Annotated in this window: 70 protein-coding genes (1 of these 70 cut by a window edge); 10 read left to right on the forward strand and 60 right to left on the reverse strand. The window is 44.5% G+C overall.

Annotation, left to right across the window (positions count from 1 at the left end; all coding sequences use genetic code 11):
* Positions 1-11: 11 nt before the first annotated feature.
* The 4 genes from asnB (at position 12) to ACSQ2E_RS17565 (ending at position 4,976) form a co-directional block, all read left to right on the forward strand.
* Positions 12-1,835 carry an asparagine synthase (glutamine-hydrolyzing) gene (gene asnB / locus ACSQ2E_RS17550; protein ID WP_435994617.1) on the forward strand — a complete coding sequence of 608 codons (1,824 nt, stop codon included), beginning with the start codon at positions 12-14 and terminating at the stop codon, positions 1,833-1,835.
* 355 nt (positions 1,836-2,190) lie between these two features.
* A complete protein-coding gene (locus ACSQ2E_RS17555) occupies positions 2,191-3,891 on the forward strand; it encodes an alpha/beta fold hydrolase (protein WP_435992618.1) in 1,701 nt (566 codons plus the stop codon).
* 14 nt (positions 3,892-3,905) lie between these two features.
* Positions 3,906-4,238 (forward strand): SdpI family protein, encoded by a 333-nt coding sequence (locus ACSQ2E_RS17560; protein WP_435992620.1) that lies wholly within the window; start codon positions 3,906-3,908, stop codon positions 4,236-4,238.
* A 534-nt stretch (positions 4,239-4,772) separates the two neighbouring features.
* Positions 4,773-4,976, forward strand: a complete 204-nt coding sequence (locus tag ACSQ2E_RS17565; RefSeq protein WP_435992622.1) for an IDEAL domain-containing protein — start codon at positions 4,773-4,775, stop codon at positions 4,974-4,976.
* Between the two features lie 117 nt (positions 4,977-5,093).
* Here the strand turns inward: ACSQ2E_RS17565 and ACSQ2E_RS17570 are convergent, their stop codons facing one another.
* The 35 genes from ACSQ2E_RS17570 to ACSQ2E_RS17740 all read right to left on the reverse strand — a co-directional run bounded on the left by ACSQ2E_RS17570 (position 5,094) and on the right by ACSQ2E_RS17740 (position 35,685).
* Entirely contained in the window at positions 5,094-6,866 is a 1,773-nt protein-coding gene (locus ACSQ2E_RS17570) for an ABC transporter ATP-binding protein (RefSeq protein WP_435992624.1), read from the reverse strand.
* Positions 6,863-8,602: an ABC transporter ATP-binding protein gene (locus ACSQ2E_RS17575; protein WP_435992626.1), complete on the reverse strand. Its 1,740-nt coding sequence runs from the start codon at positions 8,600-8,602 to the stop codon at positions 6,863-6,865. Before ACSQ2E_RS17575 ends, ACSQ2E_RS17570 begins: the two co-directional genes overlap by 4 nt.
* Positions 8,603-8,788: 186 nt before the next feature.
* The gene (locus tag ACSQ2E_RS17580; protein ID WP_435992629.1) at positions 8,789-9,799 is read right to left on the reverse strand and encodes a C45 family autoproteolytic acyltransferase/hydolase; all 1,011 of its coding nucleotides are present in this window, start codon (positions 9,797-9,799) and stop codon (positions 8,789-8,791) included.
* A 285-nt stretch (positions 9,800-10,084) separates the two neighbouring features.
* Positions 10,085-10,417, reverse strand: a complete 333-nt coding sequence (locus ACSQ2E_RS17585; RefSeq protein WP_034762219.1) for an IDEAL domain-containing protein — start codon at positions 10,415-10,417, stop codon at positions 10,085-10,087.
* A 59-nt stretch (positions 10,418-10,476) separates the two neighbouring features.
* Entirely contained in the window at positions 10,477-10,893 is a 417-nt protein-coding gene (locus ACSQ2E_RS17590; protein WP_435992631.1) for an RrF2 family transcriptional regulator, read from the reverse strand.
* Between the two features lie 74 nt (positions 10,894-10,967).
* On the reverse strand, positions 10,968-11,363 hold the full coding sequence (gene spxA, locus ACSQ2E_RS17595; RefSeq protein WP_435992633.1) for a transcriptional regulator SpxA: 396 nt from the start codon (positions 11,361-11,363) through the stop codon (positions 10,968-10,970).
* A gap of 165 nt (positions 11,364-11,528) precedes the next feature.
* Complete coding sequence (locus ACSQ2E_RS17600) at positions 11,529-12,308, reverse strand: ABC transporter permease (RefSeq protein WP_435992635.1); 780 nt, start codon at positions 12,306-12,308, stop codon at positions 11,529-11,531.
* Positions 12,298-13,266, reverse strand: coding sequence for an ATP-binding cassette domain-containing protein (locus ACSQ2E_RS17605; RefSeq protein ID WP_435992637.1), 969 nt, complete (start codon positions 13,264-13,266; stop codon positions 12,298-12,300). Before ACSQ2E_RS17605 ends, ACSQ2E_RS17600 begins: the two co-directional genes overlap by 11 nt.
* Before the next feature lie 107 nt (positions 13,267-13,373).
* A complete protein-coding gene (locus ACSQ2E_RS17610) occupies positions 13,374-14,228 on the reverse strand; it encodes an alpha/beta fold hydrolase (protein ID WP_435994619.1) in 855 nt (284 codons plus the stop codon).
* The gene (locus tag ACSQ2E_RS17615) at positions 14,228-14,512 is read right to left on the reverse strand and encodes a DUF3784 domain-containing protein (protein WP_435992639.1); all 285 of its coding nucleotides are present in this window, start codon (positions 14,510-14,512) and stop codon (positions 14,228-14,230) included. The genes ACSQ2E_RS17610 and ACSQ2E_RS17615 overlap by 1 nt, the downstream gene beginning before the upstream one ends.
* A gap of 114 nt (positions 14,513-14,626) precedes the next feature.
* Entirely contained in the window at positions 14,627-14,881 is a 255-nt protein-coding gene (locus ACSQ2E_RS17620; protein WP_435992641.1) for a hypothetical protein, read from the reverse strand.
* Positions 14,878-15,693: a DUF817 domain-containing protein gene (locus tag ACSQ2E_RS17625; protein ID WP_435994621.1), complete on the reverse strand. Its 816-nt coding sequence runs from the start codon at positions 15,691-15,693 to the stop codon at positions 14,878-14,880. Before ACSQ2E_RS17625 ends, ACSQ2E_RS17620 begins: the two co-directional genes overlap by 4 nt.
* Before the next feature lie 2 nt (positions 15,694-15,695).
* The gene (locus tag ACSQ2E_RS17630) at positions 15,696-15,917 is read right to left on the reverse strand and encodes a helix-turn-helix domain-containing protein (protein WP_034762209.1); all 222 of its coding nucleotides are present in this window, start codon (positions 15,915-15,917) and stop codon (positions 15,696-15,698) included.
* Positions 15,918-15,926: 9 nt separating this feature from the next.
* Positions 15,927-16,400 carry a DUF2975 domain-containing protein gene (locus ACSQ2E_RS17635; protein WP_435992643.1) on the reverse strand — a complete coding sequence of 158 codons (474 nt, stop codon included), beginning with the start codon at positions 16,398-16,400 and terminating at the stop codon, positions 15,927-15,929.
* Positions 16,401-16,512: 112 nt separating this feature from the next.
* On the reverse strand, positions 16,513-16,989 hold the full coding sequence (locus ACSQ2E_RS17640) for a GyrI-like domain-containing protein (RefSeq protein ID WP_435992645.1): 477 nt from the start codon (positions 16,987-16,989) through the stop codon (positions 16,513-16,515).
* Between the two features lie 225 nt (positions 16,990-17,214).
* Complete coding sequence (locus tag ACSQ2E_RS17645) at positions 17,215-18,408, reverse strand: MFS transporter (RefSeq protein ID WP_435992647.1); 1,194 nt, start codon at positions 18,406-18,408, stop codon at positions 17,215-17,217.
* Between the two features lie 12 nt (positions 18,409-18,420).
* Positions 18,421-18,840 (reverse strand): MarR family winged helix-turn-helix transcriptional regulator, encoded by a 420-nt coding sequence (locus ACSQ2E_RS17650; RefSeq protein WP_435992649.1) that lies wholly within the window; start codon positions 18,838-18,840, stop codon positions 18,421-18,423.
* Between the two features lie 416 nt (positions 18,841-19,256).
* The gene (locus tag ACSQ2E_RS17655; RefSeq protein ID WP_435992651.1) at positions 19,257-20,168 is read right to left on the reverse strand and encodes an NAD-dependent epimerase/dehydratase family protein; all 912 of its coding nucleotides are present in this window, start codon (positions 20,166-20,168) and stop codon (positions 19,257-19,259) included.
* Between the two features lie 13 nt (positions 20,169-20,181).
* Entirely contained in the window at positions 20,182-21,096 is a 915-nt protein-coding gene (locus ACSQ2E_RS17660; RefSeq protein WP_435992653.1) for a Nif3-like dinuclear metal center hexameric protein, read from the reverse strand.
* A gap of 112 nt (positions 21,097-21,208) precedes the next feature.
* On the reverse strand, positions 21,209-22,039 hold the full coding sequence (locus tag ACSQ2E_RS17665) for a glycerophosphodiester phosphodiesterase (protein ID WP_435992655.1): 831 nt from the start codon (positions 22,037-22,039) through the stop codon (positions 21,209-21,211).
* Positions 22,040-22,219: 180 nt separating this feature from the next.
* Complete coding sequence (locus ACSQ2E_RS17670) at positions 22,220-23,506, reverse strand: histidine--tRNA ligase (protein WP_435994623.1); 1,287 nt, start codon at positions 23,504-23,506, stop codon at positions 22,220-22,222.
* Positions 23,507-23,742: 236 nt separating this feature from the next.
* Positions 23,743-24,303 (reverse strand): class I SAM-dependent methyltransferase, encoded by a 561-nt coding sequence (locus ACSQ2E_RS17675; RefSeq protein WP_435992657.1) that lies wholly within the window; start codon positions 24,301-24,303, stop codon positions 23,743-23,745.
* Between the two features lie 27 nt (positions 24,304-24,330).
* Positions 24,331-25,215 (reverse strand): alpha/beta fold hydrolase, encoded by an 885-nt coding sequence (locus tag ACSQ2E_RS17680; protein ID WP_435992659.1) that lies wholly within the window; start codon positions 25,213-25,215, stop codon positions 24,331-24,333.
* 20 nt (positions 25,216-25,235) lie between these two features.
* Positions 25,236-25,748, reverse strand: a complete 513-nt coding sequence (locus ACSQ2E_RS17685) for a DinB family protein (protein WP_435994625.1) — start codon at positions 25,746-25,748, stop codon at positions 25,236-25,238.
* Positions 25,714-26,127: a DUF4181 domain-containing protein gene (locus ACSQ2E_RS17690; RefSeq protein WP_435994627.1), complete on the reverse strand. Its 414-nt coding sequence runs from the start codon at positions 26,125-26,127 to the stop codon at positions 25,714-25,716. Before ACSQ2E_RS17690 ends, ACSQ2E_RS17685 begins: the two co-directional genes overlap by 35 nt.
* Before the next feature lie 76 nt (positions 26,128-26,203).
* A complete protein-coding gene (locus tag ACSQ2E_RS17695) occupies positions 26,204-26,800 on the reverse strand; it encodes a GNAT family N-acetyltransferase (protein ID WP_435992661.1) in 597 nt (198 codons plus the stop codon).
* Between the two features lie 39 nt (positions 26,801-26,839).
* Entirely contained in the window at positions 26,840-27,406 is a 567-nt protein-coding gene (locus ACSQ2E_RS17700) for a shikimate kinase (protein ID WP_435992663.1), read from the reverse strand.
* 376 nt (positions 27,407-27,782) lie between these two features.
* Positions 27,783-28,322, reverse strand: coding sequence for an MBL fold metallo-hydrolase (locus tag ACSQ2E_RS17705; RefSeq protein ID WP_435992665.1), 540 nt, complete (start codon positions 28,320-28,322; stop codon positions 27,783-27,785).
* A 48-nt stretch (positions 28,323-28,370) separates the two neighbouring features.
* The gene (locus tag ACSQ2E_RS17710) at positions 28,371-28,802 is read right to left on the reverse strand and encodes a cytidine deaminase (protein ID WP_435992667.1); all 432 of its coding nucleotides are present in this window, start codon (positions 28,800-28,802) and stop codon (positions 28,371-28,373) included.
* A 16-nt stretch (positions 28,803-28,818) separates the two neighbouring features.
* On the reverse strand, positions 28,819-29,310 hold the full coding sequence (locus ACSQ2E_RS17715; RefSeq protein WP_435992669.1) for a kinase: 492 nt from the start codon (positions 29,308-29,310) through the stop codon (positions 28,819-28,821).
* A 16-nt stretch (positions 29,311-29,326) separates the two neighbouring features.
* Positions 29,327-30,394, reverse strand: coding sequence for a P1 family peptidase (locus tag ACSQ2E_RS17720; RefSeq protein ID WP_435992671.1), 1,068 nt, complete (start codon positions 30,392-30,394; stop codon positions 29,327-29,329).
* Positions 30,395-30,710: 316 nt separating this feature from the next.
* Positions 30,711-31,964 carry an ATP-binding protein gene (locus ACSQ2E_RS17725; RefSeq protein WP_435992673.1) on the reverse strand — a complete coding sequence of 418 codons (1,254 nt, stop codon included), beginning with the start codon at positions 31,962-31,964 and terminating at the stop codon, positions 30,711-30,713.
* Between the two features lie 91 nt (positions 31,965-32,055).
* On the reverse strand, positions 32,056-32,673 hold the full coding sequence (locus ACSQ2E_RS17730; protein ID WP_435992675.1) for a kinase: 618 nt from the start codon (positions 32,671-32,673) through the stop codon (positions 32,056-32,058).
* Positions 32,674-32,904: 231 nt separating this feature from the next.
* Positions 32,905-34,869 carry a PhoX family protein gene (locus tag ACSQ2E_RS17735; protein ID WP_435994629.1) on the reverse strand — a complete coding sequence of 655 codons (1,965 nt, stop codon included), beginning with the start codon at positions 34,867-34,869 and terminating at the stop codon, positions 32,905-32,907.
* A gap of 147 nt (positions 34,870-35,016) precedes the next feature.
* Positions 35,017-35,685, reverse strand: a complete 669-nt coding sequence (locus tag ACSQ2E_RS17740; RefSeq protein WP_435992677.1) for an RNA polymerase sigma factor — start codon at positions 35,683-35,685, stop codon at positions 35,017-35,019.
* A gap of 83 nt (positions 35,686-35,768) precedes the next feature.
* Between ACSQ2E_RS17740 and ACSQ2E_RS17745 the strand changes: the two genes are divergently transcribed.
* On the forward strand, positions 35,769-36,188 hold the full coding sequence (locus tag ACSQ2E_RS17745; RefSeq protein WP_435992679.1) for a VOC family protein: 420 nt from the start codon (positions 35,769-35,771) through the stop codon (positions 36,186-36,188).
* A gap of 36 nt (positions 36,189-36,224) precedes the next feature.
* Here ACSQ2E_RS17745 and ACSQ2E_RS17750 read toward each other — a convergent pair whose 3' ends face one another.
* From ACSQ2E_RS17750 to ACSQ2E_RS17785, 8 genes are all read right to left on the reverse strand, one after another.
* Positions 36,225-36,914, reverse strand: coding sequence for a hypothetical protein (locus ACSQ2E_RS17750; RefSeq protein WP_435992681.1), 690 nt, complete (start codon positions 36,912-36,914; stop codon positions 36,225-36,227).
* Positions 36,915-37,070: 156 nt separating this feature from the next.
* Positions 37,071-37,298: a DUF3953 domain-containing protein gene (locus tag ACSQ2E_RS17755; protein ID WP_435994631.1), complete on the reverse strand. Its 228-nt coding sequence runs from the start codon at positions 37,296-37,298 to the stop codon at positions 37,071-37,073.
* Between the two features lie 121 nt (positions 37,299-37,419).
* Positions 37,420-37,644, reverse strand: a complete 225-nt coding sequence (locus tag ACSQ2E_RS17760) for a hypothetical protein (RefSeq protein WP_435992683.1) — start codon at positions 37,642-37,644, stop codon at positions 37,420-37,422.
* On the reverse strand, positions 37,641-37,883 hold the full coding sequence (locus tag ACSQ2E_RS17765) for a hypothetical protein (protein ID WP_435992685.1): 243 nt from the start codon (positions 37,881-37,883) through the stop codon (positions 37,641-37,643). The genes ACSQ2E_RS17760 and ACSQ2E_RS17765 overlap by 4 nt, the downstream gene beginning before the upstream one ends.
* Before the next feature lie 16 nt (positions 37,884-37,899).
* Positions 37,900-38,100, reverse strand: coding sequence for a hypothetical protein (locus ACSQ2E_RS17770; RefSeq protein ID WP_435992687.1), 201 nt, complete (start codon positions 38,098-38,100; stop codon positions 37,900-37,902).
* 117 nt (positions 38,101-38,217) lie between these two features.
* Positions 38,218-38,403: a hypothetical protein gene (locus ACSQ2E_RS17775; protein ID WP_435992689.1), complete on the reverse strand. Its 186-nt coding sequence runs from the start codon at positions 38,401-38,403 to the stop codon at positions 38,218-38,220.
* A gap of 93 nt (positions 38,404-38,496) precedes the next feature.
* On the reverse strand, positions 38,497-38,679 hold the full coding sequence (locus ACSQ2E_RS17780) for an SE1832 family protein (protein WP_061808884.1): 183 nt from the start codon (positions 38,677-38,679) through the stop codon (positions 38,497-38,499).
* Between the two features lie 20 nt (positions 38,680-38,699).
* Entirely contained in the window at positions 38,700-39,296 is a 597-nt protein-coding gene (locus tag ACSQ2E_RS17785) for a TetR/AcrR family transcriptional regulator (RefSeq protein ID WP_435992691.1), read from the reverse strand.
* A 253-nt stretch (positions 39,297-39,549) separates the two neighbouring features.
* Between ACSQ2E_RS17785 and ACSQ2E_RS17790 the strand changes: the two genes are divergently transcribed.
* Positions 39,550-40,968 (forward strand): DHA2 family efflux MFS transporter permease subunit, encoded by a 1,419-nt coding sequence (locus tag ACSQ2E_RS17790; protein ID WP_435994633.1) that lies wholly within the window; start codon positions 39,550-39,552, stop codon positions 40,966-40,968.
* Between the two features lie 45 nt (positions 40,969-41,013).
* Here ACSQ2E_RS17790 and ACSQ2E_RS17795 read toward each other — a convergent pair whose 3' ends face one another.
* The 6 genes from ACSQ2E_RS17795 to ACSQ2E_RS17820 are packed head-to-tail and all read right to left on the reverse strand — an operon-like array spanning position 41,014 to position 44,056.
* On the reverse strand, positions 41,014-41,376 hold the full coding sequence (locus ACSQ2E_RS17795) for a DUF4181 domain-containing protein (protein WP_435992693.1): 363 nt from the start codon (positions 41,374-41,376) through the stop codon (positions 41,014-41,016).
* A gap of 34 nt (positions 41,377-41,410) precedes the next feature.
* The gene (locus ACSQ2E_RS17800; RefSeq protein ID WP_435992695.1) at positions 41,411-41,578 is read right to left on the reverse strand and encodes a hypothetical protein; all 168 of its coding nucleotides are present in this window, start codon (positions 41,576-41,578) and stop codon (positions 41,411-41,413) included.
* 25 nt (positions 41,579-41,603) lie between these two features.
* Positions 41,604-41,864 (reverse strand): hypothetical protein, encoded by a 261-nt coding sequence (locus ACSQ2E_RS17805; protein WP_435992697.1) that lies wholly within the window; start codon positions 41,862-41,864, stop codon positions 41,604-41,606.
* 52 nt (positions 41,865-41,916) lie between these two features.
* Entirely contained in the window at positions 41,917-42,588 is a 672-nt protein-coding gene (locus ACSQ2E_RS17810) for a zinc dependent phospholipase C family protein (RefSeq protein WP_435992699.1), read from the reverse strand.
* Between the two features lie 5 nt (positions 42,589-42,593).
* Entirely contained in the window at positions 42,594-42,887 is a 294-nt protein-coding gene (locus ACSQ2E_RS17815) for a hypothetical protein (protein WP_435992701.1), read from the reverse strand.
* An 11-nt stretch (positions 42,888-42,898) separates the two neighbouring features.
* Positions 42,899-44,056: an FtsW/RodA/SpoVE family cell cycle protein gene (locus ACSQ2E_RS17820; protein WP_435992702.1), complete on the reverse strand. Its 1,158-nt coding sequence runs from the start codon at positions 44,054-44,056 to the stop codon at positions 42,899-42,901.
* Between the two features lie 197 nt (positions 44,057-44,253).
* Between ACSQ2E_RS17820 and ACSQ2E_RS17825 the strand changes: the two genes are divergently transcribed.
* Positions 44,254-45,603, forward strand: coding sequence for a polysaccharide deacetylase family protein (locus ACSQ2E_RS17825; RefSeq protein WP_435992703.1), 1,350 nt, complete (start codon positions 44,254-44,256; stop codon positions 45,601-45,603).
* 7 nt (positions 45,604-45,610) lie between these two features.
* On the opposite strand, the gene ACSQ2E_RS17830 is transcribed toward ACSQ2E_RS17825, so the two are convergent.
* The 7 genes from ACSQ2E_RS17830 to ACSQ2E_RS17860 all read right to left on the reverse strand — a co-directional run bounded on the left by ACSQ2E_RS17830 (position 45,611) and on the right by ACSQ2E_RS17860 (position 51,248).
* Positions 45,611-46,174: a GNAT family N-acetyltransferase gene (locus tag ACSQ2E_RS17830; protein WP_435992704.1), complete on the reverse strand. Its 564-nt coding sequence runs from the start codon at positions 46,172-46,174 to the stop codon at positions 45,611-45,613.
* 24 nt (positions 46,175-46,198) lie between these two features.
* Positions 46,199-46,789: a YdeI/OmpD-associated family protein gene (locus ACSQ2E_RS17835; RefSeq protein WP_435992706.1), complete on the reverse strand. Its 591-nt coding sequence runs from the start codon at positions 46,787-46,789 to the stop codon at positions 46,199-46,201.
* A gap of 18 nt (positions 46,790-46,807) precedes the next feature.
* A complete protein-coding gene (locus ACSQ2E_RS17840) occupies positions 46,808-47,179 on the reverse strand; it encodes an iron chaperone (protein ID WP_435992708.1) in 372 nt (123 codons plus the stop codon).
* A gap of 17 nt (positions 47,180-47,196) precedes the next feature.
* Positions 47,197-47,736 (reverse strand): GNAT family N-acetyltransferase, encoded by a 540-nt coding sequence (locus ACSQ2E_RS17845; protein WP_435992710.1) that lies wholly within the window; start codon positions 47,734-47,736, stop codon positions 47,197-47,199.
* A 173-nt stretch (positions 47,737-47,909) separates the two neighbouring features.
* Positions 47,910-49,184, reverse strand: a complete 1,275-nt coding sequence (locus tag ACSQ2E_RS17850; protein WP_435992712.1) for a neutral/alkaline non-lysosomal ceramidase N-terminal domain-containing protein — start codon at positions 49,182-49,184, stop codon at positions 47,910-47,912.
* Between the two features lie 178 nt (positions 49,185-49,362).
* A complete protein-coding gene (locus ACSQ2E_RS17855; protein WP_435992714.1) occupies positions 49,363-50,841 on the reverse strand; it encodes a SulP family inorganic anion transporter in 1,479 nt (492 codons plus the stop codon).
* Between the two features lie 260 nt (positions 50,842-51,101).
* Positions 51,102-51,248, reverse strand: a complete 147-nt coding sequence (locus ACSQ2E_RS17860) for a hypothetical protein (protein WP_435992716.1) — start codon at positions 51,246-51,248, stop codon at positions 51,102-51,104.
* Positions 51,249-51,591: 343 nt separating this feature from the next.
* On the opposite strand from ACSQ2E_RS17860, the gene ACSQ2E_RS17865 reads away from it, so the two are divergent.
* The 3 genes from ACSQ2E_RS17865 (at position 51,592) to ACSQ2E_RS17875 (ending at position 53,028) form a co-directional block, all read left to right on the forward strand.
* Complete coding sequence (locus tag ACSQ2E_RS17865) at positions 51,592-51,915, forward strand: ArsR/SmtB family transcription factor (RefSeq protein WP_435992718.1); 324 nt, start codon at positions 51,592-51,594, stop codon at positions 51,913-51,915.
* A 69-nt stretch (positions 51,916-51,984) separates the two neighbouring features.
* Positions 51,985-52,140 carry a hypothetical protein gene (locus tag ACSQ2E_RS17870; protein ID WP_435992720.1) on the forward strand — a complete coding sequence of 52 codons (156 nt, stop codon included), beginning with the start codon at positions 51,985-51,987 and terminating at the stop codon, positions 52,138-52,140.
* Between the two features lie 21 nt (positions 52,141-52,161).
* Positions 52,162-53,028 carry a permease gene (locus ACSQ2E_RS17875; RefSeq protein WP_435992722.1) on the forward strand — a complete coding sequence of 289 codons (867 nt, stop codon included), beginning with the start codon at positions 52,162-52,164 and terminating at the stop codon, positions 53,026-53,028.
* Positions 53,029-53,140: 112 nt separating this feature from the next.
* Here the strand turns inward: ACSQ2E_RS17875 and arsC are convergent, their stop codons facing one another.
* The 4 genes from arsC to ACSQ2E_RS17895 form a co-directional block, all read right to left on the reverse strand.
* Entirely contained in the window at positions 53,141-53,563 is a 423-nt protein-coding gene (gene arsC / locus ACSQ2E_RS17880; protein ID WP_435992724.1) for an arsenate reductase (thioredoxin), read from the reverse strand.
* A 24-nt stretch (positions 53,564-53,587) separates the two neighbouring features.
* Complete coding sequence (locus ACSQ2E_RS17885; protein ID WP_435992726.1) at positions 53,588-54,877, reverse strand: arsenic transporter; 1,290 nt, start codon at positions 54,875-54,877, stop codon at positions 53,588-53,590.
* Between the two features lie 19 nt (positions 54,878-54,896).
* Complete coding sequence (locus ACSQ2E_RS17890; RefSeq protein WP_435992728.1) at positions 54,897-55,232, reverse strand: ArsR/SmtB family transcription factor; 336 nt, start codon at positions 55,230-55,232, stop codon at positions 54,897-54,899.
* A gap of 239 nt (positions 55,233-55,471) precedes the next feature.
* Positions 55,472-55,654: the 3' portion of a DinB family protein gene (locus ACSQ2E_RS17895; RefSeq protein ID WP_435992730.1), read on the reverse strand. Its footprint extends 291 nt past the window's final position; 183 of the gene's 474 nt are visible here — the last part of the coding sequence; its start codon lies beyond the right edge, outside the window; it ends in the stop codon at positions 55,472-55,474.

The raw sequence follows: 55,654 nt of genomic DNA on the forward strand, positions 1-55,654 counted from the left end.
GCGTATGGAATATGTGTGGAATTGCAGGCTGGATTGATTGGTCAAGAGACCTTACCAATGAGGGACGGACACTGAAAAACATGACCGATGTCATTGAGCACCGGGGACCGGATGCAGAAGGAAGCTGGCTGCAAGGTCATGCCGCCCTCGGGCACCGCAGATTAATCGTCATCGACCCGGATGGCGGTAAACAGCCGATGCTCTATCAAAACGGTAAGAACACGATTGCTTTAACGTACAATGGAGAGCTTTATAATTATCTGGAGCTGCGTAATGAGCTTACGGAGAAGAATCATCAATTTACAACGAACTCCGATACAGAAGTGCTACTGCATGCTTACCTTGAATGGGGCGAAGATTGCGTCCATCATTTTAACGGCATCTTCGCTTTTGGAATCTGGGATGAGGAACAAGAAAGGCTCATGCTCGGTCGTGACCATTTGGGGGTGAAACCCTTATTTTATACGTTAAAAGAAAACAGGATACTGTTCGGCTCGGAAATCAAAGCTTTACTTGCCCACCCGGACGTTCAGGCAGAAATTGATACAGAAGGCTTATCTGAAGTATTTGGACTTGGTCCGATGAAGACACCTGGAAAAGCCATTTTCAAAAATATACAAGAAGTCCGGGCTGGCCATTATATGACTATCACCAAAAATGATCGAAACACCGTACAATACTGGAAGCTTGAAAGCAAAGAACATACCGATGATATAGAGACAACGGTCCGTACGATACGGGAACTGCTCGAGGATACAGTCAAACGGCAGTTAATCGCAGATAAACCACTCGTGTCCATGCTCTCAGGCGGCCTGGACTCAAGTGGACTGACGGCCATCGCCGGGAAAGAATTTAAAAAGGACAACAAATCACTTCCGACGTATTCCATTGACTTCGTGAACAATGAAGAAAGCTTCAAGGAAGACTTCCTGAGACGCGACCTTGATGAACCATGGGTGAAGAGGGTCTCAGAGCATGTCGGGACGGATCATACTTCGATTGTATTTGATGCGGAGAAACTAGTAGATAACCTCCTCACCCCTATGCGTGCAAGGGACATGCCGGGAGTCGGCGAAATCGAGACCTCCCTCTACCTTTTATTTAAGGAAATGAAAAAAGATGCCACCGTCGCATTGTCTGGGGAATCCGCCGATGAAGTGTTCTCCGGGTATCCGTGGTTCCATCAAGAGGAGTTCCTCGATGCCGATGTGTTCCCGTGGCTCCTGAATATCGGAGGGATCGCCGGTGTCCTGAAGAAAGACCTGCAAGATAAGCTGAACATCAAGAAATATCAAAAGCAGCGCTATCAGGAAGCACTTGCAGAGCTACCGTTATTAGAAGGGGAAAGCGATGTTGAAGCGAAGCAAAGAAGGATGTCATATATGTTCATCACCCGCTTCCTTCCCTTTATGCTCGACCGGAAAGACCGGGCAAGCATGATGACGGGCTTTGAAGTCCGGGTACCCTTCTGTGACTACCGCCTTGTGGAATACCTGTGGAATATCCCGTTCGAGATGAAGAATATCGATGACATCGAAAAGGGTATCTTACGCCGTGCGTTTGAAGGATATCTACCCGATGATGTGCGGAATAGAAGGAAGAGCGCCTACCCTAGTACGAAGGATGATGCGTATCTCGCAGGAGTCCAGAAGTGGATGACTTCCATATTGGATGATCCTTCTTCCCCGATTCTTGAGTTGATCGACGTAGAGGCTGTCAGAAAGATTGGTGCAGGAGAAAGCAGCCTTCCTGATTCCAGTGTAAAAGGTTTATTGGATTATTTAATCCAAGTGAATGGATGGTTGAAAGAGTACAATATTAAAGTGGCCATATAATCTGAAGGAGCCGTGGGGACAGGCCCCCCTGGCTCCTTTTCCTGTTCATGGGGGCTGGTGCTGCGTCGAATTGTATAAGTATTTATCAATTTCCGGGGAAATAGTTGTAGAAGTATGTAAGATTATTGCCTATCGGATGTCCAACCAGGCTAATGGTAGCAGGATTGATTCATTCCCTGAAGTTTATCCTCATTTATTTTATCTTGCCTATCCCCCTAGAAAATGGAATAATATACCTATAAATGAGTGTAATTCCAAGGAGGAATGACCTATCCGCACTGCAACTGAAGTCGAACATTATTTCCACACTACTGAAATCAGCACCTTCACCATTAATGAAAACGAAGACAAACTCGTGTTCAGCACGAACCTTAACGGAACCTTTAACCTATGGGCCATGGATCTACCTCATCTGTTTCCTTATCGGTTAACGACCATTAACCAGAATAGCAGCCTCATCCATATTCATCAAAATCAAATCGTTGCAACCTTCGAGAAGGATGGCGATGAAAATCAGCAATTGCATCACATGCCCTTATCAGGGGGTACCCCTATCCCCTTCCATGAAGAGGAATCCGGTTCCACTTGCTATCACGCCTGCTTTACAGATCAGGAAATGTACTACTCTACCAACCACGAAAACCCATTGTTGAACATTTATAAAACCGATTTACAAACGGGCCATACCACTCTTATCCAACAAGGTGATCATGGTCCGATCGTTGTGGCAGCCGCCTCTTCCGACGGGTCTTATGTCTATACAGAAACGTACTCCAACACCCATTCCACTGCCTTTTACCAGACTGGTGATACGAAAGTGCCCCTGGTACCGGATGTTAACACCGCTCATACGATCAAGGATATTTACTTGACCAGGGAGTTTATTTATTTCACAACGAACTATGGAAAAGAATTTTCATATCTTGCTTCTTTTAACCTTTTAACCTATGAATTCCACCCTCTGTTTGCATTAGATAAAGAAGAAATCACTTCGATCCAGTTCCACCCACAATCGAATACGATCTTCATGACGGCGGAAAAAGGCGTAAGGGATCATCTATATGTCTATGAAATGTCGACGGGTGAGGGAGAGAGAATCGATATCCCCTGCGATGTCGTCAAAAAAATAAAAGTCACCAAGAATGGAAGCCTCTTTGTGCTTGGAATTTCTGCTGACAAAACGGATACCATTTTCAAAAGGGAAACGAACGGCTGCTGGACACTGGTGACGAATACCAAAGTACTTGGAGTGCCTGATGGAAACATGATTAAACCGGACGTCGTCCACTACGAAAGCTATGATGGCCTGGAAATTGAAGCCCTGCTGTACAGACCAAAGAAAACAAATGGAGTCACCATCCTCTGGCCGCATGGGGGACCCCAGAAAGCAGAGCGTATGATCTACAGACCTGTGATTCAGTATCTCGTCCAAAGCGGCTATACCCTCTTCGCCCCCAACTTCCGAGGCAGTAAATGCTACGGGGCAACATTCGAGAAGATGGTGGAACAGAACTGGGGGGACGGACCTCGCCACGACTGTGTGGCTGGATTGGATTGGCTTATACAGGAAGGGATTGCAGAAAAGGGTAAAATCGTGTCGATGGGCGGAAGCTATGGCGGCTATATGAGTCTGCTTCTCGCCGGGCGACATCCTGAGTATTTCTGTGGGATTGTCGATATATTTGGCATATCGAATCTATTAACCTTCCTGAAAAATGTTCCGGCAAGTTGGAAAACCCTTATGGATCAAATGGTGGGAAATCCCGAAACAGACTATGAAAAGCTTGTAAGAGACTCACCTATTACCTATATCGACCATATGAATTCTCCGATGTTCATCATTCACGGGGAGAACGATCCAAGGGTGAAGACTGAGGAGTCGGAGCGGATTGTAGATGAATTAAAACACAAAGGGGTCTCTGTTGAGTATCTCTTGTTTCATGACGAAGGTCATGGTTTTTCTAAAAAGAAGAATGAAATGCGGGCTAACAAAGAAATTCGCAGATTTCTGGATGGACTGGTGGAAGCAGATCATGAATGCCGTCTCCAAAGATAGAGAGGCTTTTTAAAATGAGTAATATTGGCGTTTCTCTCACACATATAAGTGCTTCCCTCATTTTCATCGGTATCAGCATTCCGTTACTTTTAGGGAAAATCAAGATGAATACGTATTATGGGATCAGGATTTCAAAATCATTCGAATCTGATGAAGCCTGGTTTAAGATCAATCGATATGGGGCCTTGCAGATAATTCTATGGTCTGTCCCTTTATTCCTGGCTGGAATGGTCTTTTTGTTTTTGCCTCCCTTTACGGAGACAGCTGAGGTTGTTCTGGTTTTTTTACCGTGTGTGTGGCTCGTTCCACCTGTTGTACGAACTTTCTTTTATGCTAAAGAACTGTAATCATTGCATGTCTCAAAGGAAATCCGGCCTCATAAATGCCAAATCTCCTTTTATTGAAGACATTTTTTGATTTCCCTCTTGCTCTGAAACCCGTTTCATACTTTATATTGGAGGTGAAGGTGAGAAATCACATTCAAATGATTGGCGTAACGCATGTAATGCGGCGTGACAATCTCCTCCTGAAGTGTTCATATTATATGGACACTTTTTTTCATGTGCACTTTTGTGTAATTCTTGCTGATATGAATTAAGGATGACGATTTGGATGAACTATTCATCCCGGAGCTGGAGGATGAAATGTGATAGCCATTAAAAAATATCAGACACTACTATTATTAGCCTTCCTGGCGATCTGGGATAACGAAACCCCCGATTCTGAAAAGAGTCGGGGGTTCTCAGTTTACCTTAATAATGCTCCTATATGCAGAATACACCCTGAACCAAGGTCGAGGGTCAGAATATTTTTTTAATAAAATGTTTGAATATTCTATAAATGGTTAGTATAATAGAAAAAAGGTCAAGGAGCTGATTTTCATGAAGAAGTATTTGCTGAACTCACCACAGTCTGATGTAAATCACATGGATTCCCTATTTGCAGAAATGATATTGGACGAGGCACTGCTGACATTTCGGAAAAAGCAAATCGCACAAGATATTGACCAGGCATTATGTAACCGGAATAAAAAAGAATTCCTGCGGTTGACGGAGGAATTGAAGGAAATCCAGAGTGTGGAATAATTAAATATGACAATAAATAAAAAGAGGACCATTCCCTACTGATTTGTAGTTGGAAATGGATCCTCTTTTATGTTTTAAGAATCGTTTTCTTTTATACTAAATCCAACCTACATGACCTCACGACACATAATCAATCGTCGCCCCGCCAATTTCCACTTCCCTGCCAAAGAGTCTCGAATAGACACCGGATTGATTCTGAAGAAGTTCAGCGTGTTTTCCTTGCTCTGCAATCCGTCCATCCTCCAGGACGACGATTTGATCCGCAGACAGGACCGTCGATAGCCGGTGGGATACGATGATGATCGTTTGATTCTTCCCGGCCCTCAGTACGGCTTCGTTGATCTTCGTTTCCGTTATCGGATCAAGTGCGGAGCTCGCTTCATCCAGGATCAAGATAGGCGCGTCCTTCAATAATGCCCTGGCCAGTGACAGACGCTGTTTCTGTCCACCCGATAAGAGGCTTCCCCTTTCACCGATCGATGTATGAAGCCCTTCAGGCAGCGTCTCGATCAGATCACCGAGACCGCTGTCTTCGAGTGCTTTCAAGAGCTCCCCATCCGTCGCATCCCGCTTACCGATCCGCAGATTATCAGCCAATGTTCCACTCCTCAGCATGACATCCTGGGTGACAATGGCCATCTGCGACCGCAGCCACGCTGTATCCCACTCCCTGATATCCCTGTCATCCACTTCAATCAGGCCGACTCCCGTATCATAGAGCTTGAATAAGAGATCGACAATCGTGGATTTGCCTGATCCGCTCGGGCCGACCAGTGCCCATTTTTCCCCGGCACCAATGGAAAAAGAAACACCATTTAATACATTTTCATCTTTACCAGGATAAGAAAATGCGACGTCCTGAAGACGGATGCTGCCGATTGCCCGTTCACCGGCGATGCCTTCTGACACCTCAGCTTCCGACACTTCCTCGGCAAGCAAAATTTCCGAACGATCCAACGCAGGACCTGTTCTTCTGACAGAAAGCCAGTTTCTGAGAAGCCTTTGCATCTCATTTGCCGCAATGGTCACGAGTCCACCGGCTGTCAGCATCTGGCCACTTGTCAGTCCTTGATTCCAGATTAAGAGCGTACTGATCAAATAAACCAGTCCCAGGGCAAATCCGTTATAACTCGCAATGACGACAACGGATTGCATCCTCGCTTTCAGTTCTTTCACCGAGTGCTGCACGAAGCTGTCACGGATAGAGATCACGCTGTCCACTTCACTCTCCGACACGCCCATGACCCGGGAGAGATGGATCCCCGTCACTGACTCTCTCAATCTCTCAAGATATCTCGACGCTTCTTTCCTGGCATCCGCTGACGCCATTCGGGTTCTTGCTCCTACGACATTAGAAGTCCAGTAGAAAATCACGCCAAGGACGACGCTTGTAATCATCAGGTAAGGATGAATCCATAGGAGCACCAGGCTGTAAATAAAGACCCCCTGCACGCTTGCCATGAAAGTGGAGCCTTCCCACGCCAGAAAATTGTGAAGTGTGTCCGGATCATCCGATACCCTTGCAAGCATCTCCCCTGTGGAATTATGATGGTAAAACGAATACGGGACAATCTGCAGATGGTGGAACAGACGAAGCTTCTGCCAATTCGTCACGGTCTTTGCGGTCTGATGACAGAAATACTCGTCGATGACCATCATGACCAGATCCAGTACTGCAGATAAAATCAGTAGCCACATCAATCCCCATAGCCAGTTATAGTGTTCGTTGGGAATGATCGTATCCACGAGCCAGCTTAAGGCAAGAGTCGGGATCAATGCCGAGAATACCTGGCTGATGGCGATGACGATGGAGTCCGCGATGACCCATTTTTTATAAGGACGGAGAAAGCTTAGCACTCTTCTGCCGTCGCGATTCTTCTTTGCGCTCATCCGATCATCTCCCTTTCAAGTTCGCTGTATTGAGCCCTGTATAATTCATAATACTTCCCTTGCATTAAAAGCAGTTCTTCATGAGTGCCTTTTTCCGCCACGACTCCTCCATCGAGAAGAATGATGACATCGGCATTCCTTACGGTGACAAGACGGTGGGCGATGGTGATCGTGGTCCGTCCCGGAATCAGTTTTTCCAAGGAAGCCTGCACCCGCTCTTCCGTTTCACCGTCAAGGGAAGAAGTCGCTTCATCGAAGATCAGAACAGGCGGCTGTCTAAGGATGGCACGGGCCATGGCCACCCTTTGCCTCTGTCCGCCTGAAAGTTTCAATCCCCTCTCCCCGACGATCGTTTCATATCCTTCTTCCAGTGAAAGGATCAACTCCTTCAACCCTGCCGCTTCTACAGCCTGATCGAGTTCTTCTGTCGTCGCATCGGGTTTTCCGTACAATAGATTTTGCCGGAGTGTACTATTTAAGAGGAAAGTTTCCTGGGATACGACCCCTACCTGCTGACGGAAGCTGTTCCGGTTATAGTCGAATAGATTCTTGTCATCGATCATCACCGAGCCCTGCTGTAGTTCATACAATCCAAGTAACAGCTGGACCAGCGTACTCTTCCCTCCGCCACTCGTTCCGACGATCCCGATATGGTTCCCCTGTTCGAGAGACAAAGAAACGCCTTTTAAGACCTGTTTATCCGTCCCGGGATACGAAAACCATAGATTCTGTAAGTCTATTTTTCCTTTTACAAGACCAAAAGCAGGAAGCTTCTCTTCATGTTCTTCGGGCAGATCGAAATATTCGTAAATCCGCTGCAGGGCCGGAATCGCCTGCTGAATGGTCAAGGCATGTTCTGCCATGGATCTCACGGGTAAAAACATGATGGGAATGAAGCTCAGGCAGGCCACGAGCGTACCGATCGTGATCGTTCCGTCCCAGATCGCCCAGCCTCCGATCAGCATGACCACACCAGGTGCTGCGATATTAAAGAGATTCCCGAGGCGCCAATTCACCTTTCCGATCAGTGCTGCCCGGATCGAGAATTGCTTCCAATCACTCAGCTTCTTCTCCTGCGTGCCAACTTCCATATCCTGCGTCTGATAAGTCCTCACCAGTCGGACACTTTCAATGCTTTCCTGCAGGTGCTGATACATATCCGCACTCATCTCCCGCTGGACCGCGCTCATCTTCCGCATTTTTTTCCCCAATGTAAAGGAAGGAATGATATAAATGGCAAAAACCGCGAACATGACGATCGCCGCAGGCCAGAATAAAACAAACACCGTGGAAAAGGCAGCGACCGCTCCCACCACCTGCTGCAGAATGCGGGGTACGACCGTATTATTAAGGTTCTGAATCGATTCCACATCGTGTGTTAGACGGAAGAGCATATCCCCCCTCGGCGTCTTCGAGAAAAACGACATCGGGGTCCGGTGCAACTTCCTGAACGCCCGGATCTGCATATCTGTGATCACATCAAGCCCGATCTTGACCTGCACATATTCCTGCATTGTTTCAAACAGGGACTTTCCGAGATAAGCTCCGAGAATCCCGCCTACTACCCAGACAAGAAAGTTCAGATCCCCTCCGACAATGACGTCATCTACCAACCTCTTCACGAGAATCGACGGAACGATGGTAAAGAGACCTCCGCTGACGGAAAAAACAAGTGCCACCAAAAGCTTCCTCCAATAAGGCTTAAAATGATTTAAAGTTATTTTTAATAAGTTCATGTTGAACCCCCTCACAAAATTCTATTTTATACCAACGGATGAAAATATTCACTATAATTTGAATACTGTATAAATTAAGTATATTCATCCTTTCATTTTTCTTCTTCGGTCGTTGGGGCATATGGGTTCTACGACTTTTGGATGAAGAAAAAGCTGATCCCCGGCGTGGGATCAGCTTTTCGTTGTTCACTCAATATAGCCAATTAGGTTCTTTACGGGAATATCGTACCCATTCACCCAATCCTGTAAGTTTACATCCAGAACCTGCTTGCTCCCGGCAATGGTTGTTAGGATTCTTGAATCATGATAGGAATACGAAAAGGTGTGAAGCGTGCCGAATAAATTCTCGTAATCCGTGAAGAAAACCGGGGATTCGATGTCTTTAAAATGGTGAAAGGTTTGTTGATGGGAAAGGTTTTTTTTAAAACTCAGTAGATGTATATTTCGCTCGAGGGAGCCTGCGATGGATGGCCGATTTTTCCTTTTCATTTGTTCGTCCTGAAAATGATTCACACATGACAGAAAAGATTCTCCATACCTGACCGTCACCTTCTCAGGGCTCGCTTCCACTTCTGCCATCTTTCCATTTCGGTCTCCGAGGGAAAAGTTATAACAGGCGGAGTGCGGGATTTGCTTTAGTAAGGTAACTGCTTCTTCAAGGGAAGAACACGTATCCAGAACCATCCGTATGGCAGTCCAGGGAGAGACTCCTTTTCTGTAGCCGTCATGACTGACAAAGTGCAAGCCTGCAACCAGACCACGTTCGTTCACGCCGTCATGCCTCCCCAGGAGCTGAAGATTATACCCTGCGGATGCAAAGGCCTGTTCCGGTTGCACCAGGCTAAAAACCCCATCATATAAATCCGGGGAAAAATCATAATTCCTCACATAATAATCCTTTGTAAGAAGGCTGGAACATCCCATTGCTTCAGTCTTTGGGACGTCATAGCCGCTAAACAAAGCCGCTGCTTTATGAGAAGAAATACCAAATCCTTCTGCAAGGCCTTCCAGCTCATCCAGTAGGTGTGGAGCGAACGAGGAATAAATCGATTTCATTTCAGGAAGATCAATCTCTTGTTTGGTGATCGAACCCAGCATATGTAAGATTGACGTTGCTCTCATCTCTTCACCCGTATCTACCCCGATATGATATGAGCTGCCCCTCAATTGAAAGATTTGTACTGTGAAATCCGACATGTAAAATCCCTCCTTGCTTCCATCTTATTCTTCCTGATTGCTACTCACCTGTCTTTTTGTGCTTATTTTGGACTGATGGAGTAACTCGCATTTACGGGGAAGACGGGATTCATGCGGATTTTTAGTCCTTTCATGCGAGATTTCATTTAATCATGCCGGATTTCTTAGAAATCAAGCGGTATATGAAACAATAGAGCGGGATTTCAGATAATCATGCCAGCTTGTCGAATTTTCTTTCTCTCTCACAAATAAAAAGCTGAAGAGCCAACCCCCTTCAGCTTTTCTTCACTTCACACCCTCAACCAGTTCCCTCATGGAGTTCAACTTAGCTGTCAGCTCAAGGAACCACTCTTCGTCTCCCGTTTCGAGGGCCAGGTCGATCAGATACTGGATCTGTTCTTTATTTTTGACATGTGTATCGGGAATTTTGTTTATTTGTCTGTTTAGCAGGGGAAGTATCTTCCCTTCGATCGTTTTATTATCGCTGGTCACGATTTTAGCTTTGACAGCTTCTCCTTTGGTGTCCAGGTTCTCAATATAGCCGATGACCAGTTCTCCGGTAAGTAATTTCCCTTTGACCCAATCTCCAATTTTTAAAAGTGTTTGCTCGTTTGACATTCCTTTTCACCTTCCAAACTGTAATGTTATTTGTTACAATTAGTCAAAAAGAAAGCCTTTTATGCTTTCTCCTGATGAATCATCTCGACGATGTCTTTAATCGTATAATCCTTTAAGTAATCTCCCAGTTTTTCTTCTGCACCGAGGAAAATCTGGAACAGGACACTTTTCATATTGGCGCCCACTAGACACTTATCATTGGTAGCAGTGCATTTTGGCTGCAGGGCGCCTTCTGATGTGATTTTATAAATATCCCACAAGTTAATATCGCTGAGGTCCATGGCAAAGATGAATCCGCCGCCTGTCCCTTCTTTCGACGCAATGAATCCCTGCTTTTTCAGAAGACTGAGGACTTTGCGGATCCGGACCGGATGGACCCCTGCACTTTCTGAAATCGCATCGCTTGTCGACATGCGGTCCGTCTGCAGTGCCAAGTACGTTAAACTGTGGATGGCTAAGGTAAAGTCACTATTCATGGCCTGCCTCCTTCACGGATGTTACTGTAATGTTAACTTTTACAGTTTACACTGTCAAGAATCCGGTTTTCCGGTTAATTGGCCAGCTTTTGCAACTCATTGTATTCGAAGTTACGCACTTTCCTTGGGAGAAAGCTACGGATTTCTTCATCGTTATATCCGATCTGCAATCTTTTCTCATCCAGCATGATCGGTCGTTTCAGTATAAGGGGGTTTTCCCTGATTAGTTTATATAAATCCTGGAGTGGTAATGAATCAATGTCTACTTTCAACTCCTGGTACGCCTTTGATTGTTTAGAGATGATGTCCTCTGTGCCATTTTCCGTCAGGCGGAGGATCGACTTGATTTCATCAGGCGTCAATGGTTCTGTCAGCATATTGCGTTCCACATAGGGTATTGAATGTTCATCTAGCCACGCTCTCGCTTTGCGGCAGGACGTACAGCTCGGTGTCAGAAATAAATTGACCATGTGTTTACACACTCCTTTTTAAATGTAATAAAAAAAGTAACAGTTATGATGAAAATAAATGCACTCCTGATTCCGGGTACACTGTAATAATAATATTTACAGTTAGAATTGTCAACCGCTTTTTTAAAATAGAATCCTTCCCCATCCAGAGAAGGATTCTGCTTTTTATTTCCGTGATACCGCACCTTTCGCAGACACGGCGGCGAATGTAATCGTGATGGCACAAACGATCACAATGGCGATCACACCCTGCATCAGATCCCAAAACACCCAGCCGTCGATGAGAGCGGTCCGCATGCTTTCAAACACATAGGTCGTCGGGTTGATCGTGGCCGCAATCTTTAACCACTGAGCCTCGATCAATTCAAGTGGAACAAAGGTCGTGCTTAAGAAAATGAGCGGGAAAAAGATAAATGTCCCCGCCTGGGCGGCCTGGGCATTTCTCGTCCGCAGGGCAATCCCGACGGAATACCCGGCAAAAGCAAGTCCCCAGCCAATCGCGATCAGCAGGACAAACAAAACCCCGGCAAATCCTGTTTTGACGTTCAGACCGAGTAAAAAGGCCATTCCTATGATAAGGAGCGTCTGAACAAGCAGCTGCAGCATTCCGGCAATGATCGGACCGAGGACGATGGCAAGTCGCGATGCCGGTGTTAAAAGCAGTCTTGAGAAAAAGCCGGTTTCAATATCCTTTACGATGCTCTGCCCCGCTCCCCCAGCTCCACCGATGGCAGCAGATACAATCGAAACGGGAAGGATGAAGGCAAGGTAATCGGCACCTTCAAAGGTCGGCAACTGGGATATACCGCTCAGTCCTCCCTCGTACACCAGAAGGAAGAAAGCTGAAATAATCAGATTAGGAATGAATGAAAAAGGGTTACGGATGGTGGTTTTGATGTTCCGGATCGTCATGAGCCACGTGTCCTTGAACACATTATTCCCCATGGCTCTTCACCCCTTCCTTCGTCTCGCTCGTCAATTTAAGGAAGATATCGTCCAGTGTAGGAGAAGACAATTGAATATCGATGATTCCGATATCCTCTGTGTCAAGGATACGGACGACCTCAAGAAGCTGCTTCGTTCCCTCTTCTACATAAACGAGGATCTTTTCTTGTTGGGCGAGGACATCGACCCCTTCCATTTGGGTGCGAATCAGGTTCACACTATGTTCGATCACATCCCGGTCTTTCAAGGTGAGGGTAATGAGATCCTGCCCGATCTCTGCCTTCAAGTCCTTCGGTGATCCCATGGCGACGATTTCGCCTTTATTGATGATGCCGATCCGGTCTGCGAGGGAGTCGGCTTCTTCCAGATACTGCGTTGTGAGAAAGATCGTCGTTCCCTTCTCCTTGTTCAGACGGCGCAGCTCTTTCCAGATCGCTGCACGGCTCGACGGATCCAGTCCTGTCGTCGGTTCGTCCAGAAAAAGGATATTCGGTTCGTTGACCAGGGTGAGGGCAAGGTCCAGTCTCCTTCTCATCCCCCCGGAATAACCACCGATCCTTCGCTCAGATGCTTCTGATAAATCCACAATTTCCAGAAGCTCCTGTGCCCTTCGTTTCCCTTCTTCCTTCCCGAAGCCGAAAATAAAAGCCTGAAGCTCCACCATCTCACGGCCGGTCAGATCCGGGTCGACCCCCGTCTCCTGAAGGGCCACGCCGATATGCCGGCGGACGTGTTCCGCCTCCCCGATGACATCATATCCGGCCACTTCCACTTTTCCGGAAGAAGCATTGATCAATGTCGTCAAAATCTGGACCGTCGTCGATTTCCCGGCCCCATTGGGACCTAAAAAAGCGAAAAACTCCCCCTCCTCGACTCGGAAAGATATACCTTTCACTGCCTGCACGTTTCCTTTTTTAAATGTTTTGGTTAGATTCTCCACTACAATCCTGCCATTCATGAGCTTCCCTCCGTTCTACCTATTTCTATTCGAGGAGGGGATTGGTTTATCCTTTATTAGGTGTGTGCCGATGTGTTGGCATACCAAGGGGACAGGAATCTTGGCTCTTAAGAGTGAACCGGGGAGGCTGTCCCTGTGGAACTCATGAATTCACGTGTTAATGCAATCATTTTTTCCGGTTGCTCAAGTATGGTCCAGTGCCCGCTTTCTTCTACTTCTTTAAGGATGACATTATTCAAATGTACCAAAACGGTTTCCTTCATATAGGCAGGCGGTAATATATCGTGTGATCCTTGAGCAATCATGATGGGGAGAGATCTAAAAACAGGCAAGGACGGGACCAGATTGTAATGGTGGTCAAGTTCTTTGCCAATATGCTTAAGGGCATCCTGGTTGTATGAGATCATTGCTTTCTTTTTTAATGTGTCGACTGAATACACGTAATGAGGGTCGAAAAGTTGTTCAAGCTTTCGAGAAGAATCGACACCCAATAGAGAAGAAAGGGAATAATAACCGAGCAGCATTTTCTTGTGGAATCCGAGTTTTCGAAAAAGGCGTTCTTTGAAGGCCCGATAGTCTTGAGAAGATAAACCGATTGCGGCAGTAATGACAAGTTTATGGATGCGGTCCGGATGTTTCGCCGCATACGATAGGCCCAGAATGCTCCCCCAAGACTCGCCGAAAAGCGTCATTTTCTCCAGGTTGAGGGATTTTCTGACTTCTTCAAGATGGTTGACTTCATCATCTATGGAATATGAATGGCCTTCCCCTACTTCTGATCTTCCGCACCCCGTTTGATCATAAAAAATGATCTGAAAGCTTTCCCCTAAAGGCTCCATGTGAGGGAGGAAATAGTCAGAACTCCCGCCTGGACCGCCGTGGAGGAAAACAATCGGCTCCCCTGCTCCTTTTTTAGTGATAAAAACGTTCTTTCCGTTGATCATGACATACTCTTCTTCCATCAATCCATAAGCCTCCTATTAATGAATACATACACGCCCGTTAACAGAACCAACATGACCACCACCAGAATGGTTCCCTCATAGGCATAATCGATAAAGCTGTTGATGATCACCATCAAACCTAATGGAAGAAAGAAGAAAAGCCCTGTAATAGTACCCAATAAAGACTTATTTTTGATCATCTTTTCATTGAAGCCTGCTAACAGCCATGTTTGTTTTTTGACACCGACTAAATATGAAACCAGGACAAGAGCAAGACCGATCATCAGCAAACCGTAGTCCATAGTGATTCCTCCATTTTTTCATGTTAGTACATGTACGTTTCAGCTCCACGAAGGTTCCATATTTTTACTAAAAAAGCCCCAATGGCGTACCAAGGGACCTGTTCCTACTATATATTAAGGCATCGAACTGACAGCAAAATAGATAAACACGGTTGCCACCATCAAAAACACCATCCAGCCATTTGAGATGGCGAGTATTCTTCTATTTATGCTCACTTTATCCAGCTTGATTTGAATGATAAATCCGATCGCTACAATGGAAACCCAAACCGCAACTCCATAGGGTGAAAATAAGTAACCGGAATTCATAATCCACAAAAAAAAGATGCTGAAGTGGACCAAAATGAATACGAAAGTCATTTTCTTCATACTCTTCCCTCCTGTCCTTGCAGGGAATGTTCGGTTGGAAATTGGGTTGCCCCACCCTTTCCCTTTACACGTTTCAATGTTGCTACAATCAAAAAGCTGACAATGACGAGGAGAAGCCATGAGCTGACCTTCCCGAGATGAACGAGGCTCCAGGCATCGGTCTGATTCGGGTATTCCCAGGCACCGAAGAAGGTTGCAATGTTTTCAGCGATCCAGATGAAGAAGCCGATGAGGACAAAGGACAAGGCAAGCGGCATGCAATAGCGTGTTCCACCTACCTCATATTCAACCCACGTTTTCCAAAAGACGACCATGACAAGGCCCGAAAGCCACCAGCGGACGTCGATCCAATAATGGTGGGTAAAAAAGTTCAAATATATCGCTGCGGCAAGGGCAACGACTGCCCAAAACGGCGGCCACTTAATCAGTTCCACCTTGAGCCTCCTCCATGCCTGGCACAGGTAACTTGCTACACTTGCATACATGAATCCGCTGTATAAAGGGACACCGAGCAGTTTGGAATAGCCTTCCCCGGGATAAGACCACGAGCCCATATGTACCTTGAACAGTTCAAGGGTAAGGCCGATCAGATGGAACAAGGTGATGACCTTCAGTTCATCCCGGGTTTCGAGACCCGATTTCACCATTCCCCATTGCATCACAAGGCAGATCAGGAGCAGCCAGTCATACCTTGGCAGGAAGGGGACCGGAATGATTTGAGTCAAAGCCAAAGACGCAAAGATGACCACAGGAAACAAGCAGGACAGAGCCTGCTCCCAGCCGAAACGAAGGAGTTGTTTGCCCGCTCTCATGATCATGACTCTGCTTCTTCATCACGCTGATACTCAAGCAAATCTCCCGGCTGACAATCAAGGGCCTTGCATATCGCGTCCAAGGTGGAGAGACGAACTGCCTTTGCCTTCCCATTTTTCAGGATCGACAGGTTTGCCATCGTGATTCCCACCTTTTCTGAAAGCTCCGTCACACTCATTTTCCGTTTCGCAAGCATCACATCAATATTGATTATAATTGCCATAATTTCACCTCAGACCGTTAAATCATTTTCAGATTTGATTTCGATGGCATTGTTTAATAGCTTTTGGAGAACCGCCGCAAATACCGCAATGACGGCTGAACCGAAGATGAAGATCATCCCGATCACGATAATGCCCGGTGCGTCATCCACCTGCGCCAGCATATAAAAGAGCGGCAATCCTGCTACATAGAAGAGACTGATCACAATGGCACACTTCTTGATTATTTTCAACGCCTTCACGGATGCCCCTGAGAATGCGTTGTTCCGGTCAATCAACATTAACAATTTAAACGCTTGAAACAACGCTGTGTAAAAAGGAATCGCCGATGCATACATGACGGCCAGCATCCCATAAACGACATAGGCTACCTCCGAACCCGCAGCCTCCATTGCGATCAGTGGTAATCCGATCAAGCACAAAGCGGCAATGGGAGCCCCGATTAGAAAAAGAGCAATCTTCAAAAAAAGTGTTTCCCGTTTCATTCATAGCACCTCACTTGATAATATAGTATGAATTTATCATGTTATTTATTGTTTTACAATAAATAATTATTATTTTTTAAGATATGTTTATTGATAAATAAAAAGCACCCCCTTATTCGAGGGGATGCTCACCAATCGGAATCCAAATGTCCATTTCATATTCATCGCTATCTTCTTTACCAAACCAATGTGCGTCCACCATTTCAATCTCGGGCATACCTTTTTCAATATGATACCCTTCCTCATCGAAGACCTGCCACAGCTTGTGGTAGGTTTGAGAAATATTCCTGGCGGGGCCGATATGCTTGAAAACGGCGTATTTCTGCTTAGGGAAAAGGTGTACCGTCAAGTCCTTTCTCATTCTTCGGAAAGCTACAGAGTCCATCTCCATCCCACAGGTGTAATAGTAGTCATCGCTTCTTGGGGGAAGGCAGACTCCTACAATCTGATCCACTTGATCCGTTGTGATGAATTCCTTCGCTTTCTCCCATAGACCAGGGATCGGATATGCAAAATCTCCGCCCCAGCTTCCCGCAGCACTATATCCGACCACACCAAAAGATTCCTTCACCACTTCTTTAAACTCCATTCCTCTCCCGCCTTTCGTCTCACATGCACTCTACTAATATAGCGGAAACTTCAGAAATCCTCCTGTCCATTCTTGCTCATGATAGACAGGTGAGGGACGATTAACGAGGGACGGACCTCAAACCACAGTAAAAAATTCGGGTGAATCGGCCTTTTGAAGGTCCGTCCCTCAAAAAAAAGAGTCCGACCACTTGGCCGGGCTCCTTTAAGGAATGACGTTTAAAGATTATTCATGCGCGAGTACTGTGCGCGATTGTTTTCTTTCCTGGAAGTAGTAGAGTACGAGTGTTGCAGCAACCAGGATTCCCATGATCATGTATAGTGACCGGTAGCCAGTCAAGGGAATCAGGAAGCCAAGTACATAAGGTCCGAATCCAAGGCCTGCATCCAGGGAAATGTAATACGTTGACGTTGCGAGCCCCACGCGCTCAGGTGGAACGGCCTTCACGGCAATCGCCTGTGTGACGGATTGCATATTACCGAATCCAAGTCCGATCAGAACACCTGAAAGAAGCAGGATCATCGTGTTACCAGCCGCGCTTAACAGGAACAAGCCCGCCGCGAACAGGACAAACGCCGGCAGCATGACAGCCTTGGCACCTTTTGCATCCATCAGTCTACCGGTGAATGGGCGCGAAACGAGGATCGCTACGGCATAGACGACAAAGAACACGCTCGCTGCTTCTACAAGGTCGATGTCGATGGCATAGAAATTAATAAACGACAGGACACTTGAGTAAGCAAGGGAAACGAACAGCACGACAAGCGCGATCGGTAGTGCCTTTGGCTCGATGAAGCTAGACAGGCTCAGGCGCTCTTTCTCTGCTTTTTCCCCTGCCGGTTTCTTGACAACCGGGATTTTCACAAACAGAGAAATAATGTAGCTAATGACCCCAAGCGCAAGACAGAAGGCAAAGATCGTTCTGAAGCTTGCATGCTGACTTAAGAAAAGACCAAAGAATGGACCAACGGCAGTTGCGAGTGTAATACTCATGCTGTAGTAACCGATTCCTTCCCCTTTACGGCTCGCAGGGATGATTTCTGCTACGATGGTACCGGTTGCCGTACTGACCATTCCGAGTGCCACCCCGTGAAGAAAACGGGTTAGCAGTAAGAAACTGATGCCGCCCTCCACGAAATACAGGCATGAGGTGACAATGAATGCGACCATGCCGACAAACAGCATTTTCTTATTTCCGATGGTCGTGATCAACCGGCCAAGGAATAATCGTCCGATCAAGGTCCCGATGATGAAGATCCCGGTCACAAGACCCGCCTGACTTTCCGATGCACCGAATTCATCCACGGCATAGACCGCCATGGTGACAAGCAATAAATAAAAGATTAAATAGATGAAAAAGTTGGCGATGGACATGAGTGTGAAGTCCTTGGTCCATAGCTTTGACTGTGTCTGACTCATCTGTAAAACTCCTTAACTGTTCAAATTCTCTTTGATTTTTTTCATCATTTCCATCATTTCAAGCTGCTTCTCTTCGCTGATTCCTTCCATGATGGTCTGTTCAAAACGATCGATGGTTTTGCGGGCATTCTCATACACTTCAATGCCTGCCTCCGTCAGCTGCATCCGCTTTTCCCGACGATCCTTCCCGGGAATACGCTCGATATAGCCCGCTTCCTCCAACTGATGAACCGTCCTCGTAATCGTCGGCTTCTCAACACTTTGATAGTTTGAGATCTCCACATTGGAAGCAGGTCCGTTATGGTAAAGATTATATAAAATCGTCCACTGAGCCCTATGCAGACCGTGTTCATTCAGCTGAACATTCAATTGATTCTCAAATGGCCTGTAGAGCATGATCAGCTCCTGAAAAAACTGTTGTTCCGATTTCATTTGTTGGATCCTCCTTTTTATATAGTTATCTTAGGTAATGGTTATCTTGGGTAACTATTATATAGTAACAGATGATTGTAGGGTTGTCGAGAATAGGGAATGTGGAGGTTTAATTGGGGGTAACTCTCTTCATTAAGAAACAAAAAAAGAAGCCCTTTTTCGTAAGGCGTAGGTTAACTTGGACGAACCAAGTCAGAGCTATAATACGAAAAGGGCTGTCAGGTTTAGTATGGTCAAAAGTAGAATGAAAAATACACGTAATATAGGAATCCAAGCACATGAAAAGTTTTTGGAAACAACTGTTTTTACAAATTAATCCGGAACGAACAACTATTTATCCTGTTTAAAAATTATTCATCTTTAATTCGCATAATTGATTCTGAATGTCCGTTAATTTGTCGGATCAACATAATTGATTATTGTTGTTGAATCCCCATAAATAGGGATTCTTTCACTTTGATAGCGTTCTTTTCGAGATTACGCATCGTTTCCTCAAATGATTTTTTGGGGATATACCCTAGGTCTCTTACTTTTTGATTAGAGTATATAGGACGTTCGACCTTGCGATTTGGAAGTGTTAGGTTTTTCCCCAGAATATCTACTAATCTCTTACGAAACTCTCGATCTGAAACATTTTCATCGATGGCATTAAAAACATCTCCACTATTTGCTTTCTCTATGACCAAATGGATCATCTCCACCAGGTTATCCTTATGAATCCAAGGAATACGATCATCTGGGTGAACCCAATTCACCACATCTGCCTTAGCCATTCTGTGAATTTGTCTATCCCCCCAGTATGAACGGTCTTCTCCGCAGATAGCACCTGGACGTAAGACGACTACATCCAGTCCTTTATTAAGGTAGTTAGCAAGGATATGTTCAGATTTCACTTTAGTTTGTATGTATACCTCTTCATGATGTGAATCAATGGGGGTTTGTTCATCAAAGTTCCCTTCAGTTGGTTCACCATAAACAGAAATGGTGGAAATATGAATAAATTTTTTTACACCTTCCTGCCATGCTACACCGGCTAAGTTTTCCACTCCCATTACATTCGATTTTTCGGCTTCTTCCAAATCGTCACCCAGGTAAGCTGCACAGTGAATAATAAGGTCGACATTCTCTACGCTTCTACATAAAGATGGTCGATCAATCAGATTTCCGAGTACAGGGGTGATTCCGAATTCTCTTAATCTATCAAATTGACTTACATTCCGGACTAGTCCCCTTACTTCTCCAGACCTTTCCACCAAGCTTGCCGCTACTTTTTCTCCTAATGTTCCCGTGACTCCGGTTACTAAGATTCTCTTCCCATCTATGTTCATGCTCGAACCACCATTACAACCACCATTCTTTCTGTGGGATTAAACGGATACTATTAAACTCAAACTCCCTTTCAAACCAACTCCTCATCAATGTTCTATGTACCAGGTACTCCGAAGCAGAATGAGAAACCCCGATCAGCGACATCTTTGTATGCCCAGCATATGCAATCATTTCCTCGTATCTCCTTATTCCGTAATCATTGTCGATGTGACAATGGATTTCACCTGAGATATAGGCGTCGACTCCCTTGTCTTCAGCCTCCTGCATCCATAGGGATTTATCCCCGCAGCCGGCTACGATGCCGACCTTTCTTATCTTCCGTTTCCTCCCCTCGAAATCAACGTAGGGAATACCAAAGATTTCTTTCAGCCTTAAGATTAGTTCTTCGGTATCTGTCTCCTTCACTTCCCCGATGATGCCAATGTGTCCATGCTTTTCATTCTGGATAAAGCGATCGGTGATCTTGACATTCATCGCTTCTGCCATAGCCTGACTTGTTCCCAGAGTAACATGATAATCAAGAGGAACGTGACATGTATAAACGGAAAGTCCTTTTTCCTTTATCCGTTCAATCTGGGATTCCTTGATAGGGACGAATCCTCTTCCCCATTTACCTTTCGGATTGCCACACTCCATTAAAAGAGGATGATGCATGAATAATAAATCACCAGGCTTCCCTTCACGTATGAATGTCTCCAACACTTCCTCTGTCGGAAAAACGGCGAGGAACACATTTCCCACTTCACTCTTTCCTTTGATCATCAGTCCATTGAATAATTCAGTGAAAGCTGGCTCGAATTTCGCCTCCCAGTCCATCTTTCCTTCGTACACCTGGGGAATGAACCGGCTGAACGCGGGATCTTCCCCATAGCTTCTTATATCGAAAGTCTGATCCAGCCGTTGAATAATATCTATTAATTTTTCCACCCTATCACCCCTATGAGCATGTTTTTTCATTAACTATACAGATTTTCCTATATTAGGTAAATAGAATAATAAAAAAAAGAAGCAGCATCAGCCACTCCTTTTTATTAACCTATTAATTTCTAGGATCCACATAATCCGGATAGTCCGTAATGATCGCATCCACATTCATATCGAATAAGAAATCTGCCGCTTCATGACTGCGCACTGTCCATGATCCGATTTGCATATCTAGGGAATGAACATCTTCCACTACTTGTTCTGTGACGATTCCATAGCTCGGATTGAACCATTCTGCGTACGTAGAGATTTCTTTTAACGCTTCAGGTGTCGCTTGCGACTGACTCCAGGATAAAACTCCGACTGGAACTTTTGGAAGCAATTGATCCATCTTTTTCATAGAGTCAAAATTAAAGGATTGAAGGATGATTTTTTCGTTTTGCGGTGTATCGAGGTGACGTTCCTTTAAAGCATCAGCTACTTGTTCCTCAATACCAGGATAAAGCTCCGGAGACTTCATTTCGATTAAGATCCCCACTTTTCCATGATAGCGATCGAGCACTTCTTCAAATGTTGGGATCTCTTCTCCTGCAAATTGTTCGCCTTTCCAACTTCCTGCATCAAGACTCTTCATTTCCTCGAGTGTCAGATCCCCTACTTTTCCCGATCCATCGGTTGTGCGATCCACTGATGTGTCATGGATGACCACCAATTCACCATCTTTGCTTCGTTGAACATCGATTTCGATATAATCCGCCTTCATATCGACAGCGAGATCATAGCTTGCGATCGTGTTTTCAGGTGCATAGGCTGCCGCCCCGCGGTGTGCAATATTCTCTACCTGCTTTTTCTCACCTGCTGATGGCTCTTCTGCAAACGCCTGGCTGAACGGACTCAATAACAATGAAACCGCAATTCCTGTACCGACTAACAACTTTTTGTTCATGTTCTTCATCTCCTATCCCTAATATGTATTCGACTACATTTTAGGAGAGGGATGTTGAGTGGGTATGTAGTTAGGTACCCATCTTAATAAAGGTTGTGTGAAGGAAAATCGATCTTTTTTCTTAGGGATTTTTACAAAGGTAACGTACTGGTAGGTAGTATTACCTGCTTACCATACAGTCTATTTCAGATCATTCATCTTCCATACTTGCTCCTCTCCGGTTTCCATATTCTTCACCTTATACTGATTCTTCCTGACCTCCTCTTCTCCTATAACAATCACATTCCGCATCCCCTCTTTGTTTGCTTTTTCCAACAGCTTACCTAATTTCCGTCTGCTCATCTCAAGTTCGACGATATAGCCTTTTTGCCTTAAATCATTTGCCACCCGTAAAGCTTCCTTCCCGGTACCAAGTGGAATGACGTAATAGTCAACGTTGAAAGCTTTCTTCGCGTTTCGCTGAGTCGCCATGATGGCTGCATAGATGACGTCCAATCCAAACGAAATACCGACGGTCGAGATATTTCCATCTGTTCCCAGTAGCCCACCGATAGCATTATCATACCGTCCGCCACTACCGATGCTTGATGTGATGGACCCGTCTGTTAAGAATATTTCATAAATGGTCCCCGTGTAGATTTCCAGGCCTCTTGCTAAAAAGGGATTGAAGACGCATTGTTCGTTGATTTCCAGGAAATCAAGGTAGGAAGTCAGGTCCCTTAATTCTTCCAACCCCTCCCTGATTTGGCCGTTTTGATCGGCGTATGATTCGAAATAGCCCAATCGGTTATTGTCCTTGTCTGTTAAAAATTGCTGGATCAATCGGTTAGTGTTGTCCGAAATGGACAGGTCCGCGAGTTCTGAGATGACCGCATCAACACCAATCTTTCCGAGTTTGTCGAGGATCAAGACTGCTTGGTTGATTCGATCCGCTTCCACTCCGAACACTTCAAGCATCCCCGTCAGCAGTTTCCGGTTATTATATTGAATGGTCACCTTTATATCGAGCTTTCCGAATGCATCCAGTGCCATCATCATCAACTCGGCTTCCGCCACCTGCGATTCGACGCCAACTATATCCACATCGCATTGAGTAAACTCCCGGAACCTTCCTGCCTTGATAGGTCCGTCCCTGAACACTTTTCCGATTTCATAGCGCTTGAACGGCATGGGGATGGTCGGGTTCATGGCTGCCACCTTGGCAAAGGGAATCGTCAAATCATAGCGCAGGGCGAGGTCCCTTTCTCCCCTGTCCCTTAAGGTGTACATCTCTTCCAGGATCTCAGCACCACCTGCATATTTCGAGGCAAGCAGCTCAGTGTAATTCAGGATTGGGGTTTCAAGTGGCTTGCAGCCGTATTGGATGAAAACGTCCTCCAGCGTCCTTCTGACTTCCCTTCTGATCACTTCCGCCTCTGGTAAATAATCCTGTGTCCCTTTAACATTTTGATAATCCATCTTCTTCATTTTCATCTTTCTTCTCCTCCTTTTTTGTATAAAAAAAGAACCGCATTTGATAAGCGAATAACTTAATCAAATGCAGTTCTATGAGAAATAACCTTCCTATGTACGATTGTTAAAAATCGGATAGCAAGGTTACTCGATATGATGACGGAATTGTGTGAATGAGCGTTGCTTGTTGATGAAAGTCATATTTATCCACCTCTTATTTTCATATACGTTATCACATAAGAAAGGTGATTTCAATACTTAATGGCGTCAAGGATGAGAGAAGGAAAAGCTACACGTTCCCCCTGATTTCTTGGATCGAATTTCTTAGAACGGAAAATGACACCGTCAGATCCATCCCAATTATGATGATGAAAATGGCCTTTTTCGTCAAAGGATTCAAGAAGTCTCACTTCGAATCCGGCCGTTTCAAATAATTCCGTTAACAATTTATAGTCATAAACAATCTTATGACTGGCAGCAGGATGATCTTCCGGGCCGGGACCTCCTATCTGTACGCCCCTTTGATAGTCTTCATCTGGAAAATACCCATCAGGTACAGCACAACGAATGTATCCAGACGGCTTAAGATACTTCATACAAATCTTTGCTGCCTGTACCCCTTCTTCATATGTAAGGTGTTCCCAAACATGCTCCGCCAATATAGCGGATATCGAGCTTTCTTCAAACGTGTCTTGCCACGTCTTTTCGTCCAGTAAGTTCAGGTCTTCTTCCTGTGTATGCAACCAGCCGGGATTATTATGATATTCTCCTGCGCCGATTACGACTTTGAGTTCTGTTTGGGTATTGTTCATTTGGGTTACCTCACTTTGTTTCGCTTTCTAATCTAAAAACTCATTGATATCCTTCACAAACTTATCCGTTTCCTCCAGATCAGGAAAATGGGCACTCTTTTCGAATAGAATCATAGTACTATTGGTCAGGTTTGAATGAATCAGTTTCGAAATGGGCAAACCAGTATTTCGATCGAACACTCCTGTCATGATGAGTACCTGATGATGAATCTCCTTGAGACGGTCAAGAAGGGGGACTTCAATGGGACTGTTCGTGAGGGTATGGTTCATGAGACCAGTGTTAACGAGATTGCTTTCTTCCCACAACCCTCGATTAATTTTGGCAATTTCCTGATTTTCAAATAATAATAAGTCCACAATTTCGGGACTCACCATCTCCCATACCTCGTTATAGATTGCGTCAAGAGTCGCACCCGTTTGAAAACAAGTTGATATTTTGTTTATTATATTTGAATCTCTAATAGACAAAAACCCGGTTACTTGCACCATTTTCTGAATGTCTGTATGAAGAAGACTTGGAGCTGACAGGATGAGTTGGTGAATCTCTTCAGGAAAGTGATTGGCAATCTCCAGAGCCAGCTCCCCGCCAAATGAGTAGCCAAGAAGGTCGACCTTTTCAACGCCTAACCATTTCTTCAGTTCTATGAAGTCCTCAATCAAAACCTTAATTGTATATTCATCATCAGCATAAGGCTTCTCCGATCTCCCACACCCGCGTTGCTCATAGTAAACAATCGTCCTCTTCTTCCCCAATAACGGGCCAGCCGTCCTTTCAAACACATAATGATTGCCACCTGGTCCCCCGTGGAGAATGATCAGGGGGATGGTCTGGTTTTCAGCGCCATCGATTTTAACCCAATGATTAATTCCATTAAGAGGTACTGTGAATTCTCCGTTTTTGAGGTTGGGCATGGTGATGTCTCCTTAGTTTCTTAAATTGAAGTTGATGAATATTCATCTCTTAAACACATTTTCGCGATATACAGAATTTGTCCCATATGTTCAGAAAAGTGTGCAGCACTTTGATACAGAACCTCGAGGTTTGTACGTTCTCTGCCCCTTACTAATTGAGTTTTTTGAAAGGACTCCTCCGACATTTGGCTTACTGTATCTATTACGAATTGAAATTGATCAAAAACCATTTTTTCTAACTCTGCTTTTGAAACATATATAGGTTTGAATTCTTCATCACGATTTCTTAAATATGTTCCTTGACGTATTCCCTTATGGATTCGTTCTTTGATATTTCCATCGATATGACGAATAAGCGTAGACACACTATGACCAGCATTTCCCGGCCGCCAATTTAGTTGTTCATCCGTCATTTGAGCGATTGCTTTTAAGATTCTATTTTTTAATTCATCAAATTTGTTGAGTAACCAGTCTTTTTGAATAAAACTCTCCTCCTTACTAAAACAACCAAAAATCCGATGTGAATAAAGCAAAGAATAGTAAAATATTGATTCCTGTTTCGAGTAGTGTATAAGTGGATACTCGTTTGTCACTAAACGATTTCATCTCCATGAAGGATTTCCATAATTGCCTCGCAATGAAAAAGAAGGCTACGATAAAATGTGGTTGCAGAAACCAGTATTCGTTATCGAAATCAGTCACAAGATGAAAAACAAACCCGGCTATTAATATCACGACGGCCAAATACCTTAGAAGCTTGTCTCCTCTTTCATGTTGGTCATTGACTGTTTCAAATGAAAGGAACGTCCTCCTCTTCATACTCAGCCACTTGCTGACCACCCAATGAAATAAGTGAATGATAATGATATATACTCCAATAATTAAAAGGAGTTTCAGCAAAATTGCTGTCATAAACCCCAATAAATTCATCTCCTATCTTTAATTCAGGTGTGTCGCTAATCTTTCAGGACGTTGTATTTACGCCCGTTCAATACTTCGAATCCCTCAAAGCAAACCCTGCCTTTACCGATGGCCACTCCTCATCAATGATCGAATACAGAACGGCATTTCTGACATAGCCACCTGACAGGATCCTTTCTTTTCTCAGGACTCCTTCTTTCACGGCACCCAACCGTTCAATCGCCTTTTGGGAACGGTTGTTTCGTTCATCTGTCTTAAGCTGAACCCGCAACATCCCTAAACTTTCAAAACAATAGCGAAGGATCAAATATTTACAATTGGAGTTTACGAAGGACCTTTGATGATCTTTGCTGTACCACGTAGAACCGAGTTCACACGATTTTTGTGAAAGGTTGATTTCGAACAATCTGGTAGACCCTATGATTCTATTTTGTTCTTTTAACACAACAGCAAAAGGTAAGGCCGTTTGTCGATCTCGTAGCCGGATGGCGGCTGTTACCCATTGTTCCATTTGCTCGAGGGTTGTAATTTCGTTAAACATAAAACGCCAAATCTCCGGATCATTTGCTTCGAGGATAGCAGCGGAATGATGGACCTCCAAGGGAATCAGTTTGATTTTCTCGTTTTCTAACGTTGGTGGGGAATGAAAGATATTGTATTTCATATGTCCTCCTATTTTTGCATTCAATTTGAGGTCCGTCCCTCACTTTCGCTCGAGCTGAAACTCTTCTATTATCTTCTCGGCAACTTCTTCGGGGCTCATATCTGTATTGTTGATTTTGATATAGTTCTCTCTTTCTATTTCCCCTTCGATTGAATTCAGGCGATATGTATCCAGGGAATCTAGCAATCGCTTCTCGGAGTCTTCGATATTTCGCTTCGACGGTTTATTCTGCAGTCGGTTCGGTGTGATGTTCCGTTTCAATCGTACTTCCAGATCCGTTTCAAGCTCCACGAAACAGACTTCTGCACCGTTGGATTCGAAAATGTCTGTGACTTTCTCGACCCACTTCCAATCCTTTTCTTCGTTGAACGCCCACATGAAGGTGAAAACCATACCGTACTGATCCGTTTTCGAGAAAGCTTCAAAGATTTCCACTCTCATCATGTGACATATTCTCCACATTTCCTCTGTAAATCCGAAGTAAGGCTGAAGCAATTCGATGGTCATATGGTTATGAAAGAGTTTCAGTTCTGTTCTTTTTTCCAGTTCTTGTCCCACCGTCATTTTACCGACTGCCTGGGGTCCGAATAGTAAGATGAGTTTCATTGGAGTGTCCCCTTTTTGATTATTTTTTAGTAAATTGAAATGAACTGAATATAAATTGCTTGATGGCTGGCATGTAGTGGGTTTGATAAGTTCATAGGCGGGATTTGTTAATGGCTTTCTCCATCCTCATTTCTAGCCAACTCTATGTTTCCAAAATGAATACTCTTCATTCCGTCAAAAAAAGAATATTGTTCGCGACAATGGGTTTCGAGCTTTTCTCCATCTTGTAAAAGATGATTGATATAGTAGGTTGATTCCTTTAGTCTCTTCATGATTTCGTCGGGATTATTTGTCACGGACCCATGCCCAGGGACATGTACCTGGATAGAGTGCTTTTTCAGAATGGTTGCTGCCTTATTCATCGTTTTCTTATAATCTATGTAACTGCTGAAAATGAAAGGGAACTCGACATCGGATAGATAGTCACCTGATAAAAGATACCTAATGGTTCAATTATCGTGAAAAGACCATCATGCGTGTGGCCGGGTGCTTTGTAAAAGGTTAAGGAGAGTGAGCCGAGTTCAAGCCTTTCTCCATCGTGGGATATGGCGTGATCCACTGATGGGTAATGGGGCTCGTAGTCCCTTTTGATATAATATCGCTGATCAAACTCACTGACCTTCTGCATGATTTCTTTTTTGTGTGCATGAGCTTTAAGTTCTTCTGAAGCAATCACTTTTGCTTCAGGAAATGCCCCGGAACCTATGATGTGGTCGAAATCACTGTGCGTGTAGATGATGTAAAGCTTCTTGTCACCTAATTCTCTATCCACATACTCCCGAATGGCCTGGACTTCATGCGGCAGCCAATTGGGGTCGGTCATGACCATCACATCATTTTTTTGAAGGATGGCCGAGGTGGTTTGATATAGTGAACTTTGAAAAACCGTTAGATGGTCGTTTTTGAAGTGGATCATATGATTCCTCCTTTGAGCTCATCGTAAAATCTTTTTACTTAATAAAAATCACTCAACATCACTCTCATACTTCTCCGGCAACAACTCCATCACATTACACTTCACCAATTCACCACGATACGATAAGATGACATCGGTTTGGGACCCGTAGTCACTGATTAACTCCCGACACATCCCACAAGGTGCGACGACCCAGCATTTCTCGATGTCTTCGTGTGGGTGGGGGTGAGCAACGGCAACGATTGTGTCAAATTCATGGTCTCCTTCAGAGATGGATTTCCCGAGAGCCATCGCTTCGCCGCATACGGTGATCCTGCCGACGTTTGCTTCGACGTGGACAGCTGCATAGACCTTGCCAGAAGTTGTTCTGACTGCTGAACCGATGTGATGCCGACCGTACCGATAATTCGTTTCTATGACTCTTTCTGCTTCTTTGATTAATTCATAGTCTCTGTCTTCTAATGGTTTAACGTTTAACATGTTGCACTTCCTTTTTTCATATTTGTTTTAAAATCATTTCCACTATCTCATCCTGCGTCATTTCATCCGTCAATTGAACTTCTCTATCCACACGGAGATAGTCCTCCGCATTCCACCAGTCACGCAAAGAATCCTCCCCGAATTCTGTCCTTTTTGAACGCGAGTTATGTCGGCGGACGGTTTCTTGAAACGATAAATCGTAGTAGTATGTATGGGCTTTTTCGTTATAAAATTGGATTAACTGCCTGAGCATAGCCCCGTAGCGTTGTTCAGAAAAGATTCCTTCTACAATGACGTACTCACATTTCCCTCTGCCGTATTCTGTGATTTGCCTGATCAGGTCCATGGACAGGTTGCCGTCCCGGTCCTGCACCATCAACATGTCTCGGCGGACGACATCTTGGGAAACGAGGAGCGTCCCCCTTCCGAGATGTTGTTGAAGGCGTTTGGCGGTCGTGGTTTTTCCGCTGCCGGAATTTCCTCGTATGATGATCAATGTTGATTCCATAATTCCTCCCAGGTGGTTATAGCTCTATATTGTATTTTTCCAGTAAATCTTTTAACGCCGGTCTTTCATTCCCACCCCTGCCCACTACGTGCGTTGCCGTGATCAATGAATTCAATACCGCCTCTTCTGTCGCTTCCCCGATCGCCCGGAATGCAAGATCGATCTCTTCTTCATGAATCATGGGGACGGACATGCATTGGGTCGTTTGGTCATGGGGTATTTTCGTTGCCGTCGAGAAGCCGATGACCACTTCGCCGCTCCCGGTTGTGATGATGGATCCTGTACGGGATAATCCTGTGATTGTCCGCTTGATGATCCGGTTGAGCTGCCTTTCGGATACAGGGAGGTCCGTCCCTGCAATGATAATGATTGAGCCTTTGTCCTGTTCCTCGCGGGATTGGAGGATTCTTCCCTTCAGTTCTTCTCCGACGCCCCTTCCGTTCACGGTCAGGTCGCTCAGGATCCCGAAGTTCGTCAAAACGATGACACCCATTGTGTATGTCCCGTGGTCCATCTTCATGATTCGTGAAGCCGTCCCGATTCCTCCTTTCAAGGAGTAACAGAGCATACCGGTACCGGCTCCGACCGTCCCCTCTTCAACGAATGAAGAGGTGTTTTCCAGCGCCTGCCGGACATGGTCCTTTGTGATGAACCGGGCCCTGATATCGTTTAAAAACATGTCATTGCATTCACACACAACAGGATTGACGGTCCCTGTCGTTCTGCCGATTTCCGGATTCTGTTCAAGCATGTAATCGATCAGGGCATCGGCGGTTGTACCGATGCCGAATGTGTTCGTTAATAGAATGGGGGTTTCCAAGGTTCCTAGTTCATTGATTTGAATCGTGCCCATCGTTTTGCCAAACCCGTTGATGACATGGGTGGAGGCGATGAGTTTCTCTTTGAATAGGTTTCCCTGGTGAGGTAGGATCGCCGTTACGCCCGTTTGACTATCATTTTCACTAAGGGTGACATGACCGACCGTTACGCCTTCAACATCAGTAATTGAATTGTTGGGACCGGTTTCTAACTTACCGATTTTCACTCCGGAGTCCCGGATTCTTTTTTGTGCAGGATTGTTCATGTTGCGCGCCCTCCATTAGGTGAATATTCCGAAAAATTTGGTTGTGAAGAACATTAGTCAGCTACATACCAATTATTCCAAAATATTCATATAAACTCAATCCTTTCTTCGGTAAAGACATTCCTTGCCTGCTAATCATGCGGGATTTCAAAATACCGTGCGGGTTCTGGATTTTTCATGCGGGACTGAGGATATTCGTGCGGGGTTGGATATAATCATGCCGGTTTTGCATGGAATCGAGCGGCCGTGTCAAATTTTCTTTATGTGGGAGCAGTAGAAAAAACGGCTTTGACCGATAAGGGTCTAAGCCGTTTTTTTACGTTTCAACACGCGGAAATTCAATGACAAACTCGGTACCGACCCCTTCTTCGCTTTCCACAGTGATGCTCCCTTTGAAGGAACGGATGATTTGATAGCTGACCATCATCCCAAGCCCGGTACCCTTTTCTTTGAGAGAATAATAGGGTGAGCCGAGGCGGTCGACTTGTTTCGGGTTCATGCCGATTCCCTGGTCTTTGATGGTGATTCTGATGTGTCTGTCATCGGTTGAGTGACAGGCGATCCAGACGGTTCCACCATCGGGCATGGATTCAACGGCATTTTTCAGAATATTGATCAGTGACTGGTTCAGCTTTTGAGGATTTGCTTTAATCCAGCAGTCATCCGCTATATCAGATTTGAACTCCACCTGCTGATTTATGCTGAATGTTTGAATGAGCGTGGTGACTCGCTTTAACTGTTCACCGACATTGATGGTCCCGTATGTATTCATGGAGGGCTTGCCGAACGCCAGGAAGTCGTTGATGATTTCATTGGCCCGGTCCAATTCTTCAATGGACACCTTGATATATTCCTTCTTATGATGAGCCAAGTCCGGCTCATCAAGGAGCTGAAGAAAGCCCCGGGTCACCTGCATGGGATTGCGGATTTCATGGGCAAACACACTGGTCAGCTCACTGATCATCCTGAATTTCTCCGCATCCTGGACCTCAAGTCTCAGCTGATGGGTCTCACGGATCTTCTCAATTAATACCGTGCAGAAACAGGTAACGGAGACGGTAAAAAGAAGATGGATACCTTGGGCTTTCAAAACGGGGAGTGAGATCCCATTCATAAGACTGAACACCGTCATCCCACAGAGGCAATACAGGAAGGATAATCCAGTTGCAATCATCACTCTTCGATCCTTTTTCACCCGGATAAACATTCGTTGAACGTACAAAATGACAGGCAGGGTGATGACCAGAACAAGGATTGTCGTATAAAGGCCCATGGTGATTCCTGAAGTCATGCGATACAAGATAATCAGGACCGACAGAAATAACCCCGGCCATATCCCGAGATATAATGTCCCGAAAAGGAGCGGAATAAATCGCAAATCGAGGCGATTTCCTCCCCCATACTCTACGGGGAAAGACATACATAACAGGATGGACGCTCCCCATAACAGGGTCACGAACATCTTGATTGCGCGGTCATTCTTTACTTTTTCAAGAATAAAAGTGAAATAACTGAATATCGGTATGATCATTAGGGTGAGCTGCAGCAGAAAATCTTTCACTATACTCATCTGGGCACCATTCGCCTTCTGTTTATATATAGTTCTATTTTAACAAAAAAACAGATGAAGATAGAGAATATTTCAACAATTTATGACATTTTCAGATTCTTTCAATATAGTCTGCCTGTCCGGCCGGATTAGCGTGAAGAAGATAATGATCCTCTGCCAGCCAGTATCTTCTCTTATATTTTTCAACCCTTGCCTGCTCATCACCGAGATAGGTGTCACGCACGATGACTCTTTCGGTTCTGAGTTCGGGGGGACAGTCCAAAAAAATCACATAGTCAAAGAAATCGCGCCACTCTTTCCGCTGCAGGAAGACGCCTTCAATCAGGACCACCTTCACCCCTTCAAGCTGGATGGGTTTCGATACGACTGAGTCCGCACTGGATTCATAGAATGGTAATGTGATAGAGTCACTGCCTCTATGTAACCTTTGGAAAAGCTCTTTACGAAGCTGTTCTATATTCCACTGAAGGGCGTAATATTCATACCATTCCTCGTTCCCTGTTCCATACCGTTCGCTCTTCTCCACGATGTAGTTGTCCATATGCAGAATAACCGCGTCATACTTTGCGAGCATAAATTCCTGTTTCACATTTAGGGCAAGGGTCGTCTTCCCCGATCCACCCAATCCATCTATCCCGACAATGAAGGGACGGTGTTTTAGTTGGTGTTGTTGATAGTGAGAAAATAATGCTGTGGTTACATTCTTCATAAACCTTCCCCTCGTGGATACGTCTGATCGTTTAATGCTTTTTCGGCTTCTTCAAGCGCCAACTCCAAAAAAAATCGATCGGTGCGCATTTTCCCCCTCCTTATAAATCACTCATATACCAATTATTTCAAATTAAGACAAATAACTCAATGATACTTTGATAAAAAAGAGGTCTGCCCCCTTCACGCTCATGCTTTAACGTGTCGGTGACTGACCTGTATTCATCTTAGTTTATTTTTCTGAATTGTGATCTTTACGGTCTTTCTCTTTATGATCGTGATGCCCTTTATGGTGATGTTCACCTTTCGTATCCATACCAGGGATTCCGGAAATGTAGCCGACTCCGCCCGTTTCCATGATGCCTAGCGTATCTTTCATCGCTTGTTCCAATTCGTTTTTATCGACTGCTGTGATTTCTTTTTCATCAAGGTCTGCGCCTGGATGCTGATAATTGCTTAAGACATAGTGTGAATCTTTCATTGAATCCACTGCCCTTAACCCCGTAGCTTCTGCTCCGACCGGTACGGAAAGGATCCTGGAAAGCTTCTTCGTTTTTACATCATAGGCCCACACAAAGTTGTTCGTGTGCATACCGCTGTCTTCTCCGATGAAGAGGGTATTCAGATCTTCAGAGAAGCTCAGGTTGTCAGGATTTGCTACTAAATCCGGGTTTGCCGTGTTTCCTAGTTCATCCGGAGAAGAGAGGTCCTCTCCTAAAACAAATCCGTTCATGCTTGCTGGAACATAGTCACTGTCAATCTCCTCATCGTCATGATCTGTTTGACCTTCTTGAAGATTCAATTCATATGTGACACCCGATTCAATCTTCTGAAGTTGAATGTCGTCCTGAACGGCGCCATCCTGCTTTTCCATGCTTCCTTCTTGATAAGAGATGGCCATATACGCTTTATGATCTTCCGCGTTGACGGCAAGTCCCTCCATTTTGTTGAATTCAGAAGTTGCACCAAGGATGGCTCCGTAACGTCGTGGTTCTAAGAATGCTGCCGCTTTTTCCATGCCTGGTTTCACTTTTAGATATTCGACGGAATCATGGGAGTTCGTCTTAACAGCTGTAAATCCTTCTGTTGGCTCTTCCGTTGTTTCGAAAATATCATTGAATGTCACTCCGCTGTCAATGATGTCTGAGATTTCTTTATCGGTACCGTGTCCGAGCTTGATCCAGTTCAAGTCACCGGATCCGCCTTTTTCCGTACCGGTTTGTTCGAACTTGGCAGCGTATAGGGTTCCTGCTGAGAAATCTTCTGCTTTGTCGGCTACATACATGAACATCATTGTATTGCCGCCGTCGTCTCCGAATAATGCCGTCTTATTATCTGGAAGGACTTTCATCATTTCATGGGAGAAACGTCCGGTGCTGTAATGTTTGACGACAGAAGACTTTCCGTCATGTGAAACGGAGATTTCCGGGATCCATCCGTAATTGTAAGGATTTGCTTTGGATTCATCATGGAAGTAATAGTTGGCAAAGTTGCTGACTTCTTTATACGCATCGGAATCTTTGTTTTCAAATTCTCTGGCATCCGGCTCATATTCCTCAGAACCAAGGTGTGTGCCCCAATCCGTTGTGGATCCGTTACATGGGTTCCATAATCCATCTACACTTGAGAAATCAATCTTATGGGCTTCTTTCACTGAAAGCTCGCCCGTCTTTTTATCATGGTCAAGTTCAGATAAGGTCATGGACGCTGGCAGACCTGAAATCTCGTCACCTGCATTATTTTGGGAATCGTATTCAAAGTGGGAAACCATGAATGACTTGTTCCCCTTCGTCAGAAGGCTGTTCGAATCCGGTGCATCTGAAATAAAGTAGGAAGGATTCGCTGGAACACTTTTGTCCATGATCGGATCACCGTTCACATCAATTGGTGTTCCTGCAGGAATCATTTCACCCTTATTGGAGACGATTTTATCCTTTGATAGGTAGAGTTGATCATAGTTAAGGGGTAATTCTTTTACTGTTCCATCTTTATACGTCACTTTGATTGTTGCTGTTGTATACGTTTTTACCATGTTTTTAATATTGTCAGGAGCTTTCATAGAAGAGAATTCAACACTCTCAATTTTCTTGTGTGAATCTTTCTTTTTACCGTGACCCTCATGGTCGAAAGCCATTGCTGTTAAGGATGAAGATGCGAGTAACGCCATCGATAATCCGATTGATAGTCTTTTTTTCATCATTAAAACCTCCCGATGTATTTGCTACTACTCTAGTAAAACATGGAATGGTTAAGTCAGTATGAATACAATCAGGGTAATTTTAAGCCTATGTAAATATTCATTTACGTTACGATATCAAGTCACACGTATAAGGTCATGGATTCATTAGAGGGTTGATGAAGCAGTGGTAAGAGTGGAGGCAACCTCCAGAATATTCCCCTCAGGGTCGATGATATGAAAGACTGAACCTCCTTGAGATCTTTTCGCCTTAAAATGGTGCGTTTCCAACAGGCGATAGTATTGAAAAATCCGGGAAGGGTCCGACTGCTTGATGGCGATTGAGAGTCCCTGGATCAATTGGGGATTGGAGAATGCAGGAACAGGCAGATCTTCCGGAGCGTCATTCAGTTTTTTTCTGGAACGATGAAGAGCTGTCTTGATGGACTCGTCACTGACCTTGAGCATGGCCGCGATTTCTTTTGTCTTATAGTTAAATACATCTTTCAGGGTGATGAGCATTGCCTGTTGCAGGGGGAGTGCTGCAAGAAGGATCTCAATCAAAGCGTCGAATTCGGTAGGATCGCTTACTTTCCGAATGTCTTCATGATGAGAAAGAAACTCCTTCTTTTTTCTTTTTTCATCGATGAAAAGGTTTTTGGCCACTTTGTATAGAAAAGAGAAAGTGAACTCCCGACCCGGATCCTGCTTTTTTAACTGATAGATTTTCAGCATCGTTTCCTGTATAAGATCTTCCGCCTGCCAAGATGAACCTGATAGTTTCAAGCAATAACGATACAGCTTGCTGACCGTTTGTTCCAGGTCATCAAAAATCATTTCAGCCACCTCACATTTTTTTGTAACTTTTTCTTCATTATATTCGTTATACATAGGAATTTCATTTATAAGGAGAGGATACTATGTTTAAAATTGGAAGTGTATTTGTCCCTGTGACGAATATCAAGAAATCATCTGCCTGGTATGAGGAGCATTTAGGGGTGAAGAAAATCGACTCGTGGGACGGCGGAGCCGGCTTTTTCTTACCAAGTGGATCGACACAATTTGGATTGATCGAAGTGGAAACCCCTCAGCCAACGGAGTTTGTCATTAAAGGAAAGCAGAAGAATAGCTATTTCAATTTTGTCGTTCAGGATGTCGATGCGATTCATAAGGAATTGAACGGCAAAGGTGTGGTGACAACTGAAATCGATGACTTCGGCGGGATGCGTTTTTTTGACTTCTTTGATCCGGACGGGAATCCATTCAGCGTGGTGAGCGAGGTGGAAGGATCTCCTTTTCACTCGGATAATGTGAAAAAGCTTCAGGAAATAAATCGCTGAACAAGAAAGGTGACCGGGATCCCGGTCACCTTTTCATTATGATTCTACGGCCGTTTCGAGGGCGTCGAATGGTTCTTTCTCTTTCGAAGTAATCGTATAAACGGTCTTTCCTTTTTGCCACTTCACGACGGTTTCCGGATGTTCCTTGAATCCGTTGATAGTGATGACGCCCTTTTCGTCTGGTGCGGGCAAGTAGTTCTTTTCGAGATAATCTACGACTTTCTTTGCCATGTCCTCAGCTCCGTCATATCCATCAATTTTATATTGAGGATCCGTCGGAAAGTCGACTTTGATCAGCCAGTCGCCTTCATTCCAGTAAAGATACTCATGACCGGCTGCCCCTTCCTGGAGCCCTTTGATCCCATGACCCAGATCGATGTTCGTCTGATCGACCTTCTCATACCCATTGATGGCCGCAGCCGCGTCCTCGGCTGATTCATATTGCTGCTTTTGAATATCTTTATTTTCACTGCTCGTATCACTACTTGTTTCACCACTACTATCCCCAGCATCTTCATTATTCCCACTAGTATCGGCGTTCACATCTTCACCGGTATTGTCATCTGCATTGTTTTCTTCATTCATATCCGTTGAAGTTTCCGTTTGATTTTCGTCCTGCGTCTGATTGCTTTCGTCCTGATCGGATGCAGCCCCGTCTCCGTTGCAGGCTGATAAAAATAACGCACTGCCAAGAAGGAGGGCTGCAGTATTCTTTTTACTCGACATTCCCGCACCACCTTTTAACGTATGTATACCACATTGGAAAGGAGTTATTCAATAAATGATGGTAATTGAGTTATCAATTGGGTGAAGAAGGGTATGGTCAAGGGAATTTAAAATGAGGTGATAAAGTATGAGAATGACGAAGGTGGGTCCGTCCTATTAATGAAAGAATAAAAATCCTTGAATCGAGGAGTACAGGCAAAGTAAACCGGTTAAGAATAATAACCATCCCATCCCCTTATGATTCCTCTGAATTTCTTCAATCCCCATGATTCCAATGGATAGACCACCCATCAACATCATGAGTTCAATCCATTGATATTCCTGCATCACCAGTAAATAGGTCGCTAGGACGAAACTCGCCAAAGAGCAAACAGTACCTACCATCCTTAACAAGACATCACTTCTCCTTTTCCGTGTTCAAAAAGTCAATCTCCTTCCTTTGAAGAAAGGCTTCTTCCTTGATTTCACTGATGAGTAGAGATTTAAAGACTTTCATTACAACCTTTTATTTTTGTCCTATTTCTTCCTCATGCCTCTTTGCCCTTTTATATCCTTGTACGGACCGTGCTAACATAACGGCCATGCCCCCGATCAGATAGAGCGGCTGACTATCGAAATGATCTTCGATGACTATATCTTGGAACAGGATAAAGCAACCATATAAAATCCAAAAGCCTGTGAAGTATATGGCAAACAGCCAGAATCTTGGATACATTTTTTCTTTTTTCATGTATTCGCTCCTGTGTTTATATGAATATCGACATCTTTACCGGCCCTTCCCTGTTTATAAAGCTCCACTGCTATCGGCAATCGGTACTTCACTGCCTTGCTGCTTCCTGCAACAAAGATACAATCACCGTTCATTTGATCGTCTTGAATTGAAGAGAATAATAGACGTGTCATTTGCTCATTTGTAAGATGTTCATGATTTATTTTAGAAATGTACATTCCGTCCCTCGCTGTCTTCATTATTTGGCATCTAATTTTACTCCATTAGACTCTTTTCTTTTTTAATCGTATGAATGGTAAAGATCAACCCCGTAAATCCCGCTAAACATGACGGCGGAAGACTCCACATGAGATATCGCCAATCTCCCGTATACAAAGAGACGAAGAGAAACAAAATCGGAAACCCGACCAATACAATGACGGATATGAGTAATGCCAATCGATTCCTTTTTTTCATAGTGAACCTCCATTTTGATGTACTGAGCACCCCTATATTTTAACATATTTTTCCTATAATTGATTCTCTAAAACAAAAAAGAGGCACTTTTCCATTCAAAGAAAAGTGCCCGTTGCTTCATCTTTTAAGGAGCAGGAATAGTATCAGAAAAATGATCATTCCCAGAAATAAAAGATATCCCATCCCCATGCTGTATACGAAATAGACTCTTACATGAAGGATGATGCGGATGATATGAAAGATCAGGATGCATAAGAGCACCATAATGACGATATTGACCTGTCTGTCCCGGTTTCGATACATAGAAATCAGCTCCAATCAAAGAGCAAAGTACAAGATGAAACTTGTACCATTTGTCTTTCTATATACCTATTTTCCTTTGCCCCTCAATATTCATCAAACATCGATCGCTTCCAACTGTTTACGTAGATCTGAAAGCTCAGTCTCGAGTTCGTCTAGTTTCCTTTGCTGGATATCCGTGTTTCTGCCGAAGGACTCTAGCTTTTCAAGGTCCCCCTGAATACGGATATAGTCCAATTTCACTTCGTTTACTTTGTATTCCAGTTCTTCTTTCGTCATGTGGTTCATTCCTTTCATCTTTATTGTTGATCGAATCCTCTAGTATGGATTAAGTAAAATTGCCTTGCCAAAAAAGCGGGGGTATAGGGCATATCATTTCGCAGCCATGATTCTATTATCCCGATGATCGCGGCAGCATCGTACCATATGAAGATTTCCTGCTGGATGCCGGCTTTTTGCACGAAGGACGCCTCTCCCCGGCTTTCGATCCTGGTTACAAGCCAGTTGGTGAAAAAGGTCAGTATCCTCTCTTTAAAAATGGGGATTCTTCTCGTCGCAAGAACCGTTTTATAAAACTTCCCATTCAGGGAGATATGTTCAAGGAACCTCTCCAGCATTCTGATATTTTCTTCATGATCCAGTTTCTGGTCCGTTTCCGGGTCTCCCAACACGCTCGAGATTTCAAGGATCATCTCATCGGCCATCTTATCCAGCATATCCGAAATATCCTGATAATGCAGGTAAAACGTCACCCGATTGATGGTCGCCGCTTCTGTGAGCCGATTGACGGTTAATTTCTCAATATCCATCTCCTGCAGCAATTGGACAAAGGCGTCTTTCAGCAGCTGGCGTGTTCGGAGGATCCTCGGATCGGTCTGTTTCTTCTTGTTACTCATATCATCTCCCCTTCCCCGATACTAATTGACGATTTCGTTGATTCTGTATAGTTTCCCCGAATTAAACAACAAGGCCTTCTAGTGTGTAAACTAATCAACACAACCCACCGTACTGTTCATTGAATGCTTCCCGGATAGCTTCTATAATTTAATTTATGTTTTGTTTAGTATACTACACAATGTAAATTAAGCCCATGAAAGGAAGTGGAAAGGATTGAGCACCGTTACTAGCTCTATAAAAAAAGGACCCGTCATGACCATCATGATTCTGGGCGCCTTCTTTACGATATTTAATCAAACGACCATGACCGTCGCCCTTCCCACCATCATGGACGTGTTCAGCATTGATGCGGCCACCGGGCAATGGCTGACGACGGGGTATATGCTCGTGAACGGGGTACTAATCCCCGTCACCGGTTTCTTAATGCAGCGTTATACGACGAGGCAGTTATTCTTGAGTGCCATGCTGATCTTTCTGGTCGGTACGGTTGTCTCGGCCCTCGCACCCAATTTCCCTGTTTTGCTTACGGGGCGACTGATTCAGGCTGCGTCCACCGGGATCATCATGCCGCTCCTGATGAATGTAGTGCTTAAACTCTATCCTCCGGAAAAGAGGGGGACCGCCATGGGAACCGTCGGCCTGGCAATCATTTTTGCGCCGGCGATCGGTCCTACACTGACAGGCTATGTCCTTGATGTGTTCCCTTGGCAGACGTTATTTTATGGAATGATTCCGTTCATACTGATCATCATCTTGTGCGGATTCATTTTTCTCAAAAATGTATCGGAAACGATTGAAAGCAAGATGGATATGATCAGCTTGATCCTTTCCACGATTGGATTCGGAGCCTTACTTTATGGGTTCAGTGAAGCAGGCAGTGAAGGCTGGGGCAGTTTCGAGGTCATTGCCACACTGTTTGTCGGGATTGTAGCCGTCGGGCTATTTTCATGGAGACAGCTGGTCACGGAACGACCATTTCTTGACCTTAGAGCGTTCCGGTACAATATGTTCACGCTGACTACTCTCATCAATTGCGTGATTACGATGGTCATGTATGCAGATATGATCCTGCTTCCGTTGTATCTCCAAAATGCCAGGGGATTCACGGCGTTAGAAGCGGGATTCCTGATGCTCCCAGGTGCATTACTGATGGGGCTGTTGAGTCCTGCCGTTGGAAGATTATTCGACCGTTTCGGGGCAAAATGGCTTTCAGTGATTGGAATCACCATCATACTTGTCACGACGTACACATTCACGGATTTAACGGATTCAACAAGTTACATGCATCTGATCCTGATGTATGCCGGCCGCCGAATCGGGATGGCCCTCTTCCTGATGCCGCTGCAGACGGCTGGGTTGAACCAATTGCCATCAAGTCTCCATTCACACGGGACCGCCATTTCCAATACGGCAAGGCAGGTAGCCGGTGCCATCGGGACGTCCCTCCTCGTCACGATCATGACGAGCAGGACGAAAGACCATCTCCAGGACATCATGACGGGAGGCACCGATCAATCACAAGCCCATATGGTTATGGAAGCATCGATACAGGGCATCAGCGATACCTACTTTGCCATCATGATCATCGGCGCCGTGAGTTTAGTCCTGTCCTTCTTCATCAAGAAGATAGAACAGGCACCCGAGGAGACACTCACATCCCGTTCTAGCTAGCATGAAAGGGAAGGATCATCTGTGACAGATGATCCCTCCCTCTTGTTATTCAGAAAGAATATGGAACGAATACCCAAACGTAATAAATACAATGAATATAACCAGTCCGAGTAAGGTAATGATGTATTCTTTCTCCCCCGATTTCCACTGCATATAGGCGTCAAATAACCCAATGACCATAATGATCAGAAGACTTTTTAGCCATGAAGAGAAAAATACCCAGATGACAAAGAAAATGGTCCACAGAATTCGGTTCCCCCATTTGTGAAAGGAATTGATCTCCTGCGCTTCACGCCGCCTCACAATCTTCCATTTCTTCCTGGCTGTTTTTTCACTCACATAAAAGATTAATATGAATACGACAATATACAAAATAAATTGATAGATATCATTCAGGATGATGTTCATCTTCTCAGGCACTCACTTTCTATTGATCTCATTTCTATAGCTGTATGTGGAACCAATAATAGTAGCTTAGTAACACCACACTGACCGCCATGATGAAAGTGTAGTGACCATTTTTGGCTTTTTTGGTGCCTCCGAAATAAAAATAAAGTGCTCCTACTAAGAAGACCATGTACAACAAGACTTTGATCATAAAATCCATCATTCACCTCCAGTCCTTCCCCATAGAACTAATTTGAATAAAACGCGATCATCCAGAGCACCCCTACTAACCCTATTCGATAAAACGCCTTTTCTTTCCTCGTAGCACCGATTTTGTCATCTGCAAATTTGAAATAAACGATCAGGAAAAGAGATCCGAACGTCAGTATCCCATATTCAACATGATCCTTTTCAACGGAAAGATTCCTGAAGACCGCCAAGCCTATGAGCAGGAGTCCTGAATAACCCATTATGAGATGAATATGCTTTCTGGCCTGTTCTTCCTTCATGGTGTGGCCCCCTTCTTCTCATTGGTTCATAGGTATTTCTAAGATTATTTCTTTATATAACCTTCTCTTGGAAGTTTATATGAAGGATATCCGCGAGCTTCTCAGTTGTCTCCTCAACAAACCGTGTCACTTCAGCCGGGGTTAAATAGTCAAAGCGATACTCCGGTTCCAAGGCAAACGCATAGGAATCGCTGTAATAAAACTTCGTGATCCGCTTGATCTGTTTCGTAATCTGATTTTCCGGAAAGATGTCCAGGTAATCCGGGAAACTTTCAATATGTTGGAAAACCCGGTGAAAAATCGTATCCTCGTTTTCTTGTAAATATACAAAATCCGAACCATACCAGTCCCCTTTTACCTTCCTCGTGTATTCGGGCGTGCCGAGTATCGTTTGGTATACCGGTTCTTTCTTCTTTTCACGATGCATCCTGCTCCACTCCACATCGGTCACAAGATGGAGGTAGTAGCCTAAATAAAAGGAGGAGCGGGGATCGGTGAAATCCTCTCCCTCCATTATGTACTTTTCCAAAAACAGATCCGGGTTTATGCCCCCATCATCTTTAAAATGGGTGGCGATTTTGTCAGGATAAAAGATTCCTGTCTCTGGATCAGGCAACCCGCAATCCGGTCCGATATTCCCGACGAGAAATTCTTTCTCCGCTACCTGTAAGCCTCTATTCAACAAATTCTCTGCAATTCTGAAATGTACCATCCACGTTGCCAATGTGTTCAGCTCCTTTTTCCCTTTATTTTTCTGATGATCACATATACGATAAACCCCACCAAGTACAAGCCGCTCAGCAACCAAATATAGGTGAACGGGTTCGTCTTTAAGGCAATTAGCACCACATCCACCGGGTAAATATCACTGCAATACTGAACATCCTGAGGGGTAAAAATGAACATCGGTTTACACTCTGATTGGGATAAATAGGCGATTTTGCCCGTGATGAAGATGGAATAGACGTATGAGATCAACCAAATGGGAATTGACAGCAGCCATAGAATCCACCATTTTTTCATCCTATCCCTCCTTACTCTTTACTCCCGAACATATACACATTGGTGGTAGCCGACACGTTATTGATGATGCTCAAGGCGAAGATCGTGCCAAGTACGGAGCTTCCTCCGTAGCTGAGCATCGGAAGGGGAATCCCGGTGATCGGGACCAGTCCGATGACCATTCCCACATTTTCAAAAATATGAAAGGTCAGCATGGAGATGATACCTGCCCCAATCAGGATTTCATATTGACCTTTATTACGTAGGACGATGGTGATGATTTTATAAATCAACACGAAATACAGGCACAGGACGATGGACGATCCGACAAACCCGAATTCCTCACCAATGACCGTGAAGATGAAATCGGAATGGGCTTCAGGAACGGCAACCTGCCCGTCGTTGAATCCTTTCCCCGTCATCTTGCCCGACCCTGACGCAAGAATGGATAATCTCAATTGATAGCCTATTCCCTGGCCGTTTCCGAACGGATCAAGCCAGGAGTAGATTCGATCCAGTTGATACTGCCCCATAAACAATAACAATACCTCTGTTCGGTAAATGAACACCCAGAGGAGTGAAGCGATGCTTGATACCCCTAAGAACGATAAGAGTAAAAGTATATATTTATTGATTCCGGATATAAAGACCATCCCGATCATGATGCATATGATGAACATCCCGGTCCCCGCATCGGGCTGCTTCAGGATGAACCCCAGGGGGATGAAGGTGAACACCACGACTTTACACAGTAAAAATCCATCCGAAGTTAACGTCCTCTCTTCGACCTTTTCATTGTGACGGGAAATAACATGGGCCAAGAAGAGAATGAGAAAGACCTTCATGAATTCAGATGGCTGTAAAGATCCAAATCCCGGGATGGAAAACCACGCCTTCGTTCCTTTGATAATCGGCGCAATGCTTGAAGGGGCCACCATCAGGAAGGCCAGCAGCAGGATGCCAAATCCGTACAAATAAGGGGATAACCTTCTAAGCTGTTCAAAATCGAAGTAGTACACGATGGAGGTCAAAATAGCCCCGCCGATGAACCATATACATTGCTTCATAGCGAAATTGTCTTCGTAAGGCAAATATTTTTGCGCGCTGTAAATCGACACGCAACTGATGATCATAAACACAAACACAAGAAACATTAAATCCAAATCGAACTTTTTCCACTTACTTTCCATAAACCCACCTAACCTGTCCCTGAAAACTCTCTTCTTAGTAGACGATTGTAAGGGTGAAGAAGTTTCATGTTCATCCACTCTTTCCCATTTTATTTAAAAATCGTGAAAGAATCATTGAATTATCATAAATAATTTGAAATAATTGGAATTGTTTCGTTTTTTAAGGATGACTTTTTTACCAGAAAAGAGGATACGAGATGTTGAAGAAGATTCCCTTCAGAAGGATACGCTGGCCAGGTTGGGTGGTGTTGGCTGTGATCGGCATTTCATTCATTTATGGAATGGCGCACCTTGTCGAGGCCATTCGATTCGAGCCTGATTCAGGTAATGCGTCCCCTCTGACCATTGACTTTAAAACGGAAACCAAGAATGCAGATACATATACGATGTCCATCAAAACACCGAAAATGGAAGATAAGAGCATAAAAAAACCCATCCAAGGATGGATTAACAATGAAAAGAAAGCCTTTTTAAAAAAAGTGAAGGAAAACAAGAGGCAGCTGGGTAATGGCTCACGTGCCCACCTTGTCATTCAGGCAGACAGTGCGAAATCGACAGATGATACCTTTCACATACTCTTTCATTCCTATCAGCTGGTGGATGACGTCAGAGGTATAGAACACGTAAAGACGTTTACCATCAATGCTGCTGAAAAGAAGATCGTCAAGTTGCCTGACATCATGGAGATAAATAAAGAGGCGAGCAATATGATCCGGAACCGCCTCATGGGACATCCTGAACCTAAAGTGCAGAAGGCGTTACAGGATCCAGCCTCATGGAACTGGTCTCTCAACGAAACAGCACTCACCCTGTACTTTAATGAGATCGATGAATCCGGTCCCACCGAGTTGACCATTCCGATTCATGCCATCCTTCCCTTTCTGGATGAAAAGATTGCGGATTCCTTGGAAGTGGCAAAGGCATCAATTGAACCTGGAAAATACGTCGCCCTAACCTTCGATGACGGACCGGACCCCTACGTCACACCACGGATTCTTAAGGTGTTGAAAGACCATGACGTTCATGCCACATTCTTCATGCTGGGCAGCCAGGCGGAGAAATACCCGGAAGTGGCAAAGGGTGTTGCAGAAGCCGGGCATGAAATCGGCAATCATTCTGACCATCACAAAGATTTGACGAAAATCTCTAAGGAGCAAATGACGAAGGAGGTCCTCGCCTCCAGACAGAAGATCATGAGTGCCACGGGTCAGCTCCCCTCTGTCCTGCGCCCTCCTTATGGGGCCATCGATGGAGAGGTCGAACGCCTTGCCCATGATAATGGATCCTCCCTCGTCTTATGGTCCGTCGATTCACTTGATTGGAAGAACAAACAGGTGAACGCCATCCACTCTACCGTAGAGAAGGAAATGACTCCCGGGGCCATCATCCTCCTTCATGATGTTCATTCCACTACGGCCGATGCCCTTCCTGGATTATTGACCATGCTTGAGAAAGAAGGGTATGAGTTTCTCACCGTCTCTCAGCTGCAGGCGAAACTCGCAGTGGAAGCCGCAAGCCCTTTCTATGGAAATATGAAAAAGGGATGAAGCCCCCTTATGCTTCATCCCTTTTTTCTTTATTTTCCCCTTTCAAAAGGGAATACATGAGTAAATCATCAAACTGCCCGCACGTATATTCATAATGTCTGAGAAGACCTTCTTTGTGGAAACCTTTCTCTTCCACCAGTTTTCTCGAGGCGTCATTATCAGGTATAATCAAGGCTTCAATTCTCTCAAGATTAAGGTGTGTAAACCCATGATTGACAACAGCGTCCAACGCTTCACCTGCTATCCCCTGCCCCCAATACTCCCTGTTCAATTCGAATCCTACTTCCGCCCGAAAGTGCTTTGGATGTAGATTCAGGAAACCGCAGCTTCCAATGACCTTTCCTTCGCCCTTCAACGTTATCCCCCATCGAATGCCCGAACCGCTTTCTCGGATTTCACTATACCACCCGATTTCACCCTGGACCTCTTGAACGGATTGAAATGGGGGCAGCCCCATATGCTGGACCACCATTTTGTCAGAGAGGTAAGTCAACATATCTGGAGCGTCAGCTGGAAGGACTTCCCGTAACATCAGTCTATCTGTTTCAATAATTGGAAAAGAGCTGCTCATTTCGTTTCCTGCTTTCATCATTCTTTAGTCATTTAATCCTTTACCGTCCAAAATATGCTGCACATATTTTTCAACCCTCGACTCCCGGGTTTTTGCTTGCTTTGCTTTTGAAATATAAAGAATGTATGCCCTCTGACGGCCCGGCGTCAGGTTTTCAAAAGCCGTTTTCAATTCAGGCATTTCCTCGAATTTCTGCTGCAGTTCATCGGGAACCGGATATTCTTCCGTCTTTTTCAATTCCACTTCCAGACCCGCTTTTTCTACTTCGATTGCTTCCTGTATGTAGGCTTCCAGGATCGACTTCATTTCAATGATTTCTTCTGCACTGGTGAACCGGATCTGCCGGGCTGCCTGCACATTCTCCGTCTGTTGGATCAGAATCCCATGAGGATCCTTGAGTAACGCCCCTTTGTGAAACAGGAGGGCACAGTAGTCTTTGAATCCATGCATCAACACGATGTTTTTTCCATCTAACGTGTAACAAGGATGCATCCACTTGATTTCCTCTTCCAGCTCTTCAAAAGAGAGGAGGATACTCCTCAGCCGCTCATATTCTTCTTTCCACTGCTTCGCTTTTTTAATAAATCCATCAACCTTGCGATTTGGCTTGATCACATGCAACACTCCTCTCTTCTATTTTCGCCAAAAGCCCGTAAATTCAGCTTTTTCCTGAATATTATAGGTCATCATATCCTCAAGCAGTCTGTAATCGACAGGATCTTTCCAAGGAATGCGAAATAAACCTTTGGTCGCACTGTAGCCGGCTTCCTTAATGCGATCGGCAAAGTATGTCATCGTAACTTCCTCAGGAGCAACGCTCACATGATGCTTCGCAGTCGAGATCCCGATGATGAAGGTACCGTGATCCGTAAACATGGGTGTATTCCACTTGATGGCGGGTTCCAGTTGTGGGAATGTTTCCTGCACCCAGCCCAGGATCTCTTCCATTCGATTACGATGATCGGGATGGTCGATCCCGGCTAAATAAGTTGAAAAGACTTCCATTTGAATTTCCTCCTTCACTACTTCCTTTTGCTTCGTAATACTGTGATAAAACCGTTCAAAATCTCATGAGAAACCGAGAATCCTTTTCGCTTGTAGAATGCCAGCGCCTCATGGTTTCCATTCGAAGTAAAGACAAAATAGTCCTCTACATCCTCGTAACTTCTCAACCACTCCATCGACAAGGTGAATAGTTTCGATCCGATGCCGTATTGTCGATACCCCTCTTTAATATAAAATTGCGATAAGCACCCGACGTTTTCTTTTTGAACAGATGAAAGGTCGAAAAACGTGGCAAAATCATTCGAATACGCTTCCTTCGGTGATATGTTGGTATACACATAGGCGATGACTTCACTTTTTTCCGGATCTTTCACGATTACCAGATAATTATGTACGGCACTTCGAATCGATGGCAGCATCCGTGTGTCAAAATCCATCGTGTCAAACCGTTCCGGCGCAATGAATGCTTTCGACTTCTGAAAGAGCATCAGTTCATTGCAAAGTTCCCGGCAGTACTCGGCTTGTTCTTCAGGAATCACTTCATATTGCAGATTCATCACTATCATTCCCTTGTCATCAGCTTGTGTAATCTCTTATGTAGGTATTTCTCTGTTGGTTATCGGTTTTCCTTTATAAATCAAGCAGAAACGAGAAAGTATGTCTCCTAAAGGGGCGCTGCGGTTAGAATAGCCTCTGAAGACGCTCGGCATGTTGGTTTAGTTCTGAACGTCTACCTTCTTTCACATTCTCTGTGCATTTCGAGTACTCTGTGAACTACTTTTTGGGATGTGTCTTCTGCCGGTGGCATCCAAAGATTTGTAATCGGGCCGTACACCACTGGATTCAGTTCCACTTCGTATCCCCCATATGGATATGCTTCCTTTGTAGGTAAATAACCCAAATAGCCATTGGTATAGCCTCCAAAGAAGGCAAGGGGATCATTCAATTTCTCATGGACCTCAAGGGCAGACTCTGAAAAAGGCTCCATGGGGATTCCCGAAAAAGAACCTTCGTTAACCCGGAATGATTGGATTTCCAAGTCAATCGAGATGTGTCTGTCATCCTGTTTGTATTTCCCTAACATATGGGTAAGCCATTTGCTTGTATTGACTCCCCATTGTTCCTCGGCGTTGGTGGCCATTCTTTCGATCCCCTCTGGTTTCGGGATTTCGATTAATGTCATCGGCATGATAGTCGACTGTGTGTTTAATTTAGAAATCTTCTTATACTCAATGGAAGGAATCATCGTCAAAACACTGCCACTCAAAGCATATGCCATCTTTTCCAACGCTTCCCGTGAGCCACGGTATCTGGCATTCACATTCCCTGCGGCACCTTGAACGATGATGACGGGGCAGCCCAGTGTCTGTTCAAGGATCTTTCTCGACTCTCCAGGATAGTCCCCGGACAGGCTATCACTATCCGATTTCAGGACATTGGGATGGGCCGTACAGAATACGATGGCCCCTGAAAGTGTGCGATCCTGTTGATGTCGAATAGCCATAATCCCGATTCGCTTATCCACCACCCCATTCTCATTGGTCCCCATCTTCACTCTTCCGCCCGCTGTTTCTTCTCTTCGATTCACTCCGATATCTGCAAGAGTGACATTCCAGCCCACTTCAGAAGGTTGCAGACGTTCATGTGCCATTACAGCGGCCTTCACCGTATTTTCAATCAGAATGGTTTTATAGGCTTTCACTAATTCCCTGCTACTGACCGTCGCGGGTCCCGAATGGGTATGAGTGTAGACGACCGTTATTTTCTCATAGGACACGTTCAATTCAGCGGCAATCCGTTCACGAATCACTGACGTATCCTCAATCAGCAGTCCAATGTTATCTACGCTGATAAAAACTGATGTATCTTGGTTGTTTTCAAACACGAATGCTGTGGAAAAAATACGTTCATCTATATTCCTAATTCCTTCAGGTCTGTGGTACCCGATAAAATCGATGCCTAAAGGAGGCGTTATATCAATCTTGTACACTCCTACTCTGCTCAATTTTCCCTCTCCTTGTTCGAAACTTTTTTTAATTGGTAAAGATTTTCATTTCTAATCTCTCCTCCAATTATTCCAAAACCAGGCAACCTACTCAAGGAAATATTTTAGAGACATTTATGGAGAAACAAAGGCACACAAAAAAAAGCTCTTTGTCTGCCACAGACAAAGAGCTTTCCTATTAATGTCCGACGGCTTTATCAAGACCGCCAGGCTGATTGTGAACAGCCAGCCTGTTCACAAGTTTATTGCTTTCTTCGTTCAATCCGATCAAGGTGACCTTCACACCGTTCTGGTGATATTTGATGACCACTTTATCGATGGCCCCTACAGCAGAGTCATCCCAAAGATGGGCATCCGTAAGGTTTAGCGCCACTTCTTTCACCGGTTCAGTGAAATCAAACGATTCAACGAACTCCGTTACGGAAGCAAAGAATAACTGACCTGATACCCGATAAACCTTTTTATGCGGTTGATCGGTGGATAGCGTCGTAATCTTCACTTTCGAAATCTTGGAGGCAAAGAATATGGCACTCAAGATGATTCCAACCAGTACCCCTTTTGATAAATCATGGGTGAGGAGCACGGTAATGACCGTCGCCAACATCACGACCGTATCTGATAATGGCGTCTTATGAAGATTCTTAATGGATGCCCAATCGAATGTCCCGATTGAAACCATGAACATCACTCCGACTAGTGCCGCCATGGGAATGGTGACAAGGAAGTCGTTCAACAACAGGATCAGGATCATCAAGAATACACCTGCTACCAATGTAGACAAACGCCCTCTCCCGCCTGACTTCACGTTGATGACCGACTGACCGATCATGGCACAGCCTGCCATCCCGCCAAAGAAAGCAGAAATGATATTCGCCATCCCCTGCCCTTTTGCTTCCTGGTTCTTATCACTTGTTGTATCCGTCATATCATCCACGATGGATGCGGTCAAAAAGGATTCAACCAATCCGACAATCGCAATGGAAAGCGAATAGGGAAAGATAATCTGTAGTGTTTCAAAGGTAAACGGAATATCAGGGATCAAGAAGATCGGTAACGACTGAGTCAGTTGCCCCATGTCACCCACGGTCCGCACATCACTATTGATCAAAACAGCGACCACTGTGATGGCAATGATGGCAACCAAAGGAGATGGAACCGCTTTGGTGAAGCGTGGGAGAATATAAATGATCGCCAACGCTCCGGCTACCATCGCATACATCACCCATGATTCATCGACAAAATGCGGTAATTGTGCCGTAAAGATAAGAATAGCCAAGGCATTCACAAACCCGATCATGACGGAACGCGGAACAAACTTCATTAATCGTCCTAACTTACATACACCCATAATGATCTGAATGACACCCGTCAGAATGGTGGCGGCCAGTAGATACTGCAGCCCGTGATCGGCCACAAGGTTTACCATTACCAGAGCCGTTGCACCGGTCGCAGCGGATATCATCCCGGGGCGCCCCCCTACAAAGGCAATGACCACGGCAATACAGAAGGAAGCGTACAATCCGACCATCGGATCGACACCCGCTATTATTGAGAACGCAATGGCCTCCGGAATCAAAGCCATGGCTACAACCGTACCTGCCAGGACATCCCCACGGATGTTTCCAAACCACTGAGATTTAATTGTTGATAAATTCATTATGCACCTCTTTTTTTAAAAATTTTTATTGACTTTCAACTCTCATGAAAGTCGGGTCCGTTAAACACAAGGGCCATTATATAACGAATTCCATCGATTGTGAAGTGTTCATTAAAACGATGACTAACCTATTTTACTTTTATTTACTTTGATATACGCTTGTTTTCGATACAATTCAACTTCTATTAAAATCACATTGAAGGATAATAGATGATTATAGTAGAATTCCTTAAAACCCTGAAACAACATAGAAGGGAGATTCATTCATGTTTAATAAAATAACAGAACCCCTTCAGCTCACTGGCCGAAGGGGTTCCATTCATCGCAAAGCTCTCTTCTATTTTATCGGTACAAAGATTAACAGCACTTGCTTTCTTCGTTTCCTTCAGAAGAACAACAACACTCATTTTCTACTTCTTTTATCTTTATCTGACAACAATCTTGAGAATCGCTTTTCTTATCCCCTAGTAAAATCTTAATGAAATTCATTTCAATCCATCCCCTTCCATTTTTTAAATCAAATAAAATTGATCAATATCATACATCAACTTTATTTGATTTATACTCATAGTATATGTTTCACTTTTCAAAATAGCAACTAATAAATCAAAAAAAGTTGATTTTAAGAACCGACACACAGTCCGCTGCATAGGATATATCAAAACTATTTGATTTAACACTTGACACATGAAAATAATGGATATAAGATGATTACATCAAGAAAAATTGATGAGAAACGAGGATTGAGTGATGACAAACGACATTCCATTACAAGACGTATCGGACACAAAGATTTTTGAAACTTACGAACAGAAGTTCAAAGCCATTGCCGATCAAAAAAGGCTTCAGATCATGAACATATTGACGATGAAAGGCGAAATGTGTGTATGTGACCTGGCTCCACTTATGGATATGAAGCAGTCCAAATTATCGTATCATTTAAAAATTCTCTTAGATGCAAACATTGTTAAGAAAGAAACTAAGGGAACTTGGAGTTATTACAGCTTGAACCAGGAAGAGATCAACCAACTGCTTTCAGCCGAATTATGCTGCCTGTTCAGGCCATCCTGTTAAATTTTTAAAGTTTATATCAATTTTTTTGATTTATAAATCAACTTATTTTGATTAATTGAGGAGATACAAATGTTTAACTTCTATAAAGAAGAAATGATCTTAAAGGAAAAAAGAAGCGACATGCAGGAAAGGGTAGCCATGTATCACGCTAAACCGGCATCATCCCTCTTCACTAAGAAAATCGAAGAGCAAATATGCTGCAGCCCTTGCTGCCCGGCAGTTTAATCAGGAAAGGGGATCATCAATATGTGGGGGGAAACTGTTAAAAGCTTTCTGGAAATTGCACTGGAATTAACGGTTTTGTTTGTGGTCATTTCATTCGCCATCAGTCTACTGCAAGGAGTCATCCCTTATGAAAAAATCGAGAAAATGATTTCAGGGAAAAACAAGGTTTGGGGTGCCGCCGCTGCAATCGTTTTTGCATTTGTCACTCCATTTTGCTCGTGTTCAACGATACCTGTTGTGGTGAACATGTTGAAAAAGAAACTGCCGTTTGGAATCGTGATGATCTTCTTATTCGCTTCACCCGTTTTAGATCCCACAATCCTCACGATTATGGGGGTCGTACTCGGGTGGAAAGTAGCCTTTATTTATACAGTGATTACGACCATCTTCTCTATTAGCATCGGCTTCTTGCTCGAGGCATTCGGATTTGAAAAGTATGTCAAGAACGTCATGATGACCGGGTTCAATGAAGAAGAGAAGAAGTTCTCCATGAAGGGAGCTTGGAAGGAAACCGTTGACTTGATGAGAAGTGTCTATCCCTATCTCATCATTGGTGCAGCCATCGGTGCCGTCATCCATGGGCTCGTACCGACGGAATGGATCTCCAGTTTCTTCGGGAGGGACCATTGGTGGCTCATACCGATCGCTGCCATTGTCGGGGTTCCTTTATATATACGTCTTTCAAGTATGATCCCCATTTCACAGATTTTAATCATGAAAGGAATGGCACTCGGACCTGTTATGGCGATGATGATCAGTTCAGCGGGAGCCAGTCTTCCTGAAGTGGTCCTTCTAAAATCCATATTCAAAAAACAACTGGTCATGACCTTTGTTTTATCAGTGATCACTATGTCTACCGTATCAGGATTCATCTTCTACTTTGTCTGATGGATTGAAAAAGGCAGCTGCACTTATGCAGCTGCCTTTCCTACTAACAACGATTACTCTCTCCCCCATCAGGAGCTGTTTCTTCATTATAGTTTCATTTGTCCTATCAAACCTAGTATTCACCGGTCTCCGCAAAACTATGGATTCTCTCCCCAACCTCGTCACGTACGCGTTGGAAGAATGCCCATTTCTCTTCTTCGGTACCTTCCGCCTTCGCAGGGTCGTCGAATCCCCAATGAACACGTTTCACTTGAGGAGGGGTCATCGGACATTTATCCGCTGCATCCCCGCATAATGTGACGACCAGATCAGCGTTATTCAGGATTTCAGGATCGATGATATCGGATGTTTGATTTGTGATATCAATATCGACTTCTTTCATTGCTTTTACCGCATTAGGATTTAAACCGTGCGCTTCGATTCCTGCGCTGTATACGTTCCACTCGTCACTTAAGTGCTTTTTAGCCCAGCCTTCTGCCATTTGGCTTCGGCATGAATTACCTGTACATAGGAAGTAGATGGTTTTCTTTGGCATGTTGAATCTCTCCTTTAATGTTTGTTAGATGATTAATAACCATAGATATAGCCCGACCAATGTGATGAAAAGGGTTGGGATGGTCAGGATGATTCCTGTTTTAAAATACGTCCCCCAGGAGATTTTCACTCCTTTTAATGAAAGGACGTGGAGCCATAGTAATGTGGCCAGTGATCCGATGGGGGTGATCTTCGGTCCTAAATCCGAACCGATGACATTGGCATAGATCAATGCTTCACGTGTGACACCCGTCGTATCTGTACCGGCAATCGCCAGGGCATCGATCATCACCGTCGGCATATTGTTCATGATGGACGATAGGATCGCCGCGATGAAGCCCATTCCGACCGTTGCCGCAAATAATCCCTGGTCCGCCGTCATCTGGATGACATCCGCCAGCACATTGGTCAGCCCTACGTTACGCAGGCCATATACGACCACGTACATGCCAATCGAGAAGAACACGATCGCCCACGGAGCGCCTTTGATGACGGTTTTCGTATTGACGGCTGCACTCCTTCTGGCCATGAACAAGAAGAAGATGGCTACGATCCCTGCAATGATGGAAACCGGCACGCCAATGAATTCACTGGCGAAGTAGCCGATAAGGAGAATCGAGAGCACCACCCAGGAAAGACGGAACATCTTGATATCCTGTATGGCATCCACCGGTTTCTTAAGCTGAGAAACATCATAATTCTTCGGGATGCTCTTTCGGAAAAAGAGATAAAGGACCAGTATACTTGCTCCGAGTGAAAACAGATTCGGAACAATCATCCGGGAAGCAAACTCCACAAATCCGATTCCGAAGAAGTCAGCGGACACGATGTTCACCAGGTTACTTACCACTAAAGGAAGAGATGTCGTATCAGCGATGAATCCGCTGGCTATGATGAACGGGAACACAAGCTTCTCACTGAAATTCAGATTCCGTACCATCGCAAGGACAATCGGTGTCAGAATCAGTGCCGCTCCATCGTTGGCGAAAAGAGCCGCCACCACTGCACCGAGGAGTGATACGTAGATGAACATCATTACGCCGTTTCCTTTTGCCGCCCTTGCCATATGCAAGGCAGCCCATTCAAAAAATCCGATCTCATCAAGAATGAGAGAAATAATAATAATCGCAATAAATGCTAATGTCGCATTCCAGACAATGCCGGTCACATCGACCACGTCGCCAAAATCGACAACCCCCACTATCAGCGCCAAGATGGCTCCGCCGATTGCGGACCATCCGATGGAAAGCCCTTTAGGCTGCCAAATGACGAACACAAGGGTGATGAGAAAAATCACAGATGCCAATATTGTCATAATTCTTTTTTACCTCCTATTAATCACAAGAAATGCGTAAGCCCTGCTCCTCCAACTCCATCAATTTGAAGTCCTGGTTCGGCAGGTGGTCAAGGAGGCTTTGGATCATCGGAAAGTATTCACTGTCGCGGTTAAGCGAATAAATAATCCATTGACCCCGGCGTTTCTCCCTCACGATCCCCACATCCCTTAATTTGCGGACATGTTGACTGATCGCAGGCTGACTTGCTTTGAAGATTTCCACAAATTCACACACACAGCAGTCATTCGTATCTAGTATTTTCACCATCGTCAATCGGGTCTTATCCCCTAATAACTTTAAAATTGTGGCAGATTTGTCTAGTTCAACCGTCAACTCGCCACCTCCTTATATAATTGTATGCTTATATAATAGTTCACTTATATATAGATTGCAAGACGTTTTTGCACTCTACTTAGAAGCAACTTTAAATTTGTTGAACACTATATACTGGTTTTGTGAAGAGCTGGAGAAAAGGAATTGGACTACAGAAAAAAACCGGAGATTGTTCCCCGGTGAAAGAGTTTAATATATTATTAAGTAATAGTAAAACAGGCAGCAACCAACTGAAACGATTAAGGCTCGATGAGATCCGTATCAGGAGGAATATATCCCAGCTGTCTGCCTATTTTCACGATTTGTCCTTTATGGTGGAATTCGTGTGTGACGGTATGAGTATACAGCCATAATGCAGAGATTTCTGCACTTTCACCTTCCCCGAAGGATATGTGCATGGTGTGATCCCAATTCCCTTTGAA

It is taken from the genome of Rossellomorea sp. LjRoot5 (genome assembly GCF_964253455.1).
In the GTDB taxonomy this organism is placed as follows: domain Bacteria; phylum Bacillota; class Bacilli; order Bacillales; family Bacillaceae_B; genus Rossellomorea.

Coding starts and splice junctions, on each gene's coding strand:
- ACSQ2E_RS17575 (WP_435992626.1), bottom strand. CDS start 8,602: ATGAACTTATTAAAAATAACTTTAAATCATTTTAAGCCTTATTGGAGG.
- ACSQ2E_RS17870 (WP_435992720.1), top strand. CDS start 51,985: ATGTTTAACTTCTATAAAGAAGAAATGATCTTAAAGGAAAAAAGAAGC.
- ACSQ2E_RS17815 (WP_435992701.1), bottom strand. CDS start 42,887: ATGAAAAAATGGTGGATTCTATGGCTGCTGTCAATTCCCATTTGGTTG.
- ACSQ2E_RS17840 (WP_435992708.1), bottom strand. CDS start 47,179: ATGGAAGTCTTTTCAACTTATTTAGCCGGGATCGACCATCCCGATCAT.
- ACSQ2E_RS17630 (WP_034762209.1), bottom strand. CDS start 15,917: ATGGCAATTATAATCAATATTGATGTGATGCTTGCGAAACGGAAAATG.
- ACSQ2E_RS17745 (WP_435992679.1), top strand. CDS start 35,769: ATGTTTAAAATTGGAAGTGTATTTGTCCCTGTGACGAATATCAAGAAA.
- ACSQ2E_RS17600 (WP_435992635.1), bottom strand. CDS start 12,308: ATGGGGAATAATGTGTTCAAGGACACGTGGCTCATGACGATCCGGAAC.
- ACSQ2E_RS17755 (WP_435994631.1), bottom strand. CDS start 37,298: ATGGTAGGTACTGTTTGCTCTTTGGCGAGTTTCGTCCTAGCGACCTAT.
- ACSQ2E_RS17615 (WP_435992639.1), bottom strand. CDS start 14,512: ATGGACTACGGTTTGCTGATGATCGGTCTTGCTCTTGTCCTGGTTTCA.
- ACSQ2E_RS17790 (WP_435994633.1), top strand. CDS start 39,550: ATGACCATCATGATTCTGGGCGCCTTCTTTACGATATTTAATCAAACG.
- ACSQ2E_RS17675 (WP_435992657.1), bottom strand. CDS start 24,303: ATGAACAATACCCAAACAGAACTCAAAGTCGTAATCGGCGCAGGAGAA.
- ACSQ2E_RS17720 (WP_435992671.1), bottom strand. CDS start 30,394: ATGAACAATCCTGCACAAAAAAGAATCCGGGACTCCGGAGTGAAAATC.
- ACSQ2E_RS17830 (WP_435992704.1), bottom strand. CDS start 46,174: ATGAGCAGCTCTTTTCCAATTATTGAAACAGATAGACTGATGTTACGG.
- ACSQ2E_RS17565 (WP_435992622.1), top strand. CDS start 4,773: ATGAAGAAGTATTTGCTGAACTCACCACAGTCTGATGTAAATCACATG.
- ACSQ2E_RS17690 (WP_435994627.1), bottom strand. CDS start 26,127: ATGACAGCAATTTTGCTGAAACTCCTTTTAATTATTGGAGTATATATC.
- ACSQ2E_RS17590 (WP_435992631.1), bottom strand. CDS start 10,893: ATGAATAGTGACTTTACCTTAGCCATCCACAGTTTAACGTACTTGGCA.
- ACSQ2E_RS17610 (WP_435994619.1), bottom strand. CDS start 14,228: ATGGAAGAAGAGTATGTCATGATCAACGGAAAGAACGTTTTTATCACT.
- ACSQ2E_RS17865 (WP_435992718.1), top strand. CDS start 51,592: ATGACAAACGACATTCCATTACAAGACGTATCGGACACAAAGATTTTT.
- ACSQ2E_RS17665 (WP_435992655.1), bottom strand. CDS start 22,039: ATGAACAAAAAGTTGTTAGTCGGTACAGGAATTGCGGTTTCATTGTTA.
- ACSQ2E_RS17725 (WP_435992673.1), bottom strand. CDS start 31,964: ATGAGTATAGTGAAAGATTTTCTGCTGCAGCTCACCCTAATGATCATA.
- ACSQ2E_RS17635 (WP_435992643.1), bottom strand. CDS start 16,400: ATGAAACGGGAAACACTTTTTTTGAAGATTGCTCTTTTTCTAATCGGG.
- ACSQ2E_RS17805 (WP_435992697.1), bottom strand. CDS start 41,864: ATGAAGGAAGAACAGGCCAGAAAGCATATTCATCTCATAATGGGTTAT.
- arsC (WP_435992724.1), bottom strand. CDS start 53,563: ATGCCAAAGAAAACCATCTACTTCCTATGTACAGGTAATTCATGCCGA.
- ACSQ2E_RS17655 (WP_435992651.1), bottom strand. CDS start 20,168: ATGAACATAGATGGGAAGAGAATCTTAGTAACCGGAGTCACGGGAACA.
- ACSQ2E_RS17645 (WP_435992647.1), bottom strand. CDS start 18,408: ATGAGTCAGACACAGTCAAAGCTATGGACCAAGGACTTCACACTCATG.
- ACSQ2E_RS17700 (WP_435992663.1), bottom strand. CDS start 27,406: ATGAAACTCATCTTACTATTCGGACCCCAGGCAGTCGGTAAAATGACG.
- ACSQ2E_RS17875 (WP_435992722.1), top strand. CDS start 52,162: ATGTGGGGGGAAACTGTTAAAAGCTTTCTGGAAATTGCACTGGAATTA.
- ACSQ2E_RS17735 (WP_435994629.1), bottom strand. CDS start 34,869: ATGAAAAAAAGACTATCAATCGGATTATCGATGGCGTTACTCGCATCT.
- spxA (WP_435992633.1), bottom strand. CDS start 11,363: ATGGTCAATTTATTTCTGACACCGAGCTGTACGTCCTGCCGCAAAGCG.
- ACSQ2E_RS17715 (WP_435992669.1), bottom strand. CDS start 29,310: ATGGAATCAACATTGATCATCATACGAGGAAATTCCGGCAGCGGAAAA.
- ACSQ2E_RS17670 (WP_435994623.1), bottom strand. CDS start 23,506: ATGAAGAAGATGGATTATCAAAATGTTAAAGGGACACAGGATTATTTA.
- ACSQ2E_RS17855 (WP_435992714.1), bottom strand. CDS start 50,841: ATGAATTTATCAACAATTAAATCTCAGTGGTTTGGAAACATCCGTGGG.
- ACSQ2E_RS17825 (WP_435992703.1), top strand. CDS start 44,254: ATGTTGAAGAAGATTCCCTTCAGAAGGATACGCTGGCCAGGTTGGGTG.
- ACSQ2E_RS17780 (WP_061808884.1), bottom strand. CDS start 38,679: ATGACGAAAGAAGAACTGGAATACAAAGTAAACGAAGTGAAATTGGAC.
- ACSQ2E_RS17620 (WP_435992641.1), bottom strand. CDS start 14,881: ATGAAGAAAATGACTTTCGTATTCATTTTGGTCCACTTCAGCATCTTT.
- ACSQ2E_RS17625 (WP_435994621.1), bottom strand. CDS start 15,693: ATGAGAGCGGGCAAACAACTCCTTCGTTTCGGCTGGGAGCAGGCTCTG.
- ACSQ2E_RS17770 (WP_435992687.1), bottom strand. CDS start 38,100: ATGAAAAAAAGGAATCGATTGGCATTACTCATATCCGTCATTGTATTG.
- ACSQ2E_RS17560 (WP_435992620.1), top strand. CDS start 3,906: ATGAGTAATATTGGCGTTTCTCTCACACATATAAGTGCTTCCCTCATT.
- ACSQ2E_RS17775 (WP_435992689.1), bottom strand. CDS start 38,403: ATGTATCGAAACCGGGACAGACAGGTCAATATCGTCATTATGGTGCTC.
- ACSQ2E_RS17795 (WP_435992693.1), bottom strand. CDS start 41,376: ATGAACATCATCCTGAATGATATCTATCAATTTATTTTGTATATTGTC.
- ACSQ2E_RS17650 (WP_435992649.1), bottom strand. CDS start 18,840: ATGAAATCGGAACAACAGTTTTTTCAGGAGCTGATCATGCTCTACAGG.
- ACSQ2E_RS17730 (WP_435992675.1), bottom strand. CDS start 32,673: ATGAAGAATGTAACCACAGCATTATTTTCTCACTATCAACAACACCAA.
- ACSQ2E_RS17570 (WP_435992624.1), bottom strand. CDS start 6,866: ATGAGCGCAAAGAAGAATCGCGACGGCAGAAGAGTGCTAAGCTTTCTC.
- ACSQ2E_RS17710 (WP_435992667.1), bottom strand. CDS start 28,802: ATGTTAAACGTTAAACCATTAGAAGACAGAGACTATGAATTAATCAAA.
- ACSQ2E_RS17640 (WP_435992645.1), bottom strand. CDS start 16,989: ATGGAGTTTAAAGAAGTGGTGAAGGAATCTTTTGGTGTGGTCGGATAT.
- ACSQ2E_RS17605 (WP_435992637.1), bottom strand. CDS start 13,266: ATGAATGGCAGGATTGTAGTGGAGAATCTAACCAAAACATTTAAAAAA.
- ACSQ2E_RS17785 (WP_435992691.1), bottom strand. CDS start 39,296: ATGAGTAACAAGAAGAAACAGACCGATCCGAGGATCCTCCGAACACGC.
- ACSQ2E_RS17680 (WP_435992659.1), bottom strand. CDS start 25,215: ATGCCCAACCTCAAAAACGGAGAATTCACAGTACCTCTTAATGGAATT.
- ACSQ2E_RS17885 (WP_435992726.1), bottom strand. CDS start 54,877: ATGACAATATTGGCATCTGTGATTTTTCTCATCACCCTTGTGTTCGTC.
- ACSQ2E_RS17845 (WP_435992710.1), bottom strand. CDS start 47,736: ATGAATCTGCAATATGAAGTGATTCCTGAAGAACAAGCCGAGTACTGC.
- ACSQ2E_RS17860 (WP_435992716.1), bottom strand. CDS start 51,248: ATGAGTGTTGTTGTTCTTCTGAAGGAAACGAAGAAAGCAAGTGCTGTT.
- asnB (WP_435994617.1), top strand. CDS start 12: ATGTGTGGAATTGCAGGCTGGATTGATTGGTCAAGAGACCTTACCAAT.
- ACSQ2E_RS17820 (WP_435992702.1), bottom strand. CDS start 44,056: ATGGAAAGTAAGTGGAAAAAGTTCGATTTGGATTTAATGTTTCTTGTG.
- ACSQ2E_RS17750 (WP_435992681.1), bottom strand. CDS start 36,914: ATGTCGAGTAAAAAGAATACTGCAGCCCTCCTTCTTGGCAGTGCGTTA.
- ACSQ2E_RS17705 (WP_435992665.1), bottom strand. CDS start 28,322: ATGATCCACTTCAAAAACGACCATCTAACGGTTTTTCAAAGTTCACTA.
- ACSQ2E_RS17765 (WP_435992685.1), bottom strand. CDS start 37,883: ATGAAGACAGCGAGGGACGGAATGTACATTTCTAAAATAAATCATGAA.
- ACSQ2E_RS17580 (WP_435992629.1), bottom strand. CDS start 9,799: ATGTCGGATTTCACAGTACAAATCTTTCAATTGAGGGGCAGCTCATAT.
- ACSQ2E_RS17740 (WP_435992677.1), bottom strand. CDS start 35,685: ATGATTTTTGATGACCTGGAACAAACGGTCAGCAAGCTGTATCGTTAT.
- ACSQ2E_RS17800 (WP_435992695.1), bottom strand. CDS start 41,578: ATGATGGATTTTATGATCAAAGTCTTGTTGTACATGGTCTTCTTAGTA.
- ACSQ2E_RS17760 (WP_435992683.1), bottom strand. CDS start 37,644: ATGAAAAAAGAAAAAATGTATCCAAGATTCTGGCTGTTTGCCATATAC.
- ACSQ2E_RS17695 (WP_435992661.1), bottom strand. CDS start 26,800: ATGAAATACAATATCTTTCATTCCCCACCAACGTTAGAAAACGAGAAA.
- ACSQ2E_RS17585 (WP_034762219.1), bottom strand. CDS start 10,417: ATGTCAAACGAGCAAACACTTTTAAAAATTGGAGATTGGGTCAAAGGG.